Source organism: Amorphus coralli DSM 19760 (genome assembly GCF_000374525.1).
In the GTDB taxonomy this organism is placed as follows: Bacteria; Pseudomonadota; Alphaproteobacteria; order Rhizobiales; family Amorphaceae; genus Amorphus; species Amorphus coralli.
This window is the reverse complement of record NZ_KB894575.1, coordinates 113,204-170,874: the sequence shown is the minus strand read 5'-3', so window position 1 is coordinate 170,874 and position 57,671 is coordinate 113,204. Positions and strand designations below refer to the sequence as shown.

The 57,671-nt window shown below is 67.5% G+C and carries 46 protein-coding genes (2 of these 46 running past the window's edge); 24 read left to right on the top strand and 22 right to left on the bottom strand.

Annotated features, from left to right (window positions below; all coding sequences use genetic code 11):
- The 5 genes in view from treS to treY are tightly spaced (at most 53 nt apart) and all read left to right on the top strand, a layout consistent with a single transcriptional unit that may run on beyond the window.
- A protein-coding gene (gene treS / locus C507_RS0115895; RefSeq protein ID WP_018700708.1) for a maltose alpha-D-glucosyltransferase crosses the window boundary here: on the top strand, window positions 1-1,421 show its 3' portion. Its footprint begins 1,894 nt before the window's first position; the window shows 1,421 of its 3,315 coding nt (coding positions 1,895-3,315); the start codon falls outside the window, past its left edge; the stop codon is at window positions 1,419-1,421.
- Window positions 1,418-3,631, top strand: a complete 2,214-nt coding sequence (gene glgB / locus C507_RS0115890) for a 1,4-alpha-glucan branching protein GlgB (protein WP_018700707.1) — start codon at window positions 1,418-1,420, stop codon at window positions 3,629-3,631. The genes treS and glgB overlap by 4 nt, the downstream gene beginning before the upstream one ends.
- A gap of 17 nt (window positions 3,632-3,648) precedes the next feature.
- The gene (gene glgX, locus C507_RS0115885) at window positions 3,649-5,733 is read left to right on the top strand and encodes a glycogen debranching protein GlgX (protein WP_018700706.1); all 2,085 of its coding nucleotides are present in this window, start codon (window positions 3,649-3,651) and stop codon (window positions 5,731-5,733) included.
- Between the two features lie 53 nt (window positions 5,734-5,786).
- Window positions 5,787-7,568, top strand: coding sequence for a malto-oligosyltrehalose trehalohydrolase (gene treZ, locus C507_RS0115880; RefSeq protein ID WP_026319151.1), 1,782 nt, complete (start codon window positions 5,787-5,789; stop codon window positions 7,566-7,568).
- On the top strand, window positions 7,565-10,228 hold the full coding sequence (gene treY, locus C507_RS0115875) for a malto-oligosyltrehalose synthase (RefSeq protein WP_018700704.1): 2,664 nt from the start codon (window positions 7,565-7,567) through the stop codon (window positions 10,226-10,228). Before treZ ends, treY begins: the two co-directional genes overlap by 4 nt.
- 73 nt (window positions 10,229-10,301) lie before the next feature.
- Here treY and C507_RS0115870 read toward each other — a convergent pair whose 3' ends face one another.
- From C507_RS0115870 to C507_RS0115850, 5 genes are all read right to left on the bottom strand, one after another.
- Window positions 10,302-11,000 carry an ABC transporter ATP-binding protein gene (locus C507_RS0115870; protein WP_018700703.1) on the bottom strand — a complete coding sequence of 233 codons (699 nt, stop codon included), beginning with the start codon at window positions 10,998-11,000 and terminating at the stop codon, window positions 10,302-10,304.
- On the bottom strand, window positions 10,993-11,739 hold the full coding sequence (locus C507_RS0115865) for an ABC transporter ATP-binding protein (protein WP_018700702.1): 747 nt from the start codon (window positions 11,737-11,739) through the stop codon (window positions 10,993-10,995). The genes C507_RS0115870 and C507_RS0115865 overlap by 8 nt, the downstream gene beginning before the upstream one ends.
- Window positions 11,732-12,742, bottom strand: a complete 1,011-nt coding sequence (locus tag C507_RS0115860) for a branched-chain amino acid ABC transporter permease (protein WP_018700701.1) — start codon at window positions 12,740-12,742, stop codon at window positions 11,732-11,734. Before C507_RS0115860 ends, C507_RS0115865 begins: the two co-directional genes overlap by 8 nt.
- 10 nt (window positions 12,743-12,752) lie before the next feature.
- Complete coding sequence (locus C507_RS0115855) at window positions 12,753-13,622, bottom strand: branched-chain amino acid ABC transporter permease (protein ID WP_018700700.1); 870 nt, start codon at window positions 13,620-13,622, stop codon at window positions 12,753-12,755.
- Window positions 13,623-13,710: 88 nt separating this feature from the next.
- On the bottom strand, window positions 13,711-14,874 hold the full coding sequence (locus C507_RS0115850; protein WP_018700699.1) for an ABC transporter substrate-binding protein: 1,164 nt from the start codon (window positions 14,872-14,874) through the stop codon (window positions 13,711-13,713).
- A gap of 417 nt (window positions 14,875-15,291) precedes the next feature.
- On the opposite strand from C507_RS0115850, the gene C507_RS0115845 reads away from it, so the two are divergent.
- The 10 genes from C507_RS0115845 (at window position 15,292) to C507_RS0115800 (ending at window position 26,633) form a co-directional block, all read left to right on the top strand.
- Complete coding sequence (locus C507_RS0115845; RefSeq protein WP_018700698.1) at window positions 15,292-15,759, top strand: 4-hydroxylaminobenzoate lyase; 468 nt, start codon at window positions 15,292-15,294, stop codon at window positions 15,757-15,759.
- A 139-nt stretch (window positions 15,760-15,898) separates the two neighbouring features.
- Window positions 15,899-17,452, top strand: coding sequence for a benzoate-CoA ligase family protein (locus tag C507_RS0115840; protein WP_018700697.1), 1,554 nt, complete (start codon window positions 15,899-15,901; stop codon window positions 17,450-17,452).
- Window positions 17,449-18,264, top strand: a complete 816-nt coding sequence (locus tag C507_RS0115835) for an alpha/beta fold hydrolase (RefSeq protein ID WP_018700696.1) — start codon at window positions 17,449-17,451, stop codon at window positions 18,262-18,264. The genes C507_RS0115840 and C507_RS0115835 overlap by 4 nt, the downstream gene beginning before the upstream one ends.
- The gene (locus tag C507_RS0115830; protein WP_018700695.1) at window positions 18,261-19,829 is read left to right on the top strand and encodes a 3,4-dehydroadipyl-CoA semialdehyde dehydrogenase; all 1,569 of its coding nucleotides are present in this window, start codon (window positions 18,261-18,263) and stop codon (window positions 19,827-19,829) included. The genes C507_RS0115835 and C507_RS0115830 overlap by 4 nt, the downstream gene beginning before the upstream one ends.
- Entirely contained in the window at window positions 19,826-20,380 is a 555-nt protein-coding gene (locus C507_RS21680; RefSeq protein WP_018700694.1) for a DUF309 domain-containing protein, read from the top strand. Before C507_RS0115830 ends, C507_RS21680 begins: the two co-directional genes overlap by 4 nt.
- Window positions 20,381-20,517: 137 nt before the next feature.
- On the top strand, window positions 20,518-22,179 hold the full coding sequence (gene boxC / locus C507_RS0115820) for a 2,3-epoxybenzoyl-CoA dihydrolase (protein WP_018700693.1): 1,662 nt from the start codon (window positions 20,518-20,520) through the stop codon (window positions 22,177-22,179).
- Window positions 22,180-22,310: 131 nt separating this feature from the next.
- On the top strand, window positions 22,311-23,762 hold the full coding sequence (gene boxB / locus C507_RS0115815) for a benzoyl-CoA 2,3-epoxidase subunit BoxB (protein WP_018700692.1): 1,452 nt from the start codon (window positions 22,311-22,313) through the stop codon (window positions 23,760-23,762).
- Window positions 23,763-23,853: 91 nt separating this feature from the next.
- Complete coding sequence (gene boxA / locus C507_RS0115810) at window positions 23,854-25,077, top strand: benzoyl-CoA 2,3-epoxidase subunit BoxA (RefSeq protein ID WP_018700691.1); 1,224 nt, start codon at window positions 23,854-23,856, stop codon at window positions 25,075-25,077.
- A gap of 1 nt (window position 25,078) precedes the next feature.
- The gene (locus C507_RS0115805) at window positions 25,079-25,537 is read left to right on the top strand and encodes an acyl-CoA thioesterase (protein WP_018700690.1); all 459 of its coding nucleotides are present in this window, start codon (window positions 25,079-25,081) and stop codon (window positions 25,535-25,537) included.
- A 112-nt stretch (window positions 25,538-25,649) separates the two neighbouring features.
- Window positions 25,650-26,633, top strand: a complete 984-nt coding sequence (locus C507_RS0115800; RefSeq protein WP_083923607.1) for a helix-turn-helix transcriptional regulator — start codon at window positions 25,650-25,652, stop codon at window positions 26,631-26,633.
- A 16-nt stretch (window positions 26,634-26,649) separates the two neighbouring features.
- Here the strand turns inward: C507_RS0115800 and C507_RS0115795 are convergent, their stop codons facing one another.
- From C507_RS0115795 to C507_RS0115765, 7 genes are all read right to left on the bottom strand, one after another.
- Window positions 26,650-27,807 carry a Fic family protein gene (locus C507_RS0115795; RefSeq protein WP_018700688.1) on the bottom strand — a complete coding sequence of 386 codons (1,158 nt, stop codon included), beginning with the start codon at window positions 27,805-27,807 and terminating at the stop codon, window positions 26,650-26,652.
- A 145-nt stretch (window positions 27,808-27,952) separates the two neighbouring features.
- Window positions 27,953-29,155, bottom strand: coding sequence for a thiolase family protein (locus C507_RS0115790; protein ID WP_018700687.1), 1,203 nt, complete (start codon window positions 29,153-29,155; stop codon window positions 27,953-27,955).
- Between the two features lie 40 nt (window positions 29,156-29,195).
- Window positions 29,196-29,909, bottom strand: coding sequence for an ABC transporter ATP-binding protein (locus C507_RS0115785; RefSeq protein WP_018700686.1), 714 nt, complete (start codon window positions 29,907-29,909; stop codon window positions 29,196-29,198).
- The gene (locus tag C507_RS0115780; RefSeq protein WP_018700685.1) at window positions 29,906-31,669 is read right to left on the bottom strand and encodes a branched-chain amino acid ABC transporter ATP-binding protein/permease; all 1,764 of its coding nucleotides are present in this window, start codon (window positions 31,667-31,669) and stop codon (window positions 29,906-29,908) included. The genes C507_RS0115785 and C507_RS0115780 overlap by 4 nt, the downstream gene beginning before the upstream one ends.
- Window positions 31,670-31,672: 3 nt before the next feature.
- Window positions 31,673-32,713 carry a branched-chain amino acid ABC transporter permease gene (locus C507_RS0115775; protein WP_018700684.1) on the bottom strand — a complete coding sequence of 347 codons (1,041 nt, stop codon included), beginning with the start codon at window positions 32,711-32,713 and terminating at the stop codon, window positions 31,673-31,675.
- Window positions 32,714-32,761: 48 nt separating this feature from the next.
- Window positions 32,762-34,612 carry a feruloyl-CoA synthase gene (locus tag C507_RS0115770; RefSeq protein WP_018700683.1) on the bottom strand — a complete coding sequence of 617 codons (1,851 nt, stop codon included), beginning with the start codon at window positions 34,610-34,612 and terminating at the stop codon, window positions 32,762-32,764.
- An 88-nt stretch (window positions 34,613-34,700) separates the two neighbouring features.
- A complete protein-coding gene (locus C507_RS0115765) occupies window positions 34,701-35,837 on the bottom strand; it encodes an ABC transporter substrate-binding protein (protein ID WP_018700682.1) in 1,137 nt (378 codons plus the stop codon).
- A gap of 207 nt (window positions 35,838-36,044) precedes the next feature.
- On the opposite strand from C507_RS0115765, the gene C507_RS22530 reads away from it, so the two are divergent.
- The 3 genes from C507_RS22530 (at window position 36,045) to C507_RS22525 (ending at window position 43,083) form a co-directional block, all read left to right on the top strand.
- Window positions 36,045-36,653 carry a TetR/AcrR family transcriptional regulator gene (locus C507_RS22530; RefSeq protein ID WP_169508980.1) on the top strand — a complete coding sequence of 203 codons (609 nt, stop codon included), beginning with the start codon at window positions 36,045-36,047 and terminating at the stop codon, window positions 36,651-36,653.
- A gap of 140 nt (window positions 36,654-36,793) precedes the next feature.
- Window positions 36,794-38,041, top strand: coding sequence for an MFS transporter (locus C507_RS0115755; RefSeq protein WP_026319149.1), 1,248 nt, complete (start codon window positions 36,794-36,796; stop codon window positions 38,039-38,041).
- A 359-nt stretch (window positions 38,042-38,400) separates the two neighbouring features.
- On the top strand, window positions 38,401-43,083 hold the full coding sequence (locus tag C507_RS22525) for an autotransporter domain-containing protein (protein ID WP_083923603.1): 4,683 nt from the start codon (window positions 38,401-38,403) through the stop codon (window positions 43,081-43,083).
- 79 nt (window positions 43,084-43,162) lie between these two features.
- On the opposite strand, the gene fghA is transcribed toward C507_RS22525, so the two are convergent.
- The 4 genes from fghA to C507_RS0115730 form a co-directional block, all read right to left on the bottom strand.
- Window positions 43,163-44,008, bottom strand: a complete 846-nt coding sequence (gene fghA / locus C507_RS0115745; RefSeq protein WP_018700678.1) for an S-formylglutathione hydrolase — start codon at window positions 44,006-44,008, stop codon at window positions 43,163-43,165.
- Window positions 44,009-44,439: 431 nt separating this feature from the next.
- Entirely contained in the window at window positions 44,440-45,552 is a 1,113-nt protein-coding gene (locus tag C507_RS0115740; RefSeq protein ID WP_018700677.1) for an S-(hydroxymethyl)glutathione dehydrogenase/class III alcohol dehydrogenase, read from the bottom strand.
- A 74-nt stretch (window positions 45,553-45,626) separates the two neighbouring features.
- A complete protein-coding gene (locus C507_RS0115735) occupies window positions 45,627-47,336 on the bottom strand; it encodes an acyl-CoA dehydrogenase family protein (protein ID WP_018700676.1) in 1,710 nt (569 codons plus the stop codon).
- Between the two features lie 250 nt (window positions 47,337-47,586).
- Window positions 47,587-49,446: a feruloyl-CoA synthase gene (locus C507_RS0115730; protein ID WP_018700675.1), complete on the bottom strand. Its 1,860-nt coding sequence runs from the start codon at window positions 49,444-49,446 to the stop codon at window positions 47,587-47,589.
- Between the two features lie 162 nt (window positions 49,447-49,608).
- Here C507_RS0115730 and C507_RS0115725 point away from each other — a divergent pair, with 162 nt between their 5' ends.
- The 4 genes from C507_RS0115725 to C507_RS0115710 all read left to right on the top strand — a co-directional run bounded on the left by C507_RS0115725 (window position 49,609) and on the right by C507_RS0115710 (window position 52,701).
- Window positions 49,609-50,418 carry a crotonase/enoyl-CoA hydratase family protein gene (locus C507_RS0115725; protein ID WP_018700674.1) on the top strand — a complete coding sequence of 270 codons (810 nt, stop codon included), beginning with the start codon at window positions 49,609-49,611 and terminating at the stop codon, window positions 50,416-50,418.
- Window positions 50,418-50,897 carry a MarR family winged helix-turn-helix transcriptional regulator gene (locus C507_RS0115720; protein WP_018700673.1) on the top strand — a complete coding sequence of 160 codons (480 nt, stop codon included), beginning with the start codon at window positions 50,418-50,420 and terminating at the stop codon, window positions 50,895-50,897. The genes C507_RS0115725 and C507_RS0115720 overlap by 1 nt, the downstream gene beginning before the upstream one ends.
- Window positions 50,894-51,769 carry a 4-hydroxyphenyl-beta-ketoacyl-CoA hydrolase gene (locus C507_RS0115715; protein ID WP_018700672.1) on the top strand — a complete coding sequence of 292 codons (876 nt, stop codon included), beginning with the start codon at window positions 50,894-50,896 and terminating at the stop codon, window positions 51,767-51,769. The genes C507_RS0115720 and C507_RS0115715 overlap by 4 nt, the downstream gene beginning before the upstream one ends.
- Window positions 51,770-52,110: 341 nt before the next feature.
- Entirely contained in the window at window positions 52,111-52,701 is a 591-nt protein-coding gene (locus C507_RS0115710) for an invasion associated locus B family protein (protein ID WP_018700671.1), read from the top strand.
- Between the two features lie 114 nt (window positions 52,702-52,815).
- Here C507_RS0115710 and ampH read toward each other — a convergent pair whose 3' ends face one another.
- Together ampH and C507_RS0115700 are read right to left on the bottom strand one after the other, a co-directional pair.
- On the bottom strand, window positions 52,816-53,958 hold the full coding sequence (gene ampH, locus C507_RS0115705; protein WP_018700670.1) for a D-alanyl-D-alanine-carboxypeptidase/endopeptidase AmpH: 1,143 nt from the start codon (window positions 53,956-53,958) through the stop codon (window positions 52,816-52,818).
- Window positions 53,959-54,043: 85 nt separating this feature from the next.
- Entirely contained in the window at window positions 54,044-54,637 is a 594-nt protein-coding gene (locus C507_RS0115700; protein WP_018700669.1) for a hypothetical protein, read from the bottom strand.
- Window positions 54,638-54,711: 74 nt separating this feature from the next.
- On the opposite strand from C507_RS0115700, the gene C507_RS0115695 reads away from it, so the two are divergent.
- A complete protein-coding gene (locus C507_RS0115695) occupies window positions 54,712-55,260 on the top strand; it encodes a DUF2975 domain-containing protein (protein ID WP_018700668.1) in 549 nt (182 codons plus the stop codon).
- A gap of 2 nt (window positions 55,261-55,262) precedes the next feature.
- Entirely contained in the window at window positions 55,263-55,484 is a 222-nt protein-coding gene (locus tag C507_RS0115690) for a helix-turn-helix domain-containing protein (protein ID WP_018700667.1), read from the top strand.
- Between the two features lie 89 nt (window positions 55,485-55,573).
- Here C507_RS0115690 and C507_RS0115685 read toward each other — a convergent pair whose 3' ends face one another.
- The 4 genes from C507_RS0115685 to ilvD all read right to left on the bottom strand — a co-directional run.
- Window positions 55,574-56,314, bottom strand: coding sequence for an SDR family NAD(P)-dependent oxidoreductase (locus C507_RS0115685; protein WP_018700666.1), 741 nt, complete (start codon window positions 56,312-56,314; stop codon window positions 55,574-55,576).
- A 14-nt stretch (window positions 56,315-56,328) separates the two neighbouring features.
- Window positions 56,329-56,712, bottom strand: a complete 384-nt coding sequence (locus C507_RS0115680) for a helix-turn-helix domain-containing protein (RefSeq protein ID WP_018700665.1) — start codon at window positions 56,710-56,712, stop codon at window positions 56,329-56,331.
- 12 nt (window positions 56,713-56,724) lie between these two features.
- Window positions 56,725-56,964: a type II toxin-antitoxin system RelE family toxin gene (locus C507_RS0115675; RefSeq protein WP_018700664.1), complete on the bottom strand. Its 240-nt coding sequence runs from the start codon at window positions 56,962-56,964 to the stop codon at window positions 56,725-56,727.
- Between the two features lie 79 nt (window positions 56,965-57,043).
- Window positions 57,044-57,671, bottom strand: the 3' portion of a protein-coding gene (ilvD, locus tag C507_RS0115670) for a dihydroxy-acid dehydratase (protein ID WP_018700663.1). The gene runs 1,073 nt beyond the window's last position; only the last 628 of its 1,701 coding nucleotides appear in the window; its start codon lies beyond the right edge, outside the window; it ends in the stop codon at window positions 57,044-57,046.

Here is a 57,671-nt window from a genome sequence, read left to right as displayed (position 1 = left end):
GCCGGCATTCGCTGTCCGTGGCGGATGTGGAGGTCGACGGCGAGACCCAGCGCTACTTCCTGCCCCTGTCGGCGATCTGGGGTGAGGAGACGCTTGCCTTCGGTGCGCCGACGCTTGCCTACACGCTGGCCAAGCTGCGCCGTGGGCCGAAGGTCGGTGCGCTCATCGACGGCGCGTTCGAGGCCTCGCTTCCCGAGACCCTGCTGGAATGCATCCGCAAGGGCGACACAATCGATGCCGCCGACGGACAGGTCGTCTTCCAGGGCAATGCGCTGCTCGAACAGACGCTTGCCGAGGCCGGCGAACTCGGCGACCCGCACCCGATCGGCGCCGAGCAGAGCAACGTGTCGATCATGTTCGGAGACACGCTGATCCTGAAGTTCTACCGGCGGCTGCGTGCCGGCCTCCAGCCGGAGGTGGAAGTCGCCCAGTTCCTCACCGAAACGGCAGGCTTCGCAAACACGCCGGCTTTTCTGGGCACGGTGGAACACCAGCCCGAAGAAGGTGAGGCCACGACGCTTGCCGCCGCCTTCGGCTTCGTGCGCAATCAGGGCGACGCCTGGGAGGTGCTGACTGCGGCTCTGGAGCGCGATGTGGACGAGGTGGACGGCTACGGCACGAACGCCGAGGACGTCACCGATGCCGAGCCGCCCTTCGCCTACCCGCTGCAGATCGGCGAACTCCTCGGTCGCCGCACCGCTGAGCTGCATCTGGCGTTCGCGACCGAGACCGACGATCCCGCCTTCGCGGCGGAGCCGATCACGGCGAAGGATCTCAAGGCCTGGACCAGCGAGGCCTCCGACGATGTCGCGGCGATGCTCAAGAGCCTGGCGGCTGCGCGGGACCAGTTGGAACCGCAGGCCCAGGCGCTGGCGGACGGCCTGCTCGGCAAGAAGGGCGCTCTTCTGGAGCGCATCGAGGCGGCGTCTTCGCTCGCGCCGTCCGGCGGCAAGTCACGCATCCACGGTGACTATCACCTGGGCCAGGTGCTGATGGTCCAGAACGACGTGATGATCATCGACTTCGAGGGCGAGCCGCGCCGCAGCCTGGAACAGCGTCGGGCCAAGACCTCGCCGCTGCGCGACGTTGCCGGGATGCTGCGCTCCATCGACTACGCGGCAGCCTCCGTGCTCGATCCGCGCGGCGGCATCGCGCCTGCCAACCTGGAGATTGCCACGGAGCGCGCCACGTTGTGGCGCGAGCAGACCACGCGCGACTTCATGGAGGCCTACGAGGCCACCATCGCCGCCTCTTCCACACACCCCGACGATCCCGCGTTCGCCCGGGCGCTGCTCGACATGTTCGTGATGCAGAAGGCCGCCTACGAGGTCTCCTACGAGCTGTCGAACCGTCCGGCCTGGGTCGCCATTCCGCTTCGCGGCCTGGCTGCGCTGATCGGTAACGATGAGGTCGACACGTGACCGGCACGCCCACGACCACCCTCACACCGTCCCACCAGGAGATCGAATCCATCATCCGGGGCCGCCACGGCAACCCGTTTGCCGTGCTCGGCATGTTCGGGGGCGACGGCAGTCCGCTCGCGGTCAACGTCTTCGCCCCCGACGCCGCGACGGTTGAAGTGCTCGACGCCACCACCGGCGCGGCGGTGGCCGAGCTCGACCGCGTCCATCCGGAAGGATTCTTTGCCGGTGAAGTGGCCGGCCGGACGACGCGCTTTCCCTATCGTCTGCGCCAATCTGCGGGCGATCACGTCTGGGAGCGCGATGACCCTTACCGGTTCTCGCCGGTTCTGGGTGAGCTCGACGAATATCTCCTTGGCGAGGGCCGGCACCTGGAGCTCTACAACCGGCTCGGCGCCCATCCGACCACGCACGAGGGCGTCGAGGGCGTGGCCTTCTGCGTCTGGGCGCCGAACGCGCGGCGGGTGTCGGTGGTGGGGCCGTTCAACGCCTGGGATGGCCGCCGCCATCCCATGCGCAAGCGGCTCGGCGTCGGAGTCTGGGAGCTGTTCATTCCCGGCCTCGAACGCGGCGCGCTCTACAAGTACGAGATCGTCGGCGTCCAGGGCGACGTTCTGCCTCTCAAGGCGGACCCGGTCTCGTTCTCCCAGGAGAACCCGCCGGCGACGGCGTCCGTGGTATCCGGGCTCCCCCGCCACGACTGGCAGGACGCCGACTGGCTGGACCGGCGCCGCGAGAAGCAGGCGCTGGATGCCCCGGTCTCCATCTACGAGGTGCACCTGGGAAGCTGGCGGCGTGGCGGCGGCGGCGAGGAGCTCGACTACGACAGCCTCGGCGACCTGCTGGTGGACTACGCCACCGACATGGGCTTCACCCACGTCGAGCTGCTGCCGATCACCGAGCACCCGTTCACCGGCTCCTGGGGCTACCAGCCCATCGGCCTGTTCGCGCCGACGGCGCGGTTCGGGCCGCCGGAGGCATTCGCCCGCTTCGTCGACAAGCTCCACAAGGCCGATATCGGCCTTATCGTCGACTGGGTGCCGGCGCATTTTCCGTCAGACGCGCATGGTCTCGTGCGCTTCGACGGCACCGCGCTGTACGAGCATGAGGACCCGCGTCTCGGCTTCCATCGCGACTGGAACACGCTGATCTACAATTTCGGCCGTGTGGAAGTGGCCAACTTCCTGGAGGCCAACGCGCTGTTCTGGCTGGAGCATTACCACGTGGACGCGCTGCGCGTGGATGCCGTCGCCTCGATGATCTACCTGAACTATTCGCGCGAGGAGGGGGAGTGGATCCCCAACCGCTACGGCGGCAACGAGAATCTCGATGCCACCGCCTTCCTGCGCGAGATGAACACCCGCATCTACGAGCGCACCCCCGGCGCGCAGACCATGGCGGAGGAATCCACCGCGTGGCCCGGTGTCAGCCGGCCGGTGGACAGCGGCGGCCTCGGCTTCGGCTACAAGTGGAACATGGGGTGGATGCACGACACGCTCGACTACATGAGCCTCGATCCCGTGCACCGCAAACACCATCACGGCCGGATGACCTTCGGCATCCACTACGGCTTCTCGGAGAACTTCGTGCTGCCGCTCTCCCACGACGAGGTGGTGCACGGAAAAGGGTCGATGATCGGCAAGATGCCGGGCGACCGCTGGCAGAAGTTCGCCAACCTGCGCGCCTACTATGGCTTCATGTGGACCCACCCCGGCAAGAAGCTGCTGTTCATGGGCGGCGAGTTCGGCCAGGAGCGCGAGTGGAACCACAACCAGTCGCTCGACTGGCACCTGTTGCAGGACGGGCTGCATTCCGGGCTGCAATCGGCGGTGCGTGACCTGAACCGGCTCTATCGGTCCGAACCGGCGCTGCACGAGCTGGATTGCGACCCGCAGGGCTTCCAGTGGATCGAGGCGGGCGACGCCGACAACTCCGTCTTCGTCTACATGCGCAGGGCGCGCGGCGACGCGCGGCCGGTCGTGGTGGTCTGCAACATGACTCCCATCGTCCGGCACGACTTCCGGATCGGCTTGCCGGAAGGCGGACGCTGGCGCGAACTCCTCAATACGGACGCGGAACACTATGGCGGCTCCGGCGTTTCGACCGGCGACGTCATCACCGCAGAAGACGTGGGCTGGCACGGCCGCTCCACCTCCGCGCGGGTGACCCTTCCTCCCCTCGCGACACTGGTGCTTGCACCGGATCGCTGACTTTCAGGCAGCCATCAATGGCCAAGACACGGCAGACTGTGACAGCGGGCTCGCCGGTCCCGCTGGGCGCGCACTGGGACGGCTCGGGCGTCAACTTCGCCCTCTTCTCCGCCAACGCCACCAAGGTGGAGCTCTGCCTGTTCGACAAGACGGGGCGGCGCGAGGCGGAGCGCGTCGTACTGCCGGAGTTCACCGATGAAGTCTGGCACGGCTACCTGCCGGAGGTGCGTCCCGGCCAACTCTACGGCTACCGGGTGCACGGACCCTACGAGCCCTCGGCCGGCCACCGGTTCAATCCGAACAAGCTGTTGCTCGACCCGTATGCGCTGGCGCTGCACGGCGAGATCCGCTGGCACGATGCGCTGTTCGGCTACCGGATCGGCAACCAGCGCGGCGACCTGTCCTTCGACCGGCGCGACTCCGCTTTCGTGATGCCGAAGTGCGTCGTCGTCGATCCGGCGGTGACCTGGGGCAACGACATCCGTCCCGCGACCCCATGGAAGGACACCATCATCTACGAGGCCCACGTGAAGGGCATGACCGCGCTTCACCAGGACCTGCCGGAGCATCTGCGCGGCACCTTCGAAGGGCTCGCGGACCCGCGCGTGATCGACCACCTGGTGAAGCTTGGCGTCTCGGCGGTGGAGCTGATGCCGACCCAGGCCTTCTTCCCAGACCGATACCTGGTCGAGCGCGGGCTGACCAACTACTGGGGCTACAACACCATCGGCTTCTTCGCGCCGACGCCGAGCTTCCTGTCGCCGGCCGGCAACATCCACGACTTCAAGCTGATGGTACGCCGGCTGCACGAGGCGGGCATCGAGGTCATCCTCGACGTTGTCTACAACCACACGGCCGAGGGCAGCGAGCTCGGCCCGACGCTGTCCTTCCGGGGCATCGACAACGCCAGCTACTATCTGCTCGGCGACGACCCGCGCTACTATTACGACACCACCGGCTGCGGCAACACGGTGAACCTGCGCCACCAGCGCGTTCTGCAGATGGTGATGGATTCGCTGCGCTACTGGGTCAAGCAGTGCCATGTCGACGGGTTCCGGTTCGATCTGGCGAGTTCGCTCGGCCGCGATCGGGACACGTTCGACCAGAACGCCGTCTTCCTCGATGCCATCCGTCAGGATCCGGTGCTGTCGCGGGTCAAGCTGATCGCCGAGCCGTGGGACACCGGGCCGGACGGCTACCAGCTCGGCAACTTCCCGCCCGGCTGGGCGGAGTGGAACGACAAGTACCGCGACACGGTGCGTTCCTACTGGAAGGGCGACGAGGGCAACCTGCCGCGCCTCGCCGACTGCCTGCTCGGCTCGTCCGGCCTGTTCGAGAAGCGCGGCCGCCGCCCCTGGGCCAGCGTCAACCTCGTGACCGCCCACGACGGCTTCACGCTGATGGACGTGGTCAGCTACGACGAGAAGCACAACGAGGCGAACGGCGAGGACAACAACGACGGCCATTCCCACAATCTGAGCTGGGGATGGGGTGCCGAGGGCCCGACGGACGATGCCTCCATCATCGCGCTGCGCGACCGCGCGCGGCGCAATATGATGGCGACGCTCATCCTGTCGGAGGGCACGCCGATGATCCTGATGGGCGACGAGATCGGTCGAACCCAGAACGGCAACAACAACGCCTACTGCCAGGACAACGAGATCAACTGGCTGCGCTGGGATGTCGAGGATTCACGGCAGCTCGATTTCCAGGCCTTCGTGCAGGGCCTGATCCGGCTGCGCCGGTCTCGGGCGCTGCTCGGCCGCGACCGTTTCCTGCACGAGGAGCCGGATCCCGTGACCGGATCGTTCGCCCGCTGGCTGCGACCGGACGGCAACGCCATGGAGCCGGGCGACTGGGACGACCCGAACGCGCGCGCCATCGGGCTGATGCTGTGCGGACGCGAGGAGTGCTTGTTCATCCTCATGAACGCGCATCACGAGCCGGTTGGCTTCTCGCTGCCCGAAGCGGTCGGCCCCTGGGGCGTGCTCGTCGACACTTCCGACGGAACGGTGCGCCAGCAGGTGCGCTCGACCCTCGACACCGCCACGATCGACGCGCCGCCGCGGGCCCTCCTCCTGCTGGAAAGCCGCAAGCCGTGACCGGGGCGGCCACACCCGACCGGCGCCGCTTTGCGTGCACCTGGGGGGCCGAGATGACCGGCCCCTCCGGCGCACGGTTCCGGCTCTGGGCGCCCAACGAGGAGGCCGTCACGCTGCGGATCGCGGGCGAGGACAGGCCGATGGCGAAGGACGCCGACGGCTGGTTCGAGCGGGTCGACGGCGATGCAGCCGCCGGCGCCGCCTACGCCTACGTTCTCGGCGATGGCACCGTGGTGCCGGACCCCGCCTCGCGGTGCCAGCAGGGCGACGTGCACGGGCCGTCCGTGCTGGTCGATCCGACGGCCTATCGCTGGGAGCACGCCGACTGGCCCGGACGGGCCTGGGAAGACACGGTCATCACCGAGATCCATGTCGGCACGTTCACGCCGGAAGGCACCTTCCGGGCCGCCATCGAGCGGCTCCCGCACCTGGCCGAAACGGGGGTGACAGCCGTGGAGGTGATGCCGGTTGCGCAGTTTTCCGGCACGCGCGGCTGGGGCTACGATGGCGTGCTGCTTTACGCACCGCATACCGCCTACGGCACGCCCGACGACTTCAAGGCTTTCATCGACGCCGCCCACGGTCTCGGGCTGATGGTCTTTCTCGACGTGGTGTTCAACCATTTCGGGCCGGACGGAAACTATCTCCACGCCTATGCGAAGGACTTCTTCCACGCCGACCGCCATACGCCGTGGGGCGACGCCATCGCCTATGAGAAGCCGCCGGTGCGCCGCTTCTTCATCGAGAACGCCCTCTACTGGCTGGAGGAGTTTCACCTCGACGGGCTGCGCCTCGACGCGGTGGACCACGTCCTGGACGACGAGTCCGACACCGAGATCCTGATCGAGATCGCACGAGAAATCCGTGCCCGGATCACCGATCGGCCGGTCCATCTGGCGACGGAGGACAACCGCAACATCACCCGTCTCCACGAGCGCGGCCCCGACGGTGAGGTCGTGTTGCACACGGCGGAATGGAACGACGACATCCACAACGTGGTCCACGTCATCGCCACCGGCGAGACCGAGGGGTACTATGTCGACTTCGCCGAGCACCACTGGGAGAAGTTTGCCCGGGCGCTGGCGGAAGGCTACGCCTTCCAGGGCGAGATCTCGCGCCACGGCGGCGACACGCCGCGCGGCGAGCCGAGCGCACACTTGCCGCCGACGGCCTTCGTCGACTTCATCCAGAACCACGACCAGGTCGGCAACCGCGCCTTCGGCGAGCGGCTCATCGATCTTGCGGAAGGCGACATGGTGCGGGTGCTGACGGCGATCCTACTGCTGTCACCGCACATTCCGCTGCTGTTCATGGGCGAGGAGTACGGCGAGACCCGGCCCTTCTGCTTCTTCACCGATTTCCACGGCGACCTCGCCGACGCGGTGCGCGAGGGGCGGCGGCGGGAGTTCCGCCACTTCGCCGCCTTCCAGGGCGCGCCGGAAGAGATCGACCACATTCCGGATCCGAACGCGGAAACGACGTTCGCCGCTTCCAGGCTGGACTGGGCGAAACTCGACACCGACACCGGGCGCGCGTGGAACGGGCTTGTTCGCGAGCTTCTGGCGCTGCGCCAGGCCCGCATCGTGCCGCTCCTGAAGGGAGCCGGTGGCAACTGCGGGACGGTCGTGCCCTCCGAAGAGGGCGTGATCGCCGTCGACTGGACCCTCGCCGGCGGGCGGCTGCAGTTGCGTGCCAACCTGAGCGCGGAGCCGATGGCCATGCCGGATGGCGTGGGCGAGACGATCTACCGACTCGTTCCGGACGGCGCCCCGGAGGCGCCCGGCAAGCTTGCCGCACACAGCGTGGTCGTGACCATTTCAGAGGCGGGCCGATGATGCCGCTGATCGCAACCTACCGGCTGCAGATGCGCGACGGCATGACGTTCGAGCGCGCCGTCGGGATCGTGCCCTACCTGGAACGGCTCGGCGTCAGCCATCTCTACCTGTCGCCCGTCTTCACCGCCGTCTCCGGCTCCACCCACGGCTACGACGTCACCGACTGCAACGCGGTGGATCCGGCGATCGGCGGGCGCGCGGGGCTCGACACCCTGAGCGCCGCGCTGCGCGCCGCCGGTCTCGGCCTGATCGTCGACATCGTGCCCAACCACATGGCCGCGTCGTTGGAAAACGCCTGGTGGCGCGACGTCATCGAATGCGGCGCCGACAGCCCGTACGCCCGCCATTTCGACATCGACTGGCGCGAGCGGCTGACGCTGCCGATGCTCGGCAAGGACTTCTCCGCCATTCTCGCCGACGGCGAACTGAGGCTCGAGGCGGACCGCGAGGCCGGGCGCCTGGTGCTCGGCTATTTCGAAAACCGGTTCCCGCTGGCGCCATTGAGCTACCGCCGGCTCGGCCATGCCAGCGACAGCCCGCTCCTGAAGGACATTGCCTCGCTGGGGGCGGATGCGACGGCCGAGAATGAAGAGGCCTTCCACGCCGCCGTGGCCGGACGGCTGGCTTCCGACGCGGCGATGGAGGAACTCGACGGCGAACTGGCCCGTCTCTCCGCCGACCACGCGCTGATCGCGGCGCTTCACGAGGCGCAGCCCTGGCGGCTGACCTTCTGGCAGGACGCCCGCCGTCACCTCTCCTACCGCCGTTTCTTCGAGGTGACGGGGCTGGTGGGAATGCGGGTGGAGGACGAGGCGGTCTTCACCGACACGCACCGGCTGATCCTTGACCTGGTGACGAGCGGGACGGTGGACGGCCTGCGCGTCGATCACGTAGACGGACTGGCCGATCCCGCCGGCTACCTGGAGCGGCTGCGGGCCGCCGTCGGGCCCGACGTGCCCATCCACGTGGAGAAGATTCTGGAAGGGCACGAGGCCCTGCCGGCCGACTGGCCCATCGAAGGCACCACCGGCTACGAGTTCATCACCGCGCTCGGCGGGTTGATGACCGACGAGGCCCTGGCCGATCCGCTGCACGCCGCCTACGAGGCCGGGCTCGGGCAGCCGGTGGATCTCGACGAGGAGCGCCGTGACGCCAAGCTGCTGATGGCGACCAACAACTTTGCCGGCGAATTTTCCGGGTTGGTGACGTCGCTGGTCACGATCGCCGGCGCCGATGCACCGGATACCGACGTCTCGCGCGAGGCGCTGGAAACGGCGCTGATCGCGCTGATCCTTGAGTTTCCCGTCTACCGGACCTACGGCACGAGCGCAGGCATGCCGGACCGGGACCGGGCGCTCCTGGAGGACGTGCTCGATGCGGCGGAAGCCGCCGCGCCGCGCCCCGATCCCCGCGCCCTGGCCGTCATTCGTGCCGCACTGACGGGGGAGGTCGCGCGGGCGCATGCCGCTACGGCCACGCTCTTCCGGGTGAAGCTCCAGCAACTCACCGGCCCGGTTATGGCCAAGGCCATCGAGGACACGCTCTTCTACCGGTTCAACCGGCTTATCGCGGTCAACGAGGTGGGTGGCGATCCGGACGATATCCGCATGGCGCCGGACGACTTCCACGCCGCCATGACCCGCCGCGTTTCCGAACAGCCCCTCGGCCTGCTGGCCACAGCCACCCACGACACCAAGCGCGGCGAGGACGCCCGCGCGCGCCTCTATGCCATCAGCGAGGCGCCGGAGACATGGGGCGCCGCGGTGACGCGCTGGCGCGAGATGACCATCGGACGGGTGGAGATCCGTTCCGGCGGGCCAGCACCGGAGCCGGAGACGGAATGGTTGCTGTTTCAGGCGCTCGCCGGCGTCTGGCCGCCGGAACTCGGCCCTGACGATGAGGAAGGGCTGGCGGCGCTCGGTGAGCGCTTCACCGCTTACGTCGAAAAGGCGCTGCGCGAGGCGAAGACTCGCACAAGCTGGACCGGTATCGACGCCGATTACGAGGCGAGCGTGCGCGCCTATGCGACCGCGCTGCTCGATCCGGCCGAAGGCGACTTCCTCGACGATTTCATCCGGACGATCGTGCCCTTCATCCGCGCTGGTACGCTCACGAGCTGGGCGCAGACCGTCCTCAAGATGGCGGCGCCCGGCGTGCCCGACATCTACCAGGGATCGGAAGGGCGCGACCTGTCGCTGGTCGATCCTGACAACCGCCGTCCGGTGGACTTCGAGCGCCTCGCCGGGCTGATCGACGAGGATTTGCCAGGCTGGCCGGCCACGGGCCTGCTGCCGCTCGGCCTGGTCAAACAGCGCATCGTGCAGCGTGGCCTGGAGGTGCGCGCCCGGATGCCGGAGATCGTCACCCGGGGCGCCTATTCGCCGCTGGAGGTGAGCGGACCGGCGGCGCGCCACGTGGTGGCGTTCGCGCGCGGACAAGGCGAAGTGGTGGCCGTCGTCCCGCGCCTGACCTACGCGCTGGTCGAGGCCGGACCCGATCCGCGATCGGAGGCGATCTGGGGCGAGACGGCGGTGTTGCTGCCCGAACGGACCGGCGGCTACGTCGATGCCATCACCGGCGCCCGCCGTGACGGCGGCCCTGCGCGGATCGCCGATCTCTTCTCGGGCTATCCCTTCGCGCTGCTGGCGTCGGGCGATTGATCCCGAGAGGCAGAGCACTGTGTTGAGAGCGGGATCCGGGCGGAAAACCGGTTCCCACTTTTCCTGATCCCGCTCATACCCCCAGCCACTTGTGCTGGGTCTCGCTGTCGGCGCGGATCGCATCCGACGAGCCGGTCCAGACCGACTTGCCGCGGCCGACGATGATCACCTCGTCGGCGAGGCTCGTGGCGAAGCCGAAATTCTGCTCCACCAGGATCATGGTCAGGCCGGCCTCCTTGAGCGCGGCGAGCTTGTCGTGGATCTGGCGCACGATGATCGGGGCGAGGCCCTCCGTCGGCTCGTCGAGGATCAGCAGCCTCGGGTTCATCAGCAGCGCCCGGCCGATGGCCAGCATCTGCTGCTCGCCGCCGGAGAGCTGGTTGCCGCCGTTGGACAGTCGCTCGCCGAGGCGCGGGAAGAAGTCGATGACCCGATCCAGCGTCCATTCGGCATTGGCGGGAGCGGTGCGGCCGGCGAGCGTCAAATTCTCCTTCACCGTCAGGGACGGGAAGATGTCGCGCGTCTCCGGCACGTAGGCGACGCCGAGCCTGGCGATGTCGTAGGGCTTGGTCTTCGCGATCGAGTGGCCGTCGAAGCGGATGTCGCCGCTGGTCACGGGCAGGAGGCCCATGACCGCCTTCAGCGTTGTCGTCTTGCCGGCCCCGTTGCGGCCGAGAATGGCAAGCATGCGTCCGGCCTGCGCCTCGAGGCTGAGCCCGTGGATGACCCGGGTTTCGCCGTAGCCCGTTTCCAGCGCGCTGAGCTCAAGCATGGGCGTCCCACTCCCCGAGATAGATCTCCCGCACCATCGGGCTGCCGCGCGTCTCATCCGGCGTGCCCTCGAAGACGACCTCGCCGTAGTTCAGTACGGTTATGCGGTCGGCCACGTCGAAGGCGAGGTCCATGTCGTGCTCGATGATGAGCACGGTCAGTTCCCGCGGCAACGTGTGCATGAGCTGGTGGAACGCCTGGATCATGCCCGGGCCGACGCCGGAGGTGGGCTCGTCCATCAGCAGCACGCTCGGCCGCGTGGACAGCGCGATGCCCACTTCCAGCTGGCGGCGGACGCCGTAGGAGACCGCGTCCACCGGCACGTCCAGCATCTCGGTGAGGCCGACGGCAAGCGCCGCGTCTCGGACGTCCTCGGCAATTCCGGCATCGGACAGCGTGTCGCGCATGATCCAGCCGGCCGCACCGCGCGCGGTGGCGACGGCGAGCGCCAGGTTCTCGCGCACCGTCAGTTCGCCGAAGAGGTTGTTCTTCTGGTAGCTGCGGGCGAGACCCAGTCGCGCGCGCGCCGCGACGGCCAGCGCGGTGATGTCGCGTCCGCCCATGAGCACGGCGCCGGAGGAGGGCTTCAGTTCGCCGGCAAGGATATTGAACAGCGTGGTCTTTCCGGCGCCGTTGGGGCCGAGCACCACGCGCCGCTCGCCCTTGTCCAGCGCGAACGAGACGTCCTTGGTCACCACCAGCGAGCCGAAGGCGCGGTTGAGGGAACGGGCCTCAAGCATGGGTCTCGTCCTCCCGGCCGGTGGCTGTCGACGGGACGCCCGCCGCGGCGAGGCGTTTCAGGCGCCGCCGCTCGACCATGTACTCGATCTGGCCGTAGAGACCCCGGCCGCCGGCGACGATGGTGATGATGAGGACGGTGCCGGCGACGATGTGCCAGTAGGGTGTGGCCGACGAGATCTCGTGCTTGAGGAACACCCAGACCACGGCGCCGACAATGGGGCCGACGAGGGTGCCGATGCCGCCGAAGATGACCACCATCAGGACGGTTCCCGACACCATCCAGGCCATCAGCTCGGGCGAGACGAACATGGTCTGCTGGGCCGCGATGGCGCCGCCAAGGCCGGCCAGCGCGCCGGAAATGGCGAAGGCGATTGCCTTGGTTCGCCAGACGGTGAGGCCGACGGCCTTCATGCGCGCCTCGTTGACGCGGATGCCGACCAGGGTGCGGCCGAAGCCGGAGCGCAGCACCCAGGCGGCTGCGGCGTAGGAGAGGGCCGCCGCCGCCACCGCGAACAGGGCAAACTGAACGGAGTTGTTGAAGTCGAGGCCCAGCGGCGAGACGTCGAGACGAGGCACGCCGGCAAGGCCGTCGTCGCCGCCCAGCGCCTTGTTCTCGAACACCAGCACGTAGGCCATCTGGCCGAAGGCGAGGGTCGCCATGATGAAGAAGATGCCGTGGGTGCGCGCCGTCACCGCGCCAACGGCGAAGGCGAAGGCGGCGGACACCACGATCGCCGCGGCGAAGGCCAGGAACGGGTTCACCTCGAACAGCACCGTCAGCCCGGCATAGGTGTAGGCGCCGACGCCGAAGATGGCGCCGTGGCAGAGCGAGATCATGCCGCCGTAGCCGGCGATCATGTCGAGGCTGATGGCCAGGATCGCCAGCGTGGCGGCCTCGATCACCAGTTCCTTGCCGAAATATCCGGTGGTGAAGGTGTAGGCGATGGCCGCCGCCAGGATGGCGAGGACGGTGAGGGTCTTCAGGAGCGACTGTCGGAACATCGGATCTGCCTCAGGCCCGGGCCGGGAACAGGCCGGTCGGCCGGAACACCAGCACGAGGGCGAGGAGCGCGTAGATCAGCAGCGAGGCGACGTGCGGCAGGAGGACCGTTCCGAAGGTCTGGGCGAAGCCGACCAGGAAGGATCCGGCGATGGCGCCCCGCAGGCTGCCCATGCCGCCGACCACGACCACGATGAGTGTCGAGATCAGGATCTCCGTGCCCATGTCCGGGTGGGCGGAGAAAACCGGAGCCGCCACGGCGCCGGCCAGTCCGGCCAGCGCGCAGCCGACGCAGAACACGAGGAAGAAGATCTTCTCCACGTTGACGCCGAGGCAGGCGGCCATCTGGTCGTTGTCGACGCCGGCGCGGATCATCGCGCCGAGCTGGGTGCGCGACAGCACCAGCGCCAGCACCGCCATGACCAGCGCACCGAGACCGATGATGAACAGCCGGTAGGTCGGATAGACGACGCCGAACAGCTCGCTGCGCCCTGTGAAGAGGGCAGGCTCGACGGTGCCGATGGCGATGTCGCCCCATACCAGCCGGAAGATGTCGACGAAGACGAAGATCAGGCCGAGCGTGACGAGCACCTGGTTCATCGGCCCGGCGCGCCGCATGCGCTTCATCAGGCCGAGATAGAGGAGGATGCCGGTGAGCGCGACGACCACCGGCGCGGCGGCGAAACCGGCCCAGTAGGAGCCCGTCGCGGTGGCGGCGGAAATGCCGATATAGGCACCCAGCGCATAAAGCGCACCGTGGGCGAGATTGACGAAATGCAGGAGCCCGAAAATCACCGTCAGGCCCACCGAAAGCAGGAAGAGGAGCATGGAGAGCTGAAGCCCGTTCAGCGTCTGCACTGCCCAGTAGGACCAGTCGGACATGGTCTCGTTCCGTCGGGAGGGGCTGGAAACGAAGGGGCCGGGCGGTGCTGATGGCGTCCGCCCGGCCCCGTTTCGCGTTTCGGAAGGCCTACAGCTCGCAGCCGTTCGGCGCGTCCTTGACGTTCTCGACGGTGCCGAGGAGCTTCTGGGTCAGCTTGCCGTCGTCACCCTCGACCGTCTCGTAGACATAGACGTTCTGGATGATGTTGTTGGTGGCCGGATCGATGGAGACCGGGCCGCGCGGGCTGGTGTAGCTGACGGTCGGTAGCGCCTTGGCGATGGCTTCCTTGTCCGTGGCGCCCGACTTGATCGCCTCGACGAACGAGCGACCGGCGTCGTAGCCCTGCACGGTGTACTCCGACGGCACCCGGTCGTACTTCTTCTGCACGGCCTCGACGAACGCCTTGTTCTCCGGGGTGTCCAGCGTCGGGATGTAGTGCAGCGAACCGATCACGCCGATAGCGGCCGGACCCTCGGCATCGACATAGAGCGGCGAGGTGAGGAAGCCCGAGCCGTAAAGCGTCGTGTTGTCCTTCAGGCCGAACGCATCGTACTGCTTGACGAAGTTGATCGCCTCGCTGCCGGCGTAGAAGACGTAGACGGCGTCGGGATTGGTCGACTGCGCCTGGCTCAGATAGGGGCCGAAGTCCTGGGTGGTGCGGAACGGGGTATATTCCTGGCCCACGACCTCGCCACCGGCCTCCTTGAAGGCGTCGGCGAAGGCGGTGATCTGCTGCTGGCCGGCCGCGTAGTCGGGGGCGAGCGTGTAGACCGACTTCACGCCGTTATCGACCATCCACTGGCCCATCGGCCGGTTGACCTGGCTGTTGGAGAACGACACGCGGACGATGTAGGGGCTGCAGTTCTCGCCGGTGGCGGCATCGTTGCCGGCGTTGGCGACGATCAGCGGCGTCTTGGTCTGGTCGACGAAGTCGCGAACGGCGCCGAGCACGCCGGACGACACAGGGCCGACCAGCACGTCGACCTGATCTTCCAGCACCATCTTGCGGGTCTTGGCGAGGCCGACCGGCGGCTTCACCTCGGTGTCCTCGCGGACCATCTCCACCTGGTCGACCATGCCGGCTTCCTCGAGCGCCAGCATGAAGCCGTCGTCGATGTCCTGGCCGAGGGCGGCATAAACACCGCTATAGGGCAGCAGCATGCCGACCTTGTAGTCGGCAGCCGAAGCCGGCCCGGCGGCGGCCACGGCAAACGAGGCGCAGACGAGCGCGCCGGTGACGGTCTTGATCATTCGGTGTCCTCCCTGAGGGACTGCACGGTCCGGGGAGGGTCCCTTCCGGCCGCAGTCCCGATTGTTTCCTCTGAATCCCGGACGGGACGATCCGGACGAGCCGGTTCCTGTCCGGAACTGTCGCTTGGCGGGCGCCCTCTTTATCAGCGGGATCGGGGCGCTTCTGCCGAGCAAGCGGTAGCCTAGCCGAGCGATTCCAGCCACGCAAGCAATATAATGCACACTCTGGATGCGGTGTGGATCCGAAAACTAAGCATCTGATATGTGTACGATAATCGGATCGACCAGCCGTGCGCGGGATATAGTGCCGCTTCCGTGCTTGCGGGTCGGGGGCGTGATATGCATAATAATGCAGAAACGCGAACCGCTCCAAAGGCGCCCCCCGCGTGCGCCGAGGGCGAAGATCGGAGGACCCCCATGAGTGAGCAGGCCTTCCGGGACCTGGTTTCCCGTATCGCAACCACAATGGGCGACCGGCCTCTCGATGCGGAGCTGGCCGATTTCCTCAATGCCACCTTTCCCAGGGACGGGGCCGACTTCACCGAGCTGCGCACCCTGTGTGCGGAGGGTGAGGCCGAGGGCTGGCTCATGCAGCGCGAGCACGGCGGCATCAAGTTCGGCCGCCCGGTGAAGCCGGGCAACGAGGCCGGACGCTTCAGCGTCGACGTCGTGCGCATGCGCGACGTGAAGGGTCCGCATCACGTCCACACCACCGGCGAGATTGGTGCAATCATGCCGATCGAGGGCGCGGCGAAATTCGATGACATGCCGGAGGGCTGGTACGTCTACCCGCCCGGCAGCGACCATCATCCCACGGTGTCCGACGGCGACGCCTATGTTCTCTATTTCCTGCCGGATGGGCAGATCGAGTTCACCGGCCGCTAAGCCGGGCCGGCGCGGGCAGGCGGACGCTCCGCCCCCGGCGCGCCCGTATTGCGGGCCTGCCCGGCCCGCCAATCACAACGGACCGTGCACAAGCGCGGCCGCCAAAGACAACGACCGCGGTTCGGGGAGGACACGTCCGGTGGAGGAAGCAAGCGGCAACGCCGCCTACTATTTCGTGGATCGTCACAGGGCCAGGCTCGGCGACAAGACGGCCTTCCTCGAGGCGGGCGGCCGGGGGCGGACGCTGACCTACGGCGCGCTGGCCGACGCCACCGACCGCATGGTCGGTCTCTACCGCCGCCACGGCATCCGCCGCGAGGACCGGGCCGTGATGATCGTGCACGACACGGTCGATTTCCCGGTCATCTTCTGGGGCAGTCTCAAGGCCGGCGTCATTCCGATCCCGGTCAATACGCTCCTGTCGGCCGACCTGTTTCTCGCCATCCTCCGGGACAGCCGCGCCAAGGCGCTGTTCGTGTCCGCCGAACTCCTGGAAACCGTTGCGCCGATCGTGGACCAGGCGGAGGATCTCGCCTCCGTCTTCGTGGTTGACGACGCGGCCGGCGATCATCTCGACTTCCAGGCGGAGCTCGACGCGAGCGACGCGGGTTCGACCGTCGAGGCGTCCCCCGACGAGTGTGCCTTCTGGCTCTATTCGTCCGGTTCCACCGGCCGGCCGAAGGGCGTGCGTCACGTGCACTCCAGCCTCAGGGCGACATCCGATACCTATGCTGCCCAGGTCCTGAATATCGGCGAGTGCGACACGGTCTTTTCCGCCGCCAAGCTGTTCTTTGCCTACGGGCTCGGCAACGGCATGACGTTCCCCATGTCGGTGGGCGCGACCACGGCGCTGCTTGCAGGTCGGCCGACGCCCGACAGCGTATTCTCGGTGCTCGAGACCGCCCGCCCCACCGTGTTCTGCGGCGTGCCGACGCTCTATGCCGCGATGCTGGCGGCGATGGGCGATGGCCGGCCGGCCGGCTGCGACCGGCTGCGCATCTGTATTTCCGCCGGCGAGGCGCTGCCGGAAGAAGTCGGCAGCCGCTGGAAGGCGCGCACCCAGGTCGACATTCTCGATGGTGTCGGCTCCACGGAGATGCTGCACATCTTCCTGTCCAATGCCGAGGGCGACGTCTGTTACGGCACCTCCGGGCGGGCCGTTCCGGGCTACGAACTGCGCCTCGTCGACGAGGCGGGCCGCGACGTTGAGGTCGGAGAGATCGGCGAGTTGCTGGTCAACGGGCCGTCGGCTGCCGAGGGCTACTGGAACCAGCGCGACAAGACCCGCTCGACCTTCGAGGGCGCCTGGACCCGCACCGGCGACAAGTACGAGCGGCGCGAGGACGGCCGCCTCGTCTACTGCGGCCGCACCGACGACATGTTCAAGGTGAGCGGCATCTGGGTCGCGCCCTTCGAGATCGAGCAGGCTCTGGTCTCGCATCCGGACGTGCTGGAGGCGGCTGTGGTGCCTTCCGACGACGAGACCGGACTGGAGAAGCCCCGCGCCTTCGTCGTCCTGAAATCCGGAGTGGCGCCGGCCGGCATGGATGCGGTGCTGCGCGACCACGTGAAGGAGCGGGTCGGCAAGTGGAAATATCCGCGCTGGATCGATTTCGTCGAGGAACTGCCGAAGACCGCGACCGGCAAGATCCAGCGCTTCAAGCTGCGTCAGCAGGCAGGAGGTGCTCAATGATCTGGGATACCGCAAATCCCGTTCGCCTGGAGATCGACGGCGTCGGGCTCGAGGGCCGCTGCTTCGGTCCGCCGCCGACCGATGCGCCGACCATCGTGATGCTGCACGAGGGGCTCGGCTGCGTTGCGCTGTTTCGTGACTTCCCGCAGAAGGTCGCAGAGGCCACCGGCCACGGCGTGTTCGTCTATTCCCGGCGCGGCTACGGGACGTCCGATCCCGTCGAACTGCCACGCCCGCTCGACTACATGACCCGTGAAGCGGTCGACGTGCTGCCGAAGGTGCTGGAGGCGATCGGCTTCCGGTCCGGCGTGCTGCTCGGCCATTCCGACGGGGCCTCCATCGCCGCGCTCTATCTCGGCAACATCCAGGACCATCGCGTCCGCGGCCTGATCCTGATCGCCCCCCACTTCTTCACCGAGCCGGGCCAGCTCGCGTCCATCGCGAAGGCCAAGGAGGCCTTTGAGGCCGGCGACCTGAAGGAGCGGATGGCCAAGTATCACGACGATCCCGAAGGGGCGTTCCGGGGCTGGAACGACGCCTGGCTCGATCCGGGCTTCGCCGAGTGGAACATCGCTTACGCGATCGACTACATCCGCGTGCCGGTGCTCGCCCTCCAGGGCGCCGACGACGAGTACGGCACGCTGGCCCAGATCGACGCGCTCGACGCGCTCTATTCGCCGCTCGACAAGGTCATCGTCCCCGGAGCCGGCCACGCGCCCTTCTTCGACAAGCCCGGCGAGACCCTCGCCGAAATCACCGAGTACGTCGCCCGCCTCGACCGGATCGAGGCCGCGACAGTGGAGGTTGCATGAAGCTTCAGAGCTATGTCGGCGGACGCTGGGTCGAAGGCAGCGGCGAGGGCCGCGCCTTCATCGACCCGACCACGGGCGCGGAACTCGGCCGGGTTGACGCCACCGGCGTCGACGGGGCGGCGGCTCTCGCATTCGCGCGGGAAACCGGCGGGCCGGCGCTCGCCGCCCTGTCGTTCGCCGAGCGTGGCGCCCTCCTGAAGGCCGTCGCCGACGTCCTCGTCGCCAATCGCGATGCCTATGGCGAGATCGCCCGGAAGAATTCCGGCAACACGGTCCGCGACGCGGCGATCGACATTGATGGCGGCATCGGCACGCTCAAGTTCTATGCCCGCCTCGCCCAATCGTTAGGGGATGCGAAGACCATCGTCGAGCCCGGCCAGGACACGCTGGCCAGGGGCGGCAACTTCGCCGCGCGCCACATCTGGACGACGCGGCCGGGTGCGGCCATGCAGATCAACGCCTTCAACTTCCCCTCCTGGGGGCTCTGGGAAAAGGTCGCGACGGCCATCGTCGCGGGCGTACCGTGCGTGGCGAAGCCGGCGTCCGCGACGGCCTGGCTGTCCTACCAGATGGTTGCCGACGTGATTGCCGCGAAGGTGCTCCCCGAAGGGGCGCTTTCCATCGTCTGCGGCGTCGGCAAGGATCTCGTCGGTGCGCTGACGGCGTTCGATTCGCTGGCCTTCACCGGCTCGGCCGCCACCGGCGAGATGCTGCGCTCCGACCCGGCGGTGCTGGCCGCCGCGCCGCGCGTCAACATCGAGGCCGACAGCATCAACGCCACGATCCTCGGCCCCGATGCCGCTCCCGGCACGGCCGTGTTCGACCTTGCCGTGCGCGAGGTGGTGAATGCTCTCAGCGTCAAGGCCGGCCAACTCTGCACCAACATCCGCCGGGTGCTGGTGCCGGCCGAGCACGCGGGTGCCTTCGCCGATGCGGTATCCGCCAAGGTCTCATCCTTCGCGGTGGGCGACCCGGCCGACGAGAGCGTGCGTGTCGGGCCGCTGGTCGATCTGGAGCAGCGCGACATCGCGCTGAAGGGTATCGAGGCGCTGAAGCAGGAAGCGGACGTGGTCTGCGGCGGGGGCATTCCCGACGGTGTCGTGGGCGCCGACGCCAAGGCCGGCGCCTTCCTTGCGCCGACACTGCTCTCCTGCGCCGATCCTGCGGGCGCGAAGGCGGTTCACGAGATCGAGGTGTTCGGCCCCTGCGCCACCGTCATGCCGTACCGCTCGGTGGAGGACGCCGTGGCGCTCGCCGCCCGCGGCGGCGGATCGCTGGCCCTCAGCGTCTTCTCCAGCGACGGGGCCGTTGCCAAGGCGGCAACCGTCGGCGTGGCCCCGTTCCACGGCCGGGTGATGGTCGTCGACGACGAGGTCGGCCGCGACCACACCGGCCACCCGATCGTCATGCCCATGTGCGTGCACGGGGGCCCCGGCCGGGCCGGTGGCGGCGAGGAGCTGGGCAGCCTGCGTGGCCTGCGCATGCACATGCAACGCACGGCGGTGCAGGGCTCTCCGACGCTGCTTTCGGCCCTCGCTGACGACGCGGCCGAGGCCGCGCTGTGATTCCGCCGGCGGCCATGCCCGATGTCGAGGCCTGGCCGCTGCCGGACGAGCCTTATGTGCCGAGCGTAACGCCGCGCCCGGTAACCGGACGGGTCTTCGAAATCTCGGAGGCCGCGCCCAAGGTGACTGATCCGGGCCGTTGGTTCGAGCACGAGGCATGGCTGACCGGGTTCCGGCTCTATCGCCATGGCTATTTCTGGGAAACCCACGAGGTCTGGGAGCCTGTCTGGATCGGCGCCCGGCCCAACAGCGCCGAGCGCGTCATGGTGCAGGGGCTGATCCAGGTGGCCAATGCGTGCCTGAAGCTCAGAATGGGGCGAAGACGGGCCGCGGTACGGCTCATGGGGATCGCCGAGCGCTGCCTGGACGAGGCTGCCATTGGCGGTGCGGACCGGTTGATGGGTCTCGATCTGGATGCCGCGAGAGCCGCTACGACCCGCTTTGCCGCCGATCTCGGCGCGGCCGCGGTCGACGATGCGCCGCTTGATGCCCGGCCCGGCTACGACACGATGATCGCCTATCGGCGCGAAAATGTGAATTATAATGCATAAACTGGCTTGATCTGGCGCCGGGCAGAAGCGATGGTTTGTCGTGAGAGCGCGATTTTCGCGGCGTAGATCGGCAGTTTGGAATTGAACTCATTCATGACGTGCACTATAGTGCTTCATACCGATCCGAGGAGGCCTGCGTGAGCAAGCGCATCGACTTTCAGACCGACCCGTCGAAATACCGGCACTGGAAAGTGTCCACCGATGGCGAGGTCGCGACCCTGACGATGGACGTCGATCCGTCCGCCGGCCTGTTCGAGGGCTATGAGCTGAAGCTCAACTCCTACGATCTCGGCGTGGACATCGAACTTGCGGATGCCGTCCAGCGGCTGCGCTTCGAGCACCCGGAAGTGAAGGCCGTGGTGATGCAGTCCGGCAAGGACCGCGTCTTCTGTGCCGGCGCCAACATCCGGATGCTGGCCGGCGCCGCGCATGCCCACAAGGTCAACTTCTGCAAGTTCACCAACGAGACCCGCAACACCTTCGAGGCGGCGGGCGCAGAGTCGGGCCAGTACTATATCTGCGCCGTGAAGGGAGCGTGCGCCGGAGGCGGCTACGAGCTGGCGCTCGCCTGCGATCACATCATCCTGGCCGACGATGCCTCGTCGTCCGTGGCGCTGCCGGAAGTGCCGCTGCTGGCGGTGCTGCCGGGCACCGGCGGCCTCACCCGCGTCACCGACAAGCGGAAGGTCCGTCGCGATCTCGCCGACGTATTCTGCGCCATGGAAGAGGGCGTGCGCGGCAAGAAGGCCGTGGACTGGCGCCTGGTCGACGACGCGGTCCCGAACTCCAAGTTCGACGAGACGGTTGCCGCCCGCGTCAGCGAGTATGCGGCGAAGTCGCAGCGCCCGGCCGACGCCAAGGGCATCGAGCTGACGCCGCTCAAGCGGACGTTCAACGACGATGGTGGCGTGACCTACTCCACCGTCGAGGTCGAGGTGGACCGCGCCAAGCGTCGGGCCACCATCACCATCAACGGGCCCGCCGATGCGGCGCCGGCAAGCGTCGAGGCGTTGCACGCCGAGGGCGCCGAGACGTGGATGCTGCGCTGCGCCCGCGAACTCGATGACGCGATCCTGCACCTGCGCCTCAACGAGCTGGAGCTGGGCGTGGTCGTGTTCCGCACCCAGGGCGATCCCGAGCAGGTGGTGGCGCACGAGCGCTTCCTGCTGGACAACCGGTCGAACTGGTTGGCCAAGGAGATCCTTCTCTACTGGAAGCGCGTCCTGAAGCGCGTCGACATGACCTCGCGCTCGCTCGTGGCCCTGGTCGAGCCCGGTTCCTGCTTCTCCGGCGTGCTGGCGGAAATCCTCTTCGCCGTCGACCGCACCTACATGGCCGAAGGCGACTTCGAGGGCGACAACCGGCATGTGGCGTCGATCACGCTGACGGAGGCCAATTTCGGTCCGTTCCCGATGGCCAACGACCTGACCCGGCTGGAGACCCGCTTCCTGGGCGAGCCGGAGCGTGTCGGTGCCGCCAGGGAACGTGCCGGCGAGGCGCTCGAGGCGTTCGATGCCAACGAGCTCGGCCTGGTGACCTTTGCCTACGACGACATCGACTGGGAAGACGAGGTCCGTATCTTCCTGGAGGAGCGCGCGAGCTTCTCGCCGGACGCGCTCACCGGCATGGAGGCGAACCTGCGCTTCGCCGGTCCGGAAACCATGGAAACCCGCATCTTCGGCCGTCTCACCGCCTGGCAGAACTGGATCTTCCAGCGCCCGAACGCGGTCGGCGAGGACGGCGCGCTGCGCCGCTACGGCACCGGCGTTCGCGGCGAATACGACCTGCGCCGGGTCTGAGGTCCGGCGGCCGGCACCTGCCGGCGGGATCTCGGCCAGGCGTCGACGGAATTGAACCCGGCGCGCTTCCGCGGGGCGATCGCGAGATCCCCAGGGCGCGCCGGCAAGATCATCTTCTCAGGGAGAGAACCATGCTCGATCTCATCAACGTCTCCTACGACACCCAGATCCCGAACAATGTCGGCCTGTCCTCCGACAAGCGCGTGCTGAAGGCGCTGGAACGCTGGCATCCGGGCTACATCAACTGGTGGAATGACCTGATCCCGCGCGACTTTCAGGAATCGCTGGTCTACCTGCGTACCGCCGTCAGCGTCGATCCCAAGGGCTGGGCGAAGTTCGACTATGTGAAGATGCCGGAATACCGCTGGGGCATCCTGCTCGCACCGCAGGTGGAGGATCGCACGATCCCCTGTGGCGAGCATGCCGGCCAGCCGGCCTGGCAGGAAGTGCCGGGCGAATACCGCAACATGCTGAAGCGGCTCATCGTCATCCAGGGCGACACCGAGCCGGCGTCAGTGGAGCAGCAGCGCTTCCTGGCGCTGTCCGCACCGTCGCTCTACGACATGCGCAACCTGTTCCAGGTGAACGTCGAGGAGGGTCGTCACCTCTGGGCGATGGTCTACCTGCTGCACAAATATTTCGGCGCCGACGGCCGCGAGGAGGCCGACGACCTGCTGCGCCGCTCCTCCGGCTCGGAGGAAAGCCCGCGCATGCTCGGCGCCTTCAACGAGGAGACGCCGGACTGGCTCTCCTTCTTCATGTTCACCTACTTCACCGACCGCGACGGCAAGATGCAGCTTGAGGCCCTGGCCCAGTCCGGTTTCGACCCGCTGTCGCGCACCTGCCGCTTCATGCTGACGGAGGAAGCCCACCACATGTTCGTGGGCGAGACCGGCGTCGGCCGCACCATCCAGCGCACCTGCGAGGTGATGAAGGAGAACGGCATCGAGGATCCCTACGACATCGACCGGATCCGGGCCCTCGGCGTCATCGACCTTCCGACCATCCAGAAGAAGCTGAACCTGCACTACACGCTCAGCCTCGACCTGTTCGGCCAGGAGGTGTCCACCAACGCGGCCAACGCCTTCAACGCAGGCGTGAAGGGACGCTTCCACGAGCACAAGATCGACGACGATCACCAGCTCAAGGACGCCACCTATCCGGTGTGGGACTTCGACAATGGCCAGCTCGTCCAGAAGGATGTTCCGGCGCTGACCGCCATCAACATGCGGCTGCGCGACGACTACACGAAGGACGCCACCGGCGGCATCGGCCGCTGGAACAAGATCATCGAGAAGACCGGTGTGAACTTCCAGCTCAAGCTGCCGCACGAGTCCTTCAACCGGAAGATCGGCGTCTTCGCCGACAAGACCTTCGATCCGGACGGCAACCTGCTGTCGGGTGCCGAGTACGATGCGAAGGTCGGCGAGTGGCTGCCGAGCCACGCCGACGGCGACTTCATCCAGTCGCTGATGGTGCAGGTGACGGAGCCCGGCAAGTTCGCCGGCTGGATCGCCCCGCCGCGCGTCGGCATCGACAACAAGCCGGGCGACTTCGAGTACGTCCAGCTGCACATGGCCTGACGCGCCACCTGCCGGGACCAGGTGGCGGACGGGGGTGCCGCCCGGCCCCGTCCGCCGTTGCCCGCAGACTTGAGAAGACAGGCCGGACACCATGAACAAGCCCCTCGCCGACGCCGCCTCGCTGCAGAAGCCGTTCAAGCAGCACGTCATCGATCCGGAGACGTGCATCCGCTGCTACACTTGCGAAGAGGCCTGCCCGATCGACGCGATCACCCACGACGACAACAACGTCGTGGTCGATCCGACCGGCTGCGACTACTGCATGTCGTGCATTGCGCCGTGCCCGACCGGCGCCATCGACAACTGGCGAGTGGTCATGGAGCCTTACAGCCTGGACGACCAGTTTGGCTGGGACGAACTGCCGGAGCAGGAGGACATCGGCCCCGGCGACACCGGCTCGTCGGCGGTCGAGGCGCTCGACGAGGAAATGGAACGGCTCCTCAACGAGGCGCATGCCGGTGCGGGCGGCAAGTCGAAGCCACCCGCCTCCGCCTCCAAGCCCAGCGTGAATCTGTTCACCCTCGGCAAGCCGGCCACCGCCACCGTGCAGGGCAACTACCGCCTCACCAGCGAAACCGCCGACAGCGACGTCCGCCACATCATTCTGGACCTCGGCGACACGTCCTTCCCGGTTCTGGAAGGCCAATCCATCGGCATCCTGCCGCCGGGCGAAGATGCCGCCGGCAAGCCGTTCCTGCCGAGGCTCTATTCCATCTCCAGCCCGCGCGACGGCGAGAGACCGCAGACCAACAATTTGTCGCTCACCGTCAAGCGCGAGCCGATGGGCGTCTGTTCCAACTATGTCTGCGACCTGAAGAAGGGTGACCGGATCCAGGTGACCGGACCGTTCGGCGCCACCTTCCTGATGCCGAACGACCCGCAGGCGAACGTCATCATGATCTGCACCGGCACCGGTTCGGCGCCGTTCCGGGCCTTCACCATGCGCCGCCAGCGCACCATGCCGGACGCCGACGGGCGGATGATCCTGTTCTTCGGCGCGCGCACACCGGACGCGCTGCCCTATTTCGGGCCGCTGAAGAAGGTGCCGGACCGGGTGCTGGAAAAGGAACTCTGCTTCTCGCGCGCAACCGACAGCGACAAGGAATACGTTCAGGACCGGATGCGCCGCGAACGCGCCCGGGTGCTGACGCTGCTGAAGTCCGAGCGCACCCACATCTTCGTCTGCGGCCTGAAGGGCATGGAGGAGGGCGTCGACGGCGCATTGGCGGAGATCGCCAGGGAAGGCGCCTTCGACTGGCCGACGCTGCGCACCCAGATGCGCGAAGAAGGCCGCTACCACGTCGAGACCTACTGACGTGGGCGAACAGGCAATCGGGCTCGTGCCGGCTTTCGTTCATCCGATCACGGTTCGCTGGGCGGATTGCGACGTCGCGGCCATTGCCTATACCGGCCGCATACCAAATTTCGCACTCGAGGCCATCGACGCCTGGTGGGCGGACACGGTGGGTTACGATTGGTACGGGCTCTCGCTGGACCGGGGCGTCCAGACGCCCTTCGTGCGCATGGAGATCGACTTCCTGTCGCCGGTCACGCCGCGTCACGTGCTGGAGTGTACCGTCCGGCCGCTGGCGCTCGGCACCACCTCGATCCGTTTCGAGGTGATCGGCTCGCAGGATGGGACGCGCTGCTTTCGCGGCGAGTTCGTCAGCGTTTTCGTCGCCGCGGAGACCTTCGAGAAGCAGCCACCGGCGCCGGACATGGCAGCGCTCATCCGCGCGCGCCTCGGCGAACCGGCACTCGGCACCGCCGTCTGACCGCCGCCCGGGCGGGGCTCTTGCGCCACACGGTCACCCTTGCGAAGATCGGGGACGGTGCAGTCGACGCCGCTTGAGGGTATATGAAATATAATGCATAATTCCCCTCAAGATGAGCTCATCCAGCGCTAGCGAAATCGTCACTTTCAGCGGTCGGGTCTCGAGTGCGGATGACACCGCCCTCGACGAGGGGACCGCGTTCCTGGAGATGGTCGGCGAGCGCGTGCGCAGCGGTCGGGCCCGGCGCGGCCTGTCGCGCAAGGCGCTGTCGGAGGCGTCGGGCGTCTCGCAGCGCTATCTCGCCCAGCTGGAAAGCGGTTCCGGCAACATCTCCATCGCGCTTCTGCGCCGCATCGCCGATGCGCTGGATTTCCGCATCGAGTGGCTGGTGGGCGAGGACGATCCCTTCGTTTCCGAGATCCCGGCCATGGCGGCTCTCTACCGGGCCGCGACCCGCGAGCAGCGCCGCAAGGTGCTGGAGGTCCTCGATCCGGAACATCCCGACCTGCGCCGGGCCTCGCGCATCGCGCTGATCGGCCTGCGCGGCGCCGGCAAGTCGACGCTCGGCCGGCTCACCGCAGCGACCGTCGGACTGCCCTTCCTGGAGCTCAACGAGGAGATCGAACAGGCGAGCGGCATGCCGATCAACGACGTGATCGGGCTCTATGGCCAGGAAGGCTACCGGCGGCTGGAGCATCAGTCGGTGGAGCGCGTGGCGGCCACCCACGATTCCATCATCCTGGCGGTGGCGGGCGGCATCGTCTCCGAGCCCGAGACCTTCACCTACCTGCTGCGCCACTTCCACACGATCTGGCTGAAGGCGCAGCCGGAGGAACACATGATGCGGGTCCGCGCCCAGGGCGACGAGCGGCCGATGGCCGGCAGCCCGGCGGCGATGGACGAGCTGAAGAGCATCCTGACCAGCCGAGAGGCGCTGTATGCCCGCGCCGAGGCGGTGGTCGACACCTCCGGCCGCACCATCGACGAGACACTCCAGGACGTGCTGGAAACGATCCGCTCCCAGGGTTTCCTCGACGGCGGAACCGGAGACGGCGCGCGCTACGTCTCGCTCTGGGACCGGGTCGACGCGGTCTGAGGGCTGGCCTCCTTGTTTACCGGTCGCTGCCCGGCCGCGATGCCTTGAGGATTTCGGGAGCAAGGAAGGTCTTCGGGTACCTATCGAGAACTTCCACCAGAATGCCCGCGCCGACAAGCTTTTCGACAATCATGCTTGCGGCGCGATAGGTGACATTCAGTTTTTCACTCGCCTCGGGTATCGTTATGATCGGGATCTCGAATAGAAGATCCACGATTGATGCGATGTTCGATGACCGTCCAATATCGGAGGCCATGGATCTGTAACGCTCATGAAGCGCTATGAGCCGATCGATCGTGTTGATCGTTTCACGGCAGCTTTGAGAGACGATTTCGGCGAAGAACGTGATCCATTCGACCCATTCTCCCCGCGTCGAGACGTTGTACATCCGATCGATATAGTCGTCTTTCCGCTGCTCGAGAGCCGGGCTGACATAAAGAACCGGCATGTCCAGCAGGCCGCCGTGGACAGCCATCAAAGAAATGAGCATCCGCCCGACGCGGCCGTTCCCGTCCAAGAACGGGTGTATCGTTTCGATCTGGTAGTGGACCAATGCGAGGTCGATGAGCGCAGAATCTGCCTCTCTTCCGTCCCGATTTATGTACTTTTCGAGGTCATCCATACAGGAGGACGCTTCGGCCGGCGGGGCGGGGACGAATCTGGCCTTCTCGATAACGGGACCGCCAATCCAGTTCTGGTCCCTTTTGTACTCTCCGGGCCGTTTCTGCGCTCCGCGCTGAGGGCTGAGGCCGCTCAACAGGATTTCGTGCGATTTTCTGATGAGCCGATGGGAGATTGGCAGCGTGCCCAGCAAACCCAGACTGGTCTGCAATGCGTGGATGTAGTTGACGATCTCTCTTGTCGATTCATCGCTGGCACTATCGAGGCCTGCTTCCGCGAGCAGGAGATGATCGTCGGTCGTGTACGTGCCTTCCATTGCCGACGACGTGAGCGCCTCATTTCTTTGAAGAGGGCGGACGAGAATGTAGGGGTTCTGCAGACGGCGGCAGGCCCCCTTGAGTTCACCAAGACTGCCCATCGCTGTCATGAGCGGCAAGGCCACAGCCGCGAGGTCGATCCGTGGCGGGAGGGGTGCCGGAACGAATGCCAGTTGACGGCTGAGAGTTGGAACGAGGCTGCCGGTCTCGGGCGCGATGAAATCACTTTTATCCATTGTACCTCCGTACAAAATGGAGTCAGTGGATTATACATAACGCATAGTTTGGTATCATGTACGTTCGGAAGTTGATACCGACAACCGGGCTCGGGCGGCAGGCGAGTTTGGCGAAAAAGGCAGGCGGAGGGGCCGCCTGGACCCGCTACCGGTCGCTGACCCGAATGACGACGGCGGTGGAGCTGTCGCCCGCGGCGCAGCCCTGGAACAGGCCGTAGCCGCCGCCTTTGGTCACCAGCTCCTCGATCAGCTCGATGATGGCGCGCAGGCCTGTCGGGCCCTGCGGATGGCCCCAGATCAGCGACGAGCCGAAATTGTTCATCGCCCGCCAGTCGATGCCGAAGGCGCGGGCGAATGCGATATCGTTCACCGCGAACGGGTTGTGCGACTTGATCGCCGTCATTTCCTCTATCGACATGCCGGCGCGCTGCAGCGCAGTGGACGAGGCGGGGATGGGCGCGGCCGGCATGTGCGCCTTCTCCACCCGGGCAGTGCCGAACGAGACCAGTTCGATGGAGATCGCCGGGTCGCGGGACAGCTCTGCCGCCCGCTCCGAATCGTCCACCACCACGCATCCGGCCACGCCGTCGGCCGGATGCGTCTGACCGCCGAAGGTGACCGTTCCACCCGGCACCACCGGTTTCAGCCGCGCGAGGCCTTCGGCCGTGGAGCGCACCACGCCTGTGTCGCCGTCCATCGTGGCGAGGGTCTTGCGGAAGCGGGCGTCCGGCACATCGAAGGGCAGGGTCATGAAGCGCTTCAGGAAGGCGGCGTCGTCGGCCAGCGCGTCGTCATACTGCGCCAGCCGGTGGAGGACCACGTCGTGCTGTTCCTCCGTCGTGATGCCCTCGCGCGCGGCCACGTTCTCCGCCGTATTGACCATGGCGCACTTTGCCCAGGGGTCGTTGGAGAAGTTGTCCAGCACCCAGTTCTCGCTGTCGCCCGTCCCGCCGGGGCCGTGCGGCGCGGGATAGTAGAGATGCGGGCCGTTGGAGCAGCGGTCGCCGGATACGACGAGGCAGGTGGTCGCCGCGCCGACCGCGATCTCGCCGGCGGCGGCGAGGAACAGCCGGGCGCCGGTGGCGCAGGCCTGGTTGATGGTCGGTCCGGTCAGGCGCTCGGCGCCAATCATGCCGGCGAACCACGGCACGCAGTAGAAGCTCGACTTCTGCGGCACCGTCAGCCCGTAGGCGGCGTAGTCGAAGATCTCCGGGGCGATGGAGCGCGCTTCCAGCGCGTTGCGCGTGACGTGCGCTGCAAACTCCATGGCGTGGAGATGGGCGAGGTCGCCACCCCAGCGCGCGAACGGGCTGGCGAAATAGGCGCCATAGGGAATGTAGGCCTGCATCTCTCGGGCTTCCTGTGTTCGCTGGCCTCAGCCGGTGGGCTCAGTGTCCACCGCCGAGATAGATCTCTGACACCTTCGGGTCGGCGGCGATCGTGCTGGCGGGTCCGGACAGCGTGATCGCGCCGAGTTCCATCACGTAGGCCGTGTCGGCGACGGCGAGCGCGGCCCGGGCATTCTGCTCCACCAGCAGGATGGAAACCCCGGTGTCGCGCAGCTGGCTGACCGTCTTGAGGATGTCGCGCACGATGAGTGGGGCCAGGCCGAGGCTCGGCTCGTCGAGCATGAGGAGCCGCGGCCGTGCCATCAGCGCCCGGCCCATGGCCAGCATCTGGCGCTCGCCGCCCGACAGCGTGCCGGCATGCTGGCGCCGGCGTTCCTTCAGGCGCGGGAAGAGGGCGTAGACCTCTTCCAGCCGCTGCGGGATCTCGGCGCGGCCGCGCCGGAAGGCGCCAAGCTCGAGATTTTCCTGGACGCTCATGGTGGCGAACAGGTCGCGCTGTTCCGGTACCAGGCTGATGCCGCGTGCCACCCGCTCCTCGGCCGGCACGTAGGCGAGATCCTCGCCCTCGAAGTGGACGCCGCCCTTCGCCGGAAGCAGGCCCATGATGGCGGCGAGCAGCGTGGTCTTGCCGGCGCCGTTCGCGCCGATCACCGTGGCGATGGTGCCGGGCTCGACGGACAGCGACACACCCTGCACGGCCTCCACCTGGCCGTAGGCGACGCGCAGGTCGGCAACTTCAAGAAGCGCGCTCACAGGTCCGCTCCCAGATAGGCCTCGATGACCGCCGGGTTCTGCCGCACCTCCTGCGGGCTGCCCTCGGCGATCTTGGAGCCGAAATCGAGGACGACGATGTGGTTGGTCAGCCGCATCACGAAATCCATGTCGTGCTCGACGAGAAGCACGCTCATGCCGTCGTCGCGCAGCGTCTCGATCAGGGTCGCCAGCGCCTGCTTCTCGCCGTGGCGCAGACCGGCGGCCGGTTCGTCGAGGAGCAGCAACACCGGGTCGAGGCAGAGCGCGCGGGCGATCTCCGCCAACCGCTGCTCGCCCAGCGACAGGGCGCCCGCCTCGATGTGCATGCGGTCGGCCAGCCCGACGCGCTGCAGCTGGCGGGCGGCTTCGGAGAAGATGCGGCGCTCCTCGGTCCGGTCGAGGGCCAGCATGCCGGAGAAGAAGCCGGCGCGGGTGCGCAGGTGCGCGCCGATGGCAACGTTGTCGAGCACCGTCATCGCGGGCGACAGCTTCACGTGCTGGAAGGTCCGCGCGATGCGCCTGCGGGCGACGCGGGCCGGCGCCAGCCCGGTGATGGTCTGCGAGCGGAACACGATCTGACCCGCGGTGAGCCGCGTGACGCCGGTGACGAGGTTGAAGGTGGTGCTCTTGCCGGCGCCGTTGGGGCCGATCAGGCCGACGATCTCGCCCGGCTTCACCTGGAAGGAGACGTCGTTGACGGCAACGAGGCCGCCGAAGGTCTTGCGTGCCTCACGCACCTCCAGGAGCGGGTTGTCGGTGCCGGCGCCCTCGTGGCCCAGCGGTTCGGCGTCGAGGATGCGGCGCGCACCGGGCTTCGGGAACAGGCTGGCAAGCAGCGGCCAAAAGCCGGTGCGGGCGCCCTGCAGCAGGGCCACCAGCAGGATGCCGAAGACGATGCCCTCGTAGTTGCCGCCCTGGCCGAACACCAGCGGCAGCCAGTCCTGCAGCAGATCCTTGAGGATGGTGACGATGCCCGCGCCCAGCACCGCGCCGTAGACGTGGCCGGCTCCGCCCACCACCGCCATCAGCAGATATTCGATGCCGGCGTTGAGGCCGAAGGCGCCCGGCGTGACGGCGCGCTGGAAGTGGGCGTAGAGCCAGCCGGCGATGCCGGCGAGGACAGCGGCGTAGACGAAGACGGCAAGCTTTGCCGTCCAGATGTTGACGCCGACGGACTCCGCCGCCGCCGCACCGCTCCTGAGCGCCCGGATGGCGCGGCCGACACGGGAATCCAGCAGGTTCAGGGTCAGCGCGATGGCGGCCAGCACGATCACCCAGATGACCGGGTAGAAGGCGCGGCCGGACAGGAGCTCGGTCCCGAAGATGGACAGGGGCGGAACGCCCTGGATGCCGTCATAGGCGCCGATGAACTGCAGGTTTCCGAAGAGATAGTAGAAGGAGATGCCCCAGGCGATGGTGCCGAGCGGCAGGAAGTGGCCCTTCAACCGGACCGTGACGAGCCCGATGACGAGAGCCGCCACCGCCGTCACGGCGATGGAGACCAGCAGCGTCGGCCATGGCGACCAGCCGTAGGAGGTCGACAGCAGCGCCGTGGCATAGGCGCCGAAACCGACGAAGGCCGCCTGGCCGAACGAGGTCATGCCGCCGACGCCCGTCAGGAGCACCAGGCCCAGCGCAACCAGGCTGGAGACGCCGACGAAGGCGAGCAGCGTCACCCAGTAGTCCGGAATGAACGGCACCGCGGGCACGGCCAGCATGACCACGGCGAAGACGGCGAAGCCGACCCATTGGCGGGACATGGCCTACTCCTCCTCGTCGTCGTGCGGCGGGCTCCAGATGGAGCGCCAGAGAAGGATGGGCAGGATCGACATGAAGACGATCACCTCCTTGAAGGCGCTGGCCCAGAAGGAGGAGAAGCTCTCCACGATGCCGAGGGCGAACGCCGCGCCGACCGCGGGAACGTAGGCGGACAGGCCACCGATGATGGCAGCGACGAAGCCCTTCAGCCCGATCAGGAACCCGGAGTCGTAGTAGAGCGTGGTCAGCGGGGCGATCAGGATGGCGGAGACGATGCCGATGGCCGCGGCCATGGCGAAGGCGACGCGGCCGGACAGCTCGGTGGAGATGCCGACGATGCGGGCGCCGCGCTGGTTGATGGCGGATGCCCTGAGCGCCTTGCCGATCAGCGTGCGTCCGAAGAACACCGAGAGCAGCACCAGAAGCACCACCGTTGCGCCGATGACCAGCAGGCTCTGGGCGGAGACGAACAGCGGGCCGATCTGGAAGTTCGCGTCGATCAGCGGCGCGGTGCGGTAGCCCTCCGCTCCGAAGAAGACCAGCCCGAGCCCGGTCATGGCGAGGTGTGCTCCGACGGAGGCGATCAGCAGCACCAGGACGGAGGCCCGCGCCAGAGGCTGGAAGGCGATCCGGTAGAGATACGGCCCCATCGGGATCACCAGACAGGCGGTGAGCAGGATGCTGACGGCCGGGCCGAGCTGCAGCGGCGCGAGAAGCACCACCGCGCCGGAGATAAGCCCCGCCGGAACGAGGGTGCGCAGCAGGATGGCGCCGATGCGCTTCGCGCGGAAGTCGTGACGCGCCGCCACCAGGTCCATGACCATGGCGCCGGCGGCGAGTGCCAGCAGCATCGCGACGGAGCCGGGCACGCGCCCCATCTCCAGCGCGGCCAGCGACAGCCCGCCGAAGGTGACGAAGTCACCCTGCGGGATCAGGATCACCCGGGTGACGGCGAAGACCAGGACCAGCGCCACCGCCAGCAGCGCGTAGATGGCGCCGTTGGTAATGCCGTCCTGGATGAGGAAGAGGGCGATCGTTCCGTCCAAGGGAGGGGTCGCTTTTCTCGAAGGGAAAGGGGCGGGTACCGGAGCGCGCTAGGGTTTGATGGAGGCGGTCGGGTCGTCGCCGTACAGGGCGGCGACATCCGCCTCGCGCCGCGCCAGCACCGCCCTTTGGTTGATGTAGCCCTTGTCGGTGATCTCGCCGGCATCCACCACCGGCGGATGATCGAGGAGACGGGCGCGGGCTGCGTAGCGCGAGCTGCCACCGCCTTCGGTCTTCAGCCTGGCAAGGCCCGCGGCCACGTGGGCGCGGACGTTCGGATGGGCGATGATCTCGGCGAGGTCCGCATCCTCGTGCAGGGCGGCGATCTTCCGGCAGGCAGCGACGTTCGGGAAGATCAGGAAGCCCGCCGCATCCCGGTCGTGGCCGGTTACGACGATGTCCTGGGCAACCGGATCGAGGGCGGCGATGCCGTGCACCCTGAGATCGTTCACCGAGACCCAGGTGCCGGACGACAGCTTGAAGTCCTCGGTGATGCGCCCGTCGAAGAAGAGGCCGGCTTCCGGTGCCGCGTCGTCGGCAAATCGCACCGCGTCGCCGGTGAGGTAAAAGCCTTCCTCGTCGAAGGCTTTCTGCGTGAGGTCGTCCTGCTTCCAGTAGCCCGGCGTGATGTTCGGGCCGCGTACCCGGATCTCAAGCTTGCCGGCGTTCGGAACGAGCTTCAGCTCGGTGCCCGGCACGGGGATGCCGATGTTGCCGGAGCGCGGTGCCTGGAAATGGCAGTCGGTGGCCAGCGGCGCGGTCTCCGTCGTGCCCCAGGAACCCACCATCGGCGTCGGACGGCCGGTGGTCTCCAGCGACAGCTCCTCCAGCGCCTGCCAGAGATTCTGGGGCAGCGCCGCCGCGGCATAGAAGACCAGCCGGACCGAAGAGAAGAACCGGCGGGCGAGCTCTGCATCCTCGCGCATGGCCTGGACCAGCATGTCGTAGCCGCGGGGGACATTGAAGCAGAGCGTCGGGCCGACGTCCTTGATGTTGGCGGCGGTCGTGGCGAATGCCCCGGGAATCGGCTTGCCGCGGTCGATGTAGAGCGAGCCGCCGTTCCGCAGCACCATGTTGAAGTTGTGGTTGGCGCCGAAGGTGTGGCTCCAGGGCAGCCAGTCGACCAGCACCGGTGGTTCGCTCTCCAGGAACGGCCAGGTCAGCGCCTTGGCCTCCTGGTTAGCGGTCAGCATGCGCTGGGTGTTGATCACCGCCTTGGGCGTGCCAGTAGAGCCGGACGTGAACAGGAAGCGGGCGATGGTGTCCGGTCCGACGGCGGCATTGGCGGTCGCGACGCCATCCGCATCGGCCCCGGCAAGCAGGCCGTCGAATGCCACCACATCGCCGCCGTGGCCGGCGCTTGCCACCACGGTTGCGTCGGTGAGGCCGGAGATCGCTGCCAGCGCGTGGCCGTAGGTCTGGGCGTCGGAGACGTAGACCACCCCCGGCTGGAGGAGGGCGGTCATATCCTTCAGCTTCTGATGGTCCTGGGACATCAGCGAATAGGCGGTGGAGATGGTGGCGGCGGGAACGCCTATCTCCATGGCGGCCAGCGCGAGCACGGCATGGTCGATGGCGTTTTCCGACAGGATCATCACCGGTCGCTCGGCGGACAGACCCTGGGCCAGCAGCCAGGTGGCGACACGGACGACGCGGTCGCGCATCTCGCCGTAGGTGACCGTCTGCCACGGCTCGCCCGGGCTGGAGCGATCGGCCAGGAAGACCCGCCCGGGATCCCGGGCCGCCCAGGCTTCGAGCCAGACGCCCACGGCGCGCGGCGGCTCGGGAAGCGTGACCGGCGAGCGCAGGATCACCGTTCCGTCGGCGCGTCGTTCGGCTTCGACGCGCGGCTCGGCGAACTGGGTCGCGGCCGTGTCGCGAATGCTTGGGTGTGCTGTCATGACCGCAGCCCTCGGAAAGGTGTCCGCCAGAGGGGAGGGGCGGGCCTGATACGGTCCGCCCCGTGCCTCGACCCGTGAGGGACGGGCGCTACTGCATGTACTTCCAGTCGCCGTTTTTCACGACGACGAGCACGCGGCTGCGCTCGTCATGGCCGTAGTGGCTGTCGTCCGTGGTGTTGAACACCGCGTGGACGCCCGGCACTTCCTTGAGGGTCGCCAGGACATCGCGCAGGGCGGCCCGGTACTCAGGCGTGCCCGGCTCGGCCCCGCTGTCCGCCGCCTGGGCGACGGCTGCCTTCAGCACCTGTCCGGCATCGAACATGTGACCGCCGAAGGAGGACAGGGAGCCCTCGCCGTTCGCCGCTTCGTAGTCCTTGGTGTACTGGACGCCGAGTGCCTTGGTGGAGTTGTCATCGGGAAGCTGGCCGGCCACGACGATCGGCCCGACGGGCAGGATGGTGCCCTCGGCCGCCTTGCCGGCGACCCGCAGGAAGTCCTTACTGGCGGCGCCGTGGGTCTGGTAGATCTGCCCCTTGTAGCCGCGCTCGGCGAGCGTCAGGTTCGGCAGCGCCGCCGGGGTGCCGGAGGCGACGATCAGGATCGCGTCCGGGTTGGCGGACACCAGCTTCAGCACCTGGCCCGTGACACTCGTGTCGGTGCGGGCAAAGCGCTCCACCGGTCCGAGCTTGATGTCGGTGCCGTCGAGCTGGGCCTGCATGGCGTTGAGGAACTGCTCGCCGAAGGCGTCCGAGTAGCCCAGGAAACCGAGCGTCTTCACGTCGTTGGCCTGCATGTGCTCGAGCAGCGCGCCGGCCATCTGCGTGTTCGGCTGCGGCATCGGGAAGGCCCAGTGGCCGCCGTCGCCCTCCAGCTTGATCGGAGCGAGCGGGATCACCGGCGTCTTGGTCTCCGCCGCGATGCCGGCCAGCGCCATGGACGCCGGCGTCGCCGACGAGCCGATGATGATGTCGGCGTTCTCTTCCTCGATGCACTTGCGGACATTCTTCACCGCCGCCGTCGGATCGGTGGCGTCGTCGAAGACCACGTAGTTGACCGTCTCGCCGCCCATTTCGGTGGGCAGGAACGGCACGGTGTTGTTTTGCGGCACGCCGAGCGACGCCGCCGGGCCGGTCGCGGAGACCGTCACGCAGACATTGATCTCGGCGGATGCGGGAACCGTGAAGGCAAGGGCGGCAAGCCCCGCCGCTGCAAAGCGAAGGTACATGGCGTCTCTCCCAATGGCGGCGATCTGTCCCGGGTCTGCCGGCGATCGACCTTGTTCATTCCTTGATGCCCTGCCGTCTTGCGGCGCTGCGATGCAACGCCCGGGCGAGCCTTTCTTGTTGTCATCCGAAGGTCTACAGAAATCCGGCCTATGTCAATACGGTGCCGTATGGTAGGTGAAGCAGGCAGACATGATCGGGAGTTGCCGATGGCGCCAGCACAGGCCTCGACCAGACCGTCCCCGCAGACGCCGGCCGGATCCGCTCGCCTGGGTGCGTCCGACTGGGTGGAGACTGGGCTGAAGATGCTGGCCCGCGGCAATGTCGACGATGTGCGCGTGGAGGTCATCGCCCGCGAGCTCAAGGTCACCAAGGGCAGCTTCTACTGGCACTTCAAGAACCGGCAGGACCTCCTGGAACGCATCCTCGAGCACTGGACGGACTGGGCCACCGTGCAGATCACTCGGTGGGCCCGGTCGGAGGGCGAAACGCCCCGTGACCGGCTCGTCTGGCTGCTGACGCTGCCCGCCCGCTCGCGGCCCGACAAGCACGGCGCCGACATCGAGCTGGCGATCCGCAACTGGGCGCGACAGGATCCGCTCGCCGCCGAAACGGTGCGCCGGGTGGACGAGATGCGGGCCGACTTCTTCGGCGAGCTCCTCGCCCGCCCCGATCTCGGCGCGGATACGCTCGCGGAGCGGGTGGCCATTGCCCAGTCCTTCATGCTCGGCGAGGCGCTTCTGAAGACCGGCGGCGACCGCGATCGCCGGATCCGTGCCGCCCGGGCCTGCGCCCATCTCGTCACCGGCGCCGACTGACCGACCCGTCGGACGAGGCCGTCTGCTTTTGCATGGCTTGCCGGGAAGTGCCTATCTTCTGTGCATAGCTTGTCGCTGTTATGCTTCGAAATGCAGCAATTGGCGCCGGTACGGGCGCCGTCTTCCGTTTCGAGGCTTTCATGGCGACGATCGCGGCCCACCGCCCGGACGATGGTCCGGATTCCGCCCACGCGTGGATGCGGCTGGTCGTCTGCGCGCTGATCACTACCATCGGCGGCGTCGGTTTCTGGTCGTCCGTGGTGGTGCTGCCGGCAGTGGAAGTGGATTTCGGTGCCAGCCGGGGCGGCGCTTCGCTTCCCTATTTCGCGCTGATGACCGGCTTCGCCGTGGGCGGCATCGTCATGGGCCGGCTGTCCGACCGGTTCGGCGTCCGGCTCACGCTGTCGATCGGCCTCGTCTCGCTCGCCATCGGCTACACGCTGGCCGGACTGTCCACCAGCCTCTGGCAGTTCGCCCTGATCCACGGCGTCTTCATTGGCGGCGCGGGCGCCTCGGCCATCTATGGCCCGCTGATTGCCGACGTATCGCGCTGGTTCGACCGGCGGCGGGGCATCGCCGTCTCCATCGTGGCCTGCGGCAGCTACTTCGCCGGCGCGGTCTGGCCCTCGGCCATTCAGGCGATGGTGGAGCAGTGGGACTGGCGCACCGCCTATCTGGCGATCGGCGTGATCTGCCTCGTGACCATCCTGCCGCTGACGCTGTTCCTGCGCCGGCCGGCACCGGACGAACCGGTCGTCACGCGGCGTCCGGTGCGGCGTTCCGGGTCCCAATCGGCCGCCGATGTCGACCTGCCGCTTCCGGTTCTGCAGGCGCTTCTGATCGTTGCGGGCGTTGCGTGCTGCGTGGCCATGGCCATGCCGCAGGTGCACATCGTGGCGTTGTGCACCCAACTCGGCTACGGCGCCCAGGCCGGCGTGCAGATGCTGTCGCTGATGCTGGTGACGGGCATCGTCAGCCGGCTCTTCTTCGGCATGGTGGCGGATCGCATCGGTCCGCTGCCGACGCTGTTGATCAGCTCCATCCTGCAGGGCCTGTCGCTGTTCCTGTTCCTGCCCTTCGACGGGCTTGCGCCGCTCTATCTCGTGTCGGCCCTGTTCGGGCTCGCCCAGGGCGGCATCGTGCCGACCTATGCGCTGGTGATCCGGGCCTTCTTCCCGGCGAAGGAGGCGGCCGGCCGGATCGGTATCGTGCTTTCGGCGACGCTGATCGGCATGGCGCTCGGCGGCTGGATGTCGGGCGAGATCTTCGACTATTTCTACTCCTATGGCCCCGCCTTCATGAACGGCATTGCCTGGAACCTTCTGAATTTGTCGATCGCTACCTTCCTGTTCCTGCGGCTAGGCACCGGCAAGCTCGCGCCCGCCTGAGCTCCATCAATCGGTGTCGAGATAGGCAGCTGTGGCGGCCGGGATTGATGCGCCCGTGAGTGATTTGCGCCGGCTTGCGAGCGGCCAACGAGGCGCTGGCTCAATCGGCCATCCGTCACACTGGTGAAACGGATCGCATTCACCCTGAAGGTTTGCGACCTGAGGGCGATGTGGCGAACAAGTCACACCCAGAAGATTTATGTGCCTGCAATCCCCTGCAACCATAGCGTGATGCTTGTATTCAGCATCAGAACCCGTTTGCTGGAACTCTGTGTTCAGCAGCGATTCATGTCTGTGAGAGGCATGGACCGGCGGTTGATGGTTGGCGCTGGTATGCGCCCCGGGCCTGGGGGGGCCGAATGACAGCATCAGGCAAGGGGCGACGGTCTTGGCAAGCGGCTCTCTGGTTCGGGCTGGCTGGGGTCGTGACGTTGATGCTGCCTTTCAAGGTTGGACCGGCGGCGGCGCAGCCGTGTCCCGGCGCCGTTGATTCAAATCGCACAATCAGCACATCCGAGACGTGCTCCTTCAGAAGTCTATATGTCGGGGACGATGCCACGCTGACGATTGAGGGCGGTGGCACGGCGTCGAGTGCCACGGGCACACTGATAGGCTTTGAGCAGACCGGCAACGGCGCGATGATTGTGACAGGCAGCGGGTCGTCCTTTGCGCATGTCGGGGGGCCGTTCAACATCGGCGAGGCGAACACGGGCACGTTGACAATCGCCGAAGGGGGCAGCGTCTCCGTCGTCAACGGTTCCGGTCTGGTTGCGCTTGCAGGCGGTCCTGCAGGGTCCGGCACGCTGATCATCGGGGCGGTGGAAGGGGAGGCTGTGGTTGCACCGGGCACGCTGTCGGCAAGCGCACTGAATTTCGGCGCTGGCACCGGCACGCTGGTCTTCAACCACACCAGCGACAGCTACACCTTCGCGACCCGGCTCACCGGAGGATCGGGCACAGGCGCCGACATCGATCACCTGGCCGGCGCGACGATCCTGTCCGGCGACAGTTCGGGCTATGCCGGGGTCACAACGGTCTCTGGCGGTACGCTGCAGGTGACAGGTGGGCTTGGCGGCGACACCGTCACCGTCGGAAATAGAAATGGTGACGTGGCTACGCTGAGAATTGCGGATGGCGGCGAGGTCACGAACGGTGAGGGCACCATCGGCGACGATGCAGGCTCCGATGGAACGGTGACAGTCACGGGCGCTGGTTCGACGTGGACCAATTCAGACGACCTCTACGTTGGCTACAGCGGAACCGGGAAGCTCACCGTCTCGGACGGTGGAAGCGTCTTCAATGAGTATGGAATACTGGGCGACGATCCAGGGTCCGATGGCACTGTATCGGTGACGGGCGCCGGCTCGACCTGGACCAATTCCGAAGTCGTCGATGTCGGTAGCAGCGGAACGGGCAGGCTCACCATCTCGAACGGCGGCACGGTCTCAAACACGATTGGAAATATTGGCTACCGGCAGGACTCCGATGGCACGGCGACGGTGACCGGCGCCGGCTCGACCTGGACCAGTTCCGGCTCACTCCGTGTTGGGAGCGAAGGCACGGGCACCCTGACCGTGGTCGACGGCGGCAGCGTGTCCGTTACAGGTGCCCCGGCTCAGCTTCTTATCGCACTCCTGGGCTCGTCGACCGGCACATTGAACATCGGTGCGGCGGCAGGCGATGACGCTGCTGCACCCGGCACCGTGTCGGCGAGCGCACTGACCTTCGGCGGCGGTGACGCGACGCTGGTCTTCAATCACACGAGCGACAGCCACACCTTCGCGACCCCGATCGGTGGCGGATCGGGCACAGGCGCCGACATCAATCACCTGGCCGGCACGACGATCCTGTCCGGCGACAGTTCGGGCTATGCCGGGGACACGACGGTCTCCGGCGGTACGCTGCAGGTGACGGGTGCGCTTGGCAATCCCACCTCGTCGCTGACGGTCGGTACCGGCGGCACGCTGGGCGGCACCGGTACCATCGGTGGCGACGTAGCGGTTAACGGAACACTGTCACCGGGCGCCAGCCCGGGCACTCTGACGGTGGACGGTGATCTCTTGCTGACGTCCGGGTCCACCAGCACCTTCGAGCTGAATACACCGGACGTGTCCGGCGGAGCGACCAACGATTTTGTCTCCGTCGGCGGCGACCTGACGCTCGCCGGCACGCTCGAAGCCAGCGTGGGCTCGGCTGGCTACTACCACCTGTTCGACTATGGGGGCCTGTTCAGTGGTTCCTTCGACACGGTGACCGTCAGCGGCGTGGGATGGATCAGCAGTTCCATCGACACATCGGTCCCGGGGGAGATCAATCTCACCGTGGCCAACGATGCGCAGACGCTACTCTTCTGGGACGGCGCCAACACCACCGCCAGCGGGGCGGTCAACGGCGGGACCGGCACCTGGGATGCGGTAACGACCAACTGGACCACCAGCAACGTCGACAGGAACGGGCCGTGGAATTCGTCCGTCGGCGTGTTCTCCGGGAAGGCCGGCACGATGACGGTGTCCAGCACCGAGGCCTTCGACACGCTGCAGTTCAAGACGGATGACTACCGGATTGAAGGCGGCACGCTGGCGCTTTCGCCGGCCTCCGGCGCCGCCGGCATCGTCAACGTCGATGCAAACGTCACCGCGACGATTGCCTCGACGATCGCCGACGGCACCGGAACGCAGTTCACCAAGCAGGGCTCCGGCACGCTGGTGCTGGAGGGAACGAACACCTACACGGGCGCGACGACGATCGCGGCGGGGACCCTCAAGGTTGCGTCTGATGCGGCGCTCGGCGCCGACGGTGGCCAAATCACTATGGCCGGCGGGACGCTCGAGGTCTCCGAACGCTCCTTCAATTCCAATCGTCGGGTGGAGATCGTCGTCGCCGAAGCCAATGTCGCCGTGGCCGCCGACCGGGTCCTCGGACTCGAGGGTGAAATTTCGGGCACGGGTCGGCTCATGAAGTCCGGCGACGGCGAACTCAGGCTGACCGGCAACAACACCTACACCGGCGGAACGGGGGTCCAGGGCGGCAAACTGTACGGGACGGCCAGCTCGATCAGCGGCGATGTCGTCAACGCCGGCACGGTGGAGTTTGCGCAGGCGACGGACGGCACCTATGCCGGCACGATTGGCGGGATGAACGGCATGGCCGGACAGATGGTCAAAACAGGTGCCGGCACGCTGACGCTCACAGGCGCGAGCAGCCTCGACTGGACGATCGACGAAGGGGCGCTGAAGGCCTCCGCCGAGCGCTTCGAGGGCGATGTGGCGATCGCTGCGGATGCGGCGCTGACGCTGGAACAGGATACGGTCGCGGTCTACAGCGGAACGGTGCTCGGCGAAGGCCTTCTGCAGATCGCCGGCGGCGGCGTGACCCTGGCATCCGACTCCTCGGCGTTCGAGGGCACTGCCATCGTCAGGGACGCGGAGTTTCGTCTTGCCGGCGATCTCGGCGGCACGTTGGTCCTGGAACAGGCCGCGGTCCTCGCCGGCAACGGCACCGTCGGCGACACGAGTGTCGAAGCTCTTGCCGCCATCGCGCCGGGCAACTCCATCGGCACGATCAACGTCGCGGGCGACATCACCTTCACGGCCGGGTCCACCTACGAGGTGGAGACCGACCCTGCGTCCTCCTCGGCCGATCTCATCGCGGCGAGCGGAACCGTTACCCTGTCGGGCGGCACGGTTGAGCATGTCGGCGAGGCCGGCGACTATCCGCTCCAGGCCCGCTACATCATCCTCACGGCCGATGGCGGCGTCGTAGGACGCTACGACAGCGTGACCACCGCCCTCGCCAATCTCGACCCGGCCCTGCTCTACGGATCGGATCTGATCGAGCTGGTGCTCACCCGCACCGACGTGACCCTGACCACGGTGGGAGGGACGCCCAACGAGCGGGCAACGGGCTTCGGCGTTGCCAGCCTCGGCATGGACGAGGCCATTTATGACGCGGTGGTGGGGCTGACCCCGAACGAGGCCTCCGGAGCGCTGGCGCAGCTCTCCGGCGAGATCCACGCGAGCCTGAAGACGGGGCTCGTGGAGGATTCCAGGATCGTGCGCGAGGCGGCGATGAGCCGGCTGCAGGGGGCGTTCTCCAGCTTTGCGGAGCCGGTCTGCCCGGAGGTGAACGGCGCGGTGGTGCCGCTCACCGACGGCGAGCGGGCGGCGCTCGCCACGCGCGGGTGCTTCGGTCCGTCCAGCAGCTTCACCGCCTGGGGCGAGGGCTTCGGCTCGTGGGGCACATCCGACGGCAACGGCAACGCCGCAACGCTCGACCGCGACACGGCCGGCTTCCTGGTGGGCGGCGATGCGGCGCTGGGTGCTTACGGCCGGGCCGGCTTCCTCGCCGGCTACCAGTCGTCCAGCTACGACGCCGATGCCCGGTCGTCCTCCGCCGATGCGGAGCTCTATCATCTCGGCGTCTACGGCGGCACCGCATGGCGCGGCCTCAATCTCCGCGCCGGCGCGGCCTATTCCTGGGCCGACATCGACACGGCGCGCTCGGTCGCCTTCACCGGCTACTCCGACTATCTGACCGGCTCCACCAATGGCGGCACGGCGCAGGTGTTCGGCGAGGCGGGCTACGAGGTGGTCACCGGGCCGGTGGCGGTCGAGCCCTTTGCCGGCCTGGCCTATGTGAGCGTCGCCACCGATTCCTACACGGAGACCGGCGGGTCGGCGGCGCTCGCCATCCAGAGCGACACGACCGAGGTGACCTATTCGACCCTTGGCCTGCGTCTCGGCGCCGACCTGCCGGTGGGCTTCGCGCGCACCCGGGTGACGGGGCTTGTCGGCTGGCGCCACGCCTACGGCTCCCTGGATCCGGCGGCGACCAACGCGTTCGCCGGCGGCGATCCGTTCACCGTGGCGGGCGTGCCGATCGGGGAAGACGTTGCGGTGCTGGGCGCCGGCCTCGACGTGGACCTCGGCCCGGTCCCGTCCATGGGGCTCGCCGGCGCCACCCTGGGCGTTGCCTATGACGGCCAGTTCGGCTCGGGCCTCTCCGACAACGCCGTCACCGGACGGCTGACGCTCAGGTTCTGAGGCGGACGCTATCGCAGTCGGACGAGAGCAAGGCCGCGGTCGCCCGCGGCCTTGTCCGTCCCTGCGCGGCGACGCCGCTTTACCGCTTCAGCCGCTCGGCATGCCAGTCGAGGTGATCCTCGATGAAGCTGGCGATGAAATAGTAGGAGTGGTCGTAGCCCTCCTGGCGCCTGAGCGTCAGCGGGATGCCGGCGGTCTCGCAGGCCGCCTCCAGAAGCTCCGGCTTGAGCTGGCTCTCCAGGAACCCGTCGGCGAGCCCCTGGTCGACGAGGATGTCATCGACCCGGTGCCCGTCGGCAATCAGCGCGCAGGCGTCGTAGCGCCGCCACGCCTGCCGGTCGTCGCCGAGATAGCCCGGCAGCGCCTTCTGCCCCCAGGGGCAGTTGATCGGCGAGACGATGGGTGCGAAGGCCGACACCGCCCTGAACCCGTCCGGGTTGCGCAGCGCGATGGTGAGCGCGCCGTGGCCGCCCATGGAATGGCCCATGATGCCCTGGCGCGAGAGATCGACGGGCAGCGCCTCTCCAACCGCCTTCGGCAATTCGCTCTCGATGTAGCTCGCCATCCGGTAGTTCGCCGCGAACGGCTCGACGGTGGCGTCGACATAGAAGCCGGCGCCGAGGCCGAAATCGTAGGCCCCCTCGGGGTCGTCCGGCACGCCCTCGCCGCGCGGGCTGGTGTCCGGCGCGACGATCGCCAGGCCGTGCTTCGCAGCCATCCGCTGGGCGCCGGCCTTGGTGGTGAAGTTTTCCTCCGTGCAGGTCAGGCCCGACAGGAACCAGACCACCGGCACCGGGCCAACCTCGGCGGCGGGCGGCAGGTAGACGGAAAAGCGCATCTCCGTGCCGGTCTCGGCGGACGCGTGCTTGCAGACGAGCTGGGTGCCGCCGAAGGAGCGGGCGCTCGATACGGTCTCGATGGTCATCGCGTCATCCTTTTTCGCTCACTCGATTTCGCGCTGCGGGTGTGCCCTCGAGTGAGGCGCGTAAACGTGCTCGTCGTGAGCAGCTAGGCTTCGGTCTGGAGCCCCCTCATCCCGATTTGGTCGGGATGAGCGGTGTCTGGGGCGGGTGTCCACTGACCCAACTACGGCCTCAACGGATCGCACCCACCAGCCCGCGACCGCGCGTCGGCCGAGCAAAGCCCGAGCGAAGTGGGGACCGGTCCGCCTTTCGGCTTTGCGCCTAGAAAAACCCAGGCCGCCCTCGCGGAGCGGCGAGCGCAAGCGAGTTCGGCGTGAGCGCAAACAACCCGCGCCCCGCGGAGCGGTGTGCGAAGCGAACGCGCGTGAGCGCGAACTATCCTCCTGCGCAAATCCCGGACGGAAAACCGGTTCCCACTTTTCCTGGGATTTGCTCAGTACTGAATCACCGAGCGAATCGACTTGCCCTCGTGCATCAGATCGAAGGCGGTGTTGATCTCGTCCAGCGGCATGGTGTGGGTGATCAGATCGTCGATGTTGATCTTCCCCTCCATGTACCAGTCGACGATCTTCGGCACGTCGGTGCGGCCGCGCGCGCCGCCGAAGGCGGTGCCTTTCCAGACGCGCCCGGTGACCAGCTGGAACGGCCGGGTGGCAATTTCCTTGCCGGCTTCCGCGACGCCGATGACGATCGATTCGCCCCAGCCGCGGTGGCAGCACTCCAGCGCCTGGCGCATCACGTTGGTGTTGCCGGTGGCGTCGAAGGAGAAATCCGCGCCGCCGTCGGTCACGTCGACGATGGCCTGCACCACCTTGTCGCGACCCACCTCGTCCGGATTGATGAAGTCGGTCATGCCGAACTTCTCGGCCATGGCGCGCTTGGCCGGGTTGATATCGACGCCGACGATCTTGTCGGCGCCCACCATGCGGGCGCCCTGGATCACGTTGAGGCCGATGCCGCCGAGGCCGAACACCACGACGTTGGCGCCGGGCCAGACCTTGGCGGTGTAGATGACCGCGCCGATGCCGGTGGTCACGCCGCAGCCGATGTAGCAGATCTTGTCGAAGGGGGCGTCCTCGCGGACCTTCGCCACCGCGATCTCCGGCATCACCGTGAAGTTGGAGAAGGTGGAGCAGCCCATGTAGTGGAACAGATCCTTGCCGCCCATGGAGAAGCGGCTGGTGCCATCGGGCATCAGGCCCTGGCCCTGGGTGGAGCGGATCGAGGTGCAGAGATTGGAGCGCTGCGACAGGCAGGTTTTGCACTCGCGGCACTCGGGCGTGTAGAGCGGGATCACGTGGTCGCCCGGCTTCACGCTGGTCACGCCTTCGCCCACTTCTCGCACGATGCCGGCGCCCTCGTGGCCCAGGATGGATGGAAACAGGCCTTCCGAGTCAGCACCCGACAGGGTGTAGGCGTCGGTATGACAGACGCCGGTGGCCATGATCTCGACCAGCACCTCGCCCGCCTTCGGGCCGTCCAGGTCCACGGTCTCGATCGCGAGCGGCTCTCCGGCCTTCCAGGCGATGGCTGCTTTGGTCTGCACGTGCGTCTCCTCGAAAACGAACTCGGTTGGGCGACGGCCGGGTCGCCCCTCGCGCCATCCTTAACACGGAAGGGTCAGGCTTCGTCGAGACGGGAAAGCGGCAGCCGCGCCTCGTTCGCGGCGGCTTCCATCTCTCCGGCGAGGCCGTGGAGGCGAAACCGGGCAATGGCCGGCAGGGCAGTCAGAGCGGGGTCGGCGCTGCCCGCAACGATGAGCCGGGTCGCCATCCAGGCGGACAGCGCGCACCAGCCGGCCTTGAGATAGCCCATGGCGCCAGCCTCGCCGGCGCGGGGTGTGTCCTCCAGCGCCAGCATCTCCGACGACAGGCGCTCGAACCGGGAAACGATTGCCTCCGCCGCGCGGGCTGCCTCGTCATCGACCGGGCGGCACGCCTCGATTTCGGCCGCCGCGCGCGCGAGAAAGACGATCAGGCCGCGGCCCTTCTCCCGCCACAGACGACGGGCCAGGAAATCGAGCGCCTGGATGCCCGAGGTTCCCTCGTAGATTGCCAGAACGCGGGTGTCGCGCAGGGCCTGTTCCACCCGCCATTCGGTGGTGTAGCCGGCGCCACCGAGCACCTGGATCGCGCCGCTGGCGGTATCGAATCCGGCCTCGGCGCCGAAGGTCTTGGCCATCGGCAGGGCCCAGGCGACGAAGGCGGCATGGTCGGCTGCGGCGGCCTCGTCGGCCTCGCGGCGCGCAAGATCCATGGCGACGCCGAGTTCCAGGATCGCAGCGCGCAGGATCTCGGTGCGCGCCTCCATCGCGAGGAGCTGCTGGCGCACATCGGCATGTTCGATGATGGCAACAGGCCTTTCGTCGGGCGCGCCGCCCTGACGCCGGTCTTTTGCGTAGGCAAAAGCGGTGTCTGTGGCGCGGACGGCGACCCCCAGCCCCTGGCAGGCGGTCAAGAGGCGCATCTGCTCGATCATGGCGAAGAGCTGCGGCAGGCCGCGACCCTCCTGGCCGAGCAGCATGGCCCTGGCCTCCTCGAAGCTGAGCGCGCAGGTGGGCGAGCCGTGCAGACCGAGCTTCTCCTCGATGCGCGAGACGATCACGCCGTTGCGGGCGCCGCCCTCCAGCGTGTCCGGCACCAGGAACAGGCTGAGGCCGCGGGTGCCGACGCCGTCGCCGGTGCGGGCCAGCAGGCAATGACCGATCCGCTCGGTCACGTCGTGATCGCCGAAGGAGATCCAGATCTTCTGGCCGCTGACGCGCCAGCTGCCATCGTTGCCCTTTACAGCGCGGGTGCGAATGCGGCCGACGTCGGAGCCGGCGTCGGGTTCGGAGATGCAGATGGTGGCGCCCCATTCGCCGGAGACGAGGCGCGGGATCCAGTCCTTTGCCGTCTCATCGTCGGCAACGGCAGCAAGCAGATGCGACGCGGCGCGGCTGGCGCCGGCCAGCATCATGAAGGCCGGGTTCGCACCCTCGAAGAAGGGCCCGCAGGCGGCCTGCAGGGCAATGGGCAGGCCCTGGCCGCCATGGTCCTCGCCGATCTCCAGGCCGAGCATCCCGGCTTCGCCGATGGCCCGGTAGGCTTCGCGGTAGCCGGCGGGCGTGACGACGCGGCCTGCCTCGATGCGGCAGCCCGTCCGGTCGGCAATCGGGTTCAGCGGCGCAACGACGGCTTCGGCGATCTTGGCGGCTTCGGAGACGAGGGCGGCCACCGTGTCGCGGTCGGGAACGGCCGTGATCTCTGCAAGCCGGCTCCAGCCGGGCGTGGCGGCAAGCAGGCCGGTGACGCGGGCGGGATGGTCGCGGGGGTCGGAGAAGACGCTCATGTCGTTAGCCGGCTTGTTTCGGGACAGGCGGCTCGCGCCGTCGAGGCGGTGGATGCCGCGCGCGACGTCTTGCCGAGGCCGTGGTCCCGCGGGGCGGAGTATGCGCGCGGCCGCCACCCTGCCGCGCACCGGGTTCTGCGCACTCTTGCGCGCTTCTGCGCGATTTTGCGCAGCGCGACGAGAGCCCGCGCAGTGGCCTCCGGGATATCCGTCCCGACGCCGATGACGATGGCAGCCGTCTGATCGATCCTCACGCCGGGGGCTCCCTGCGGGCGGCGCGAACGACCCGCGGGTCATCGTCGGCATAGAGCGCCTCGGCCAGGTCGGCGCGATGGCGGAGCATGGCGCGCTGGTTGATGGAGCCCTTGTCGGTGATCTCGCCGCGGTCGAGCGACGGTTCGTCCTGCAGCAGGATCACCCGCTTCACCCGCGTCGCCGAGCCGGTGGCCTTCTCGGCGTGGGCGGCAAGCAGGTCGGCAAGGCGGGCGCGGACGGCCGGATGGGCAAGGATCTCGGCATCGCAGAGGTCCGCCTCGTTCGGCACCAGGGTTCGCAGTTTCGGCATGAAGGGCAGGAGCAGCGCGCCCAGCTCGTGCCGGTTCTCGCCGGCGATCACGGCGTCGCGGGCGAGCCCGTCGAGATCGTTGACGAGCGTCGCCCTGAGCGCGCCGACGGCGACCCACGTCCCCGTCTCCAGCTTGAAGTTCTCCGCCAGCCGGCCGTCGAAGAAGAAGCCCTTTTCCGGATGGCCGGGCACGGCGAAGCGCAGCGCGTCGCCGAGCCTGTAGAAGCCCTCCTCGTCGAAGGCCGCCGCCGTCTGCTTCGGATCGCGCCAGTAGCCCGGCGTGATGTTGGGCCCCTTGAGGCGGGCCTCCAGCTTGTCCTGGTCGGGCACCAGCTTGAGGGTCACGCCCTGCGCCGGAATGCCGACATTGCCGGCGCGCTCCTGTTCCTCGGTGCACTTCAGGGCGAATGGCCCGGTCTCGGTGGAGCCGAGGCCGGTGGCGAGCAGCACCCGGTGGCCGATGGTCTCCACGGCGAGTTCATTCAGCCGGTCCCAGGTGTGCTGGGCCATGCCGGCGCCGGCGTACATCATCAGCTTCAAACGGGAGAAGAAGGTCTGTCTCAGCGCGTTGTCGCGCTGCATCGCCTCGACCAGCATCTCGTAACCGGCCGGCACGTTGAAGTACCAGGTGGGCGCGATCTCGCGGAGATTGCGGATGGTCTCGCCGATGAGCTTCGGCGTCGGCTTGCCGCCGTCGATATAGTAGGTGCCGCCGTTGTAGAGGACGAGGTTGAAGACCTTGTTGCCGGCGGCCGTGTGGTTCCAGGGCGCCCAGTCCACCACCACCGGCGGTTCATCGCGCATGTAGGCGTAGCAGTCGGCGACCATCTCCTGGTTGGAGGTGAGCATCCGGTGGGTCTGGATGACCGCCTTGGGCGAGCCGGTGGTGCCGGAGGTGAACAGGAACTTCGCCACGGTATCGGGGGTGACGGCGGTGTGCGCTCGGTCGACGGCCTCAGTCGCCTCGGTCGCGACGACGGCGTCAAAGCCGATGCAGGGTCGGCCGGGTACGGGATTGCGTTCCACGACGACGGGCACGTCGTCCGGCACCACCGCGTCGATGGCCCGGGCGAAGCGGGCGCCATCGGCGGCGAAGATCAGGCCCGGCGTCATGCGGTCGACGATGTCACGCAGCTTGGAATGATCGTCGGAGACAAGCGAGTAGGCGCTGGAAATGGCAGCGGAGGCGATGCCCACGTGCTGGGCGCCAAGTGCCATCAGGGCGTGGGCGATGCCGTTTTCCGAAAGGATCAGGACGGGTCGCTCAACGGACAGGTCGCGCTCGAGGCAGAACTGGCCGATGGCGCGGACCGACCGCAGTGCCTCGCCATAGGAGACGCGGCGCCAGTCGCTGCCATCCTCGCGCTCGGCCATCCAGGTGCGGTCCGGATCCGTGCCGGCCCAGTGGAGCAGGCGGTCGGTGATCGTATCGGGGTGAGGCTGCAAGGGATCGGCGCGCCAGACGAGGATCGTGCCATCGTCGCGCTCGGTCCATTCGATCGTCGGTGACCACAGCTTGACGTCCCGCAGGCCGGGCTCCGCCATTGTCTCCCTCCCGATGCTTCTTCCGGCCGATGCCTTTCGGAGATCCTTGACTCGATCCACACAGATTGTCTACTAGGAAACAAATTTTTTGTAGACAATTCACGTGCAGGTCGATCTGGCCGGAAGACCGCGTGCGTGAAGCCGCAGGGAGGCGACGGCTTGATGCAGGATCGTGCGGACAAGGGCGTGGACGTGGAGTTCGTGTCTTACGAACTCAGAGGTGAAGTTGCGCTCATCGGCCTCAATCGGCCGGACAAGCGCAACGCCATCAGCGACCGCTTCATCGAGGCGATTTCGAGCGTTGTCGAACGCGCCCAGTCGGAGGCGAAGGCCGGCGTCATCTTTGGCCATGGTAATCATTTCTGCGCCGGCCTCGATCTCGCCGAACATGTCCAGAAGTCGCCCATCGAAGGCGTGAAGGGCTCGCGCCGATGGCACCAGGTGTTCGCCCAGATCGAGCACGGCGTCATTCCGTGGATCTCCGCCCTGCACGGCGCTGTGGTGGGCGGCGGCCTGGAACTGGCCGCTTCGACCCATATCCGCGTCGCCGACGAGGGCGCCTTTTTTGCGCTGCCGGAAGGCCAGCGCGGCATCTTCGTGGGCGGTGGCGGATCGGTGCGCATCGCCCGGCTGATGGGGGCCGCCCGAATGGCCGACATGATGCTCACCGGCCGGGTGATCTCCGCGGAGACCGCGGAGCGCTGGAACGTTGCGAGCTACGTCGTGGAGAGCGGCAAGGCGCTCGACAAGGCGATCGAGCTCGCCACCGCCGCGGCCGGCAACGCCAGCCTCTCCAACTACGCCGTGATCCACGCGCTGCCACGCATCCAGGACATGGCGAAGGAGGACGGGCTGTTCGTGGAATCCTTCATCTCCGCCTTTACCGCCACCAGCCCGGAGGCCGAGGAGCGACTGCGCGCCTTCCTGGAGAAGCGGGCCAAGCGGCTCGACGTGCCGAAGGGGAACGGGTGATGGACGCCACGCTCGAGCGCCCGTCGAGCGTCGACGAGGTCCGCCTCGGCGAGATGCACCATGCGCTCGGCTTTCTGGTGCGCCTGGCGCAGCTCAAGATCTACGAGCGCTTCTTCGAGATGCTGGGCGAGCATGACATGCGCCCCGGCGAGTATTCGGTGCTTTCGGTGATCGCCGAGAATCCCGGTATCCGGCAGGGCGTGCTCGCCCAGAAGCTCATCATCAAGCGCGCCCATATCACCAAGCTGGTGCGCGCCTTCGAAGACAAGGGTCTCGTGTCCCGTCGCATTCCCGACGAGGATCGCCGGGTGGTGGAGCTGACGCTCACCCGGAAGGGTCACGCCTTCCTCGATGCGCGCCGGCCGCTCTTCAGCGAGTTCGAGAAGGTGGTGCCGGAAGGCATGAGCGTGGCGGAGCGCGACCAGCTCGTCCGGCTCCTGCAGAAATATCTCGGGCTGGCTGAAAGCGAGGACCGATGAACGTCGACGATCTGATCGCCATCGACATTCACACCCACGCGGAAGAGCCCTGCTGCGGGCCGCGGGACGACGGCTACGACGAGTTCCAGGCCGCGATGGCGACCTATTTCCGCAATCCGGCCGGCAAGGACGGCATGTTGCCCACCGTCCATGACACCGCCGCCTATTTCCGCGAGCGCCGCATCGGCTGCGTGATCTTTCCCGTTGATGCCGAGCGCGAGACCGGCTTCCGGCGCTACGCCAACGAGGAAGTGGCGCAGATCGCCGCGGAAAATGCCGACATCATGATCCCGTTCGCCTCCATCGACCCGGCCAAGGGCAAGGCCGGCGCTCGCGAGGCCAGGCGGCTGGTGCGCGAGTTCGGCGTGCGCGGTTTCAAGTTCCATCCGACGCTGCAGGGCTTCTACCCCAACGACCGCTCGGCCTACGTGCTCTACGAGGCGATCGCGGAGGAGGGGGCGATCACGCTCTTCCACACCGGGCAGACGGGGGTTGGCGCCGGCATGCGTGGCGGCATGGGCATGCGCCTCAAATACTCCAACCCGATCTACCTGGACGACGTGGCGGCCGACTTCCCGGACATGCCGATCATCCTGGCGCACCCGTCCTTCCCCTGGCAGGAGGAGGCGCTGTCGGTCGCGACCCACAAGCCGAACGTCTACATCGACCTGTCGGGCTGGTCGCCGAAATATTTCCCGCCGATCCTGGTGAAGTACGCCAATTCGCTTCTGAAGAAGAAGATGCTGTTCGGCTCCGACTGGCCGGCCATCACGCCGGACCGGTGGCTGGCCGATTTCGAGCAGATCGAGATGAAGGACGAGGTCCGTCCGCTGATCCTCAAAGAGAACGCCCGCCGGCTTCTCGGTCTCTGATCGGCGTCGAAAGGCTTGGAGGCGGATCAGAATCACGTTAAGGTTGTGATTGGGTCTCCTTTCGGCTCTTGGTGCCATCCCTCACCGGCATCGCAGGGCCGACCTGGCGGGATGCTCCTCCTCCCGCCACGCCCGCCCGGACCTATCCCCCTTGCGCCCGGGCGGGCGAATTTTTGCCCGGTGCGGAACGCGGCCCTGTCGACGTCGACCCATTGTGGACCCGTGCGATCCCAATTTTGCCGACCGCAGAAAATGCTCTAGAGCAGGATCGAAACCGGCTCGGGAGATCCGGGTCAGGCGTATGTGTGGCGGCGGGTTGTCGCAAATCAGGGGGATCCGGCATGGCGATGACGATCGACGGGACTTGGGAGCCGGGTGGACGGCGCGTGAAAAGGCTTTGCGGCTGGCTCGCGGCCGCCGGACTGGCGTTCGTGCTGGCGGTGATCGCACCGGCGGGGCCGGTCGAGGCCCAGGACCAGACCCAACCGCCGGCGGACGCTGCCGCCGCGCCCGGCGGCGAGCCGGACGCGCCCTGGTCGGCACGCTGCATCGCGCCGCACCGTGACGCGCCGCTCAACTGCCAGATCGAGCAGCGCGCGGTGGTGACGGAAACGGGGCAGCTGCTGCTTCTGGTGACCATCGCCGTGCCGGGCGAGTCGCGCCAGCCGGTACTCACCATTCGCGCCCCGCTGCAGCTCTTTCTCCCGGCCGGCGTGCGGGTCGACATCGACGGCCGCAACGCCGAGAAGCTGGAATTCCGCACCTGCGACCAGCAGGGCTGCTATGTCCGTACCCCGATCTCCAACGCCACGCTGGACGCGATGTTCAAGGGCCTGAAGCTGAACATCATCCTGGAAAGCTTGAACAATCAGCAGCTGACCGTGCCGATGTCGCTGAGCGGCTTCACCGAGGTCTACAACAAGGTCCGCTAAAGCGTCTCCAGGCGAAGTGGGAACCGGTTCGCCGTCCGGAGACGCGAGGGAAAGGCCCTGGTCTCCGGGCGTCGCCTGCGGCGGTCCGGAGGACGCCGAACCGCCTCGTGCCGGTTATGGCTGGGCGAGTTGACCGATAAGGTCGTTGACGGTCTCCGCCATGGCGCCGGCGGCATCGAGGTTGAAGCTGTTGATGGTGACGAAGGCTGCAACCCCGGCGCCCGGCGCGAAGGCGACATAGGAGAAGTTGCCCTGGCGGCCACCGGCCTTCTGAAGGATGGTCGGCCGGTCGGCCGTACGGTGCATCACGATCCAGCCAAGGCCGAGCGCGTCCATGTGGCCGGACTCGTCGAAGCCGTAGACCACGTCCAGCGTGTCGCGCGGAATGTAGGCCGCCTGGTCGAGAAGCCGCAGTTCCGCCTCGACGTCCGAGGCCTGGTCGAGGTGCCACGCGGCCCAGCGCAGGATGTCGTTCGGGGTGGAGAACAGACCGCCCGTGCCCTCGATGAGGCCGGAGGTCGGCGCGTCGGCCATCGGCTGACCGAAGAAGTCGTGGCCCTGCATGACGTTGTCGAGATCGTCGGGGAGCTCGTAGGTGGTTGAGGTCAGACCGATCGGGCCGAGCACCCGCTCCTGCAGAAGCTCCCGGTAGGGGGTGCCGCTGCGCTCTTCCAGCGCCAGGGCGAGCAGGTTGAAGCCGAAATTGGAGTAGGTGGCGCCTGTGCCGGGCGTGAAGCCGAGCGGATCTCCCTCAAGGTCCGCGATCATCGCTTCCCGGGTCACGTTGGAGAACGGATCGTCGGCCGGGCCGGGCGGAGCCGAGGCTTCGCGCGGCAGGCCGCTCGTGTGGGTGGCGAGGTCGATCAGCCGGATGGCGCGGCCATCGCGGCTCGGAAACTCGATGCCCCAGTCAAGCGAGTCCTGCAGCTTGTCCGTGAAGGAGACGGTGCCGTCGGCCACGAGGCCGGCGAGGGTCGCCCCGGTGAAGGTCTTCGTGATCGATCCGATGCGCAGAAGCGTGTCGCCGTTGGGTGCTTCGCCGCTGCCGTCGCGACGCTCGCCGAAGCCGCGCACCACGATCTCGCCATCGCGCACCACGCCGAACACGAGCGCCGGCACCCCGTAACGCAGATGCATGAATCCGCCGGTGCTTTCCACGACATTCACCAGGAACGGATCCTCGTCCTGGGCCCGTGCGGTGGCGCCTGCGGTCACCGACAGCGTGAGTGCCAACGCAATACGCAACATGGTTTTCATGGAATGCTCCCCTTCCCCTTGCAGGTATCCGGTCATAGCACAGGGAGGTCGATATCGCATGGCACGCGGGAACCCTGCCGCTCGCTCAGCCGCAGGGCGGTAAAGCCGGCGGGCTTTGCGCTCCGCCGAGGCTCGCAAGGCCGGCGTTGCGCACCAGCGGCACGAAACGGCCGGTCTCCGTGGTCGAGAGATAGGTGGAGACCGCCACCGGCGTCTCTGTCGCGACGCCCGGCTCGCGGCAGGCCGAGGCGCCGACGGAAATGGTGAGCGCCCCCTTCTGCGTGCCGCGCGCTTCGGCGAAGGCGTCGCGGAAGGTGTCGAGCCGGCGGGCCTCCTGCGGCGGAAGCCCATAGACGGTGGCGGTGGTGCCGTCCGGCCGGCCAGGCAGTTCGGGCTCGCCGCCTCCCACCGGCTCCAGTCTCAGCACCTCTTCGCGGATCTCGCCGCTGTCCAGGGCCAGCACGAGGTGCAGCCGTGCCTCGCCAGGCCGCACGCCCTCCGGCAGTACGAGGGCGGCAAGCAGCGCGTCGGGATCCGTGGCCATCCAGTCCACCCGCGCCAGCGCCGGGAGAGAGGTCGTCGGAACATGCGAACAGGCGGCGGCAAGGCCGGCCAGAACGGCGGCCGCCATAGCGGCCTGGATGCTGCGAAAGACGGTCCGGAAGCCAGGTTGGGTCATTGGGTTATTCCTGTTTGACGATCTTTTTTTATTGTTTTACGATAAAAAATGATCACGTCAATGGAGATCCTTTCATGGCCAATGCCCCTGCGTCCCTCGCCCGGCTGCAGCGCCTGTCACGCACCTTCGAACGCTTCACCGTGGCAGGCATCGCCCTCGTGGCGGCGGTCCCGTTCGCCATCGTCCTGGTGCCGGATCTCCTGGCCGACGCATTGGCCGGGCGCTTCGGGGCCGCCGGCACGGGCCTGGAGGTCGGGCTGGGGCTGCGGATCGCCGCCGCCGGCATCCTTGCCGTGCCGCTGGCCGTGATGTTGTGGGGGCTGATGGCGGTGAGGCGGCTCTTTGCCGGCTTTGCGCGCGGCCAGATTCTCACCGAGGGGGCGGCCGGCGACTTGCGCCGCTTTGCCGTCGCCATCGTGCTGCAGGCGCCGCTGTCCCCGCTTGTCACGGCGGTCCTGTCGCTGGTCCTGTCGGCCGGCAATCCGGCGGGCGAGCGCTTCCTCACCATCGGCCTGTCGTCCACCGACTATTTCGCGCTGTTGGTGGGGGCAGTGCTCTACGCGGCGGCGACCGTGATGGGCGAGGCGGCACGCCTCAGCGCCGAGAACGCGGCGTTCGTCTGAGGATGGCCATCGTCGTCAATCTCGACGTGATGCTGGTGCGCCGCAAGATGCGCTCGCGGGAGCTTGCCGACCGCGTCGGCATCACCGAGCAGAACGTCTCGCTGCTGAAGTCCGGCAAGGTGAAGGGCGTGCGCTTCGAGACGCTGGAGCGGATCTGCGCGGCGCTCGACTGCCAGCCGGGCGACATCCTGGAGTACCGGCCGGACGAGGCGGAGGATGGCTGAGAAGGGTTGAGGGTGGTGGCACGTCGCCGAGGCCCCGTCTTCTCGCCTTTCCGGACGGAAATCCGGTTCCCACTTTTCCTGGGATTGCTCTAGTCAAACCCGCCGTCGATGGGGAGGAAGGCGCCGTTGATAGAGCGCGCCGCACCGGACGCCAGGAAGACGATGGTGCGCGCCACCTCCTCCGGCTCGACGAAGGCCTTGGTGGCCTGTCGCGCGAGATAGTGGGCCTCGGCCTCAGCCAGCGGCAGGGCGTTCCGGTCCGCATAGGCGGCGATCACCGACTGGATGCGGGGGCCGCGGACGGAGGCGGGCATGATCGCGTTGACCCGGATGCCGGCGGTGGCGACCTCGCGGGCGAGTGAGGCGGTGAAGCCGAGCACCGCCCACTTCGACGCCGCGTAGGGCGAGCGGTTCGGATAGCCGATCTTGCCGGCGGCAGAGGAGAGATTGACGATGGTGCCGCCGCCGTCCGCCGTCATCTGCGGCACGACCAGCCGGCAGGCCAGGAACATGGCGGTAACGTTGACCGCGAAGGTGGCGTTCCACTCGTCGGGCGTGATGTCGGGCACCGGGGCGGTGGGGCCGGAAACGCCGCCGTTGTTGACCAGCACCGAGACCGGACCAGCCGCGGCGACGAGCGCCTCGATCTGATCCGCCTGGGCGAGGTCGCAGCGCACGAACCGGCCGCCGATTTCCTTGGCGACTGCTTCGCCGGCCGCCTCGTCGATGTCGGAGACGACGACCTCGTAGCCCTCGGCGGCGAGCGCCCGGGCAGTGGCCGCGCCGATGCCGTTGGCGGAGGCGGTAATCAGGGCGCGTTTCGGGAGCATGGAAGACGGCTCTCCTACTCGTCGATCAGGTCGTCGATCCGCACCCGGAGAACGCGAGCGAGCCTGGCGAGGACGTCGGTGGTGCCACCTCGTTTCCCACGTTCCAGTTCTGACAGATAATTCTGGCTGATGCCGGCTTCGGATGAGAGTGATACCTGCGTCAAGCCACGGATCTTGCGCCAGCCGGACAAGGCGGTGGGCGCTTCGAGCAATAGATCCGCCTCGGCGTCAGAGAGGGTCGCAATGTCTCCGTTCCGGACACCGGCGACGATGGCGTCGGCGAGGCCGATGTCTCCTGCATCCTCGTCGCGACGTGCGATCAGGGCGTCGAAGTCAGCCCGCGGTACAAGGACGAGTTCCTCACCTCCTGGCGTGATGATGGTGGGGTAATCTGTCATGACCCTGTTGCCCTAATCATAGACGTCGCCGCGATGGCCTATCCTGATAACCAGGATCTCAGCCTCGCCTTCCGACAGAATTGCCCGGTAGTCGCCGATGCGAAGGCGAAGATAGCTGCTTCCAACAAGCGCCTTCACGTCACCCGCGCCGGTTTCAGCGTAGCGCGCGATCTTTGCACGGATGCGTGCCGCCTCAGACCAGTGCGTTCTCAAGGTCTTGATGGCTGTCGCCGTGTAGCGAACCGTCTTCATGTCCTAATATCGCAATTCGCGATAGAAATGCAATGCAGACTATTGCTGCTCCAGCGCTAGGGGATGGCCGCCCCCCCCCTCACTCCGCCGTCAGGTCGGGCCAGGAGGCGGGGCCTTCGTGGGTGACGGCGCCGTGGTTGGCCTGGCCGACGAGCCTGGCGTACTTGCCGAGCGCGCCGGCGCGGTGGTTGGGCGTGCGCGGGGTCCAGGCGGCGCGCCGGCGTTCCATCTCCGCATCGTCGATCAGGAGGTCGAGGCGCACCGCCTTGGCGTCGATGCGGATGGTGTCGCCATCCTCCACCAGCGCCAGCGGGCCGCCAATCGCAGCCTCGGGCGCGACGTAGCCGATGCACATGCCGCGGGTGGCACCGGAAAAGCGGCCGTCGGTGATCAGCGCGACCTTCTCGCCCATTTCCTGGCCGTAGATGAGGGCGGTGACACCGAGCATCTCGCGCATGCCGGGACCGCCGACCGGGCCCTCGTTGCGGATGACGAGCACGTCGCCCTCGCCATATTCGCGGGCGGCGACAGCGCGGGCGCACGCGTCCTCGCTCTCGAAGACACGGGCCTTGCCCTCGAAGACCAGGGTCTTCATGCCGGCGACCTTGAGGAAGGCGCCGTCCGGCGCCAGCGAGCCCTTCAGGATGACGACGCCGCCGTCCGGGCTGATCGGGGTGGCGGGCGAACGGATCACGGTGCCGTCGGGC

What these genes read in the sequence shown, in the direction of transcription:
- glgX (WP_018700706.1), top strand. Translation starts at nt 3,649, where the DNA reads ATGGCCAAGACACGGCAGACTGTGACAGCGGGCTCGCCGGTCCCGCTG.
- treZ (WP_026319151.1), top strand. Translation starts at nt 5,787, where the DNA reads ATGACCGGCCCCTCCGGCGCACGGTTCCGGCTCTGGGCGCCCAACGAG.
- treY (WP_018700704.1), top strand. Translation starts at nt 7,565, where the DNA reads ATGATGCCGCTGATCGCAACCTACCGGCTGCAGATGCGCGACGGCATG.
- C507_RS0115870 (WP_018700703.1), bottom strand. Translation starts at nt 11,000, where the DNA reads ATGCTTGAGCTCAGCGCGCTGGAAACGGGCTACGGCGAAACCCGGGTC.
- C507_RS0115865 (WP_018700702.1), bottom strand. Translation starts at nt 11,739, where the DNA reads ATGCTTGAGGCCCGTTCCCTCAACCGCGCCTTCGGCTCGCTGGTGGTG.
- C507_RS0115860 (WP_018700701.1), bottom strand. Translation starts at nt 12,742, where the DNA reads ATGTTCCGACAGTCGCTCCTGAAGACCCTCACCGTCCTCGCCATCCTG.
- C507_RS0115855 (WP_018700700.1), bottom strand. Translation starts at nt 13,622, where the DNA reads ATGTCCGACTGGTCCTACTGGGCAGTGCAGACGCTGAACGGGCTTCAG.
- C507_RS0115850 (WP_018700699.1), bottom strand. Translation starts at nt 14,874, where the DNA reads ATGATCAAGACCGTCACCGGCGCGCTCGTCTGCGCCTCGTTTGCCGTG.
- C507_RS0115845 (WP_018700698.1), top strand. Translation starts at nt 15,292, where the DNA reads ATGAGTGAGCAGGCCTTCCGGGACCTGGTTTCCCGTATCGCAACCACA.
- C507_RS0115835 (WP_018700696.1), top strand. Translation starts at nt 17,449, where the DNA reads ATGATCTGGGATACCGCAAATCCCGTTCGCCTGGAGATCGACGGCGTC.
- C507_RS0115830 (WP_018700695.1), top strand. Translation starts at nt 18,261, where the DNA reads ATGAAGCTTCAGAGCTATGTCGGCGGACGCTGGGTCGAAGGCAGCGGC.
- boxB (WP_018700692.1), top strand. Translation starts at nt 22,311, where the DNA reads ATGCTCGATCTCATCAACGTCTCCTACGACACCCAGATCCCGAACAAT.
- boxA (WP_018700691.1), top strand. Translation starts at nt 23,854, where the DNA reads ATGAACAAGCCCCTCGCCGACGCCGCCTCGCTGCAGAAGCCGTTCAAG.
- C507_RS0115800 (WP_083923607.1), top strand. Translation starts at nt 25,650, where the DNA reads ATGAGCTCATCCAGCGCTAGCGAAATCGTCACTTTCAGCGGTCGGGTC.
- C507_RS0115795 (WP_018700688.1), bottom strand. Translation starts at nt 27,807, where the DNA reads ATGGATAAAAGTGATTTCATCGCGCCCGAGACCGGCAGCCTCGTTCCA.
- C507_RS0115790 (WP_018700687.1), bottom strand. Translation starts at nt 29,155, where the DNA reads ATGCAGGCCTACATTCCCTATGGCGCCTATTTCGCCAGCCCGTTCGCG.
- C507_RS0115780 (WP_018700685.1), bottom strand. Translation starts at nt 31,669, where the DNA reads ATGTCCCGCCAATGGGTCGGCTTCGCCGTCTTCGCCGTGGTCATGCTG.
- C507_RS0115770 (WP_018700683.1), bottom strand. Translation starts at nt 34,612, where the DNA reads ATGACAGCACACCCAAGCATTCGCGACACGGCCGCGACCCAGTTCGCC.
- C507_RS0115765 (WP_018700682.1), bottom strand. Translation starts at nt 35,837, where the DNA reads ATGTACCTTCGCTTTGCAGCGGCGGGGCTTGCCGCCCTTGCCTTCACG.
- C507_RS22530 (WP_169508980.1), top strand. Translation starts at nt 36,045, where the DNA reads ATGGCGCCAGCACAGGCCTCGACCAGACCGTCCCCGCAGACGCCGGCC.
- C507_RS0115755 (WP_026319149.1), top strand. Translation starts at nt 36,794, where the DNA reads ATGGCGACGATCGCGGCCCACCGCCCGGACGATGGTCCGGATTCCGCC.
- C507_RS22525 (WP_083923603.1), top strand. Translation starts at nt 38,401, where the DNA reads ATGACAGCATCAGGCAAGGGGCGACGGTCTTGGCAAGCGGCTCTCTGG.
- fghA (WP_018700678.1), bottom strand. Translation starts at nt 44,008, where the DNA reads ATGACCATCGAGACCGTATCGAGCGCCCGCTCCTTCGGCGGCACCCAG.
- C507_RS0115735 (WP_018700676.1), bottom strand. Translation starts at nt 47,336, where the DNA reads ATGAGCGTCTTCTCCGACCCCCGCGACCATCCCGCCCGCGTCACCGGC.
- C507_RS0115730 (WP_018700675.1), bottom strand. Translation starts at nt 49,446, where the DNA reads ATGGCGGAGCCCGGCCTGCGGGACGTCAAGCTGTGGTCACCGACGATC.
- C507_RS0115725 (WP_018700674.1), top strand. Translation starts at nt 49,609, where the DNA reads ATGCAGGATCGTGCGGACAAGGGCGTGGACGTGGAGTTCGTGTCTTAC.
- C507_RS0115720 (WP_018700673.1), top strand. Translation starts at nt 50,418, where the DNA reads ATGGACGCCACGCTCGAGCGCCCGTCGAGCGTCGACGAGGTCCGCCTC.
- C507_RS0115715 (WP_018700672.1), top strand. Translation starts at nt 50,894, where the DNA reads ATGAACGTCGACGATCTGATCGCCATCGACATTCACACCCACGCGGAA.
- C507_RS0115710 (WP_018700671.1), top strand. Translation starts at nt 52,111, where the DNA reads ATGGCGATGACGATCGACGGGACTTGGGAGCCGGGTGGACGGCGCGTG.
- ampH (WP_018700670.1), bottom strand. Translation starts at nt 53,958, where the DNA reads ATGAAAACCATGTTGCGTATTGCGTTGGCACTCACGCTGTCGGTGACC.
- C507_RS0115700 (WP_018700669.1), bottom strand. Translation starts at nt 54,637, where the DNA reads ATGACCCAACCTGGCTTCCGGACCGTCTTTCGCAGCATCCAGGCCGCT.
- C507_RS0115695 (WP_018700668.1), top strand. Translation starts at nt 54,712, where the DNA reads ATGGCCAATGCCCCTGCGTCCCTCGCCCGGCTGCAGCGCCTGTCACGC.
- C507_RS0115690 (WP_018700667.1), top strand. Translation starts at nt 55,263, where the DNA reads ATGGCCATCGTCGTCAATCTCGACGTGATGCTGGTGCGCCGCAAGATG.
- C507_RS0115685 (WP_018700666.1), bottom strand. Translation starts at nt 56,314, where the DNA reads ATGCTCCCGAAACGCGCCCTGATTACCGCCTCCGCCAACGGCATCGGC.
- C507_RS0115680 (WP_018700665.1), bottom strand. Translation starts at nt 56,712, where the DNA reads ATGACAGATTACCCCACCATCATCACGCCAGGAGGTGAGGAACTCGTC.
- C507_RS0115675 (WP_018700664.1), bottom strand. Translation starts at nt 56,964, where the DNA reads ATGAAGACGGTTCGCTACACGGCGACAGCCATCAAGACCTTGAGAACG.